The organism is Photobacterium sp. GB-56, from assembly GCF_003026105.1.
Lineage (GTDB): Bacteria > Pseudomonadota > Gammaproteobacteria > Enterobacterales > Vibrionaceae > Photobacterium.
The window spans coordinates 1-57,671 of the sequence record NZ_PYNW01000019.1 but is presented as its reverse complement, the minus strand read 5'-3'; the positions used below and the strand labels follow the sequence as shown (position 1 = coordinate 57,671).

The 57,671-nt window shown below is 43.6% G+C and carries 51 protein-coding genes (1 of these 51 running past the window's edge); 25 read left to right on the top strand and 26 right to left on the bottom strand.

Annotated elements, in window-relative coordinates:
• Nucleotides 1-254 carry the 5' portion of a chaperonin GroEL gene (gene groL / locus C9J42_RS18925; protein WP_105061388.1) on the bottom strand. It extends 1,390 nt beyond the left edge of the window, so only the first 254 of its 1,644 coding nucleotides appear in the window; the start codon lies at nucleotides 252-254; the stop codon falls past the left edge of the window.
• Between the two features lie 41 nt (nucleotides 255-295).
• Nucleotides 296-586 carry a co-chaperone GroES gene (locus C9J42_RS18920; RefSeq protein WP_005372610.1) on the bottom strand — a complete coding sequence of 97 codons (291 nt, stop codon included), beginning with the start codon at nucleotides 584-586 and terminating at the stop codon, nucleotides 296-298.
• A gap of 209 nt (nucleotides 587-795) precedes the next feature.
• Between C9J42_RS18920 and C9J42_RS18915 the strand changes: the two genes are divergently transcribed.
• Nucleotides 796-2,169 (top strand): MATE family efflux transporter, encoded by a 1,374-nt coding sequence (locus C9J42_RS18915; RefSeq protein ID WP_107247319.1) that lies wholly within the window; start codon nucleotides 796-798, stop codon nucleotides 2,167-2,169.
• A gap of 74 nt (nucleotides 2,170-2,243) precedes the next feature.
• On the opposite strand, the gene C9J42_RS18910 is transcribed toward C9J42_RS18915, so the two are convergent.
• Nucleotides 2,244-2,759, bottom strand: a complete 516-nt coding sequence (locus tag C9J42_RS18910; protein ID WP_107207977.1) for an FxsA family protein — start codon at nucleotides 2,757-2,759, stop codon at nucleotides 2,244-2,246.
• 446 nt (nucleotides 2,760-3,205) lie between these two features.
• Between C9J42_RS18910 and aspA the strand changes: the two genes are divergently transcribed.
• The 7 genes from aspA to C9J42_RS18875 all read left to right on the top strand — a co-directional run bounded on the left by aspA (nucleotide 3,206) and on the right by C9J42_RS18875 (nucleotide 10,573).
• Nucleotides 3,206-4,669, top strand: a complete 1,464-nt coding sequence (aspA, locus tag C9J42_RS18905; RefSeq protein WP_107207976.1) for an aspartate ammonia-lyase — start codon at nucleotides 3,206-3,208, stop codon at nucleotides 4,667-4,669.
• 132 nt (nucleotides 4,670-4,801) lie between these two features.
• Entirely contained in the window at nucleotides 4,802-6,109 is a 1,308-nt protein-coding gene (locus C9J42_RS18900; protein ID WP_107247318.1) for an anaerobic C4-dicarboxylate transporter, read from the top strand.
• Nucleotides 6,110-6,245: 136 nt separating this feature from the next.
• A complete protein-coding gene (locus C9J42_RS18895) occupies nucleotides 6,246-6,827 on the top strand; it encodes a thioredoxin fold domain-containing protein (protein ID WP_107207974.1) in 582 nt (193 codons plus the stop codon).
• A gap of 159 nt (nucleotides 6,828-6,986) precedes the next feature.
• A complete protein-coding gene (locus C9J42_RS18890; RefSeq protein WP_005372631.1) occupies nucleotides 6,987-7,616 on the top strand; it encodes a response regulator transcription factor in 630 nt (209 codons plus the stop codon).
• Nucleotides 7,617-7,761: 145 nt separating this feature from the next.
• Nucleotides 7,762-8,394, top strand: a complete 633-nt coding sequence (locus C9J42_RS18885) for a MarC family protein (RefSeq protein ID WP_107207973.1) — start codon at nucleotides 7,762-7,764, stop codon at nucleotides 8,392-8,394.
• A 197-nt stretch (nucleotides 8,395-8,591) separates the two neighbouring features.
• Nucleotides 8,592-8,858 (top strand): DUF4212 domain-containing protein, encoded by a 267-nt coding sequence (locus tag C9J42_RS18880; RefSeq protein ID WP_005372635.1) that lies wholly within the window; start codon nucleotides 8,592-8,594, stop codon nucleotides 8,856-8,858.
• An 11-nt stretch (nucleotides 8,859-8,869) separates the two neighbouring features.
• Nucleotides 8,870-10,573 (top strand): sodium:solute symporter family protein, encoded by a 1,704-nt coding sequence (locus C9J42_RS18875; protein WP_107207972.1) that lies wholly within the window; start codon nucleotides 8,870-8,872, stop codon nucleotides 10,571-10,573.
• An 85-nt stretch (nucleotides 10,574-10,658) separates the two neighbouring features.
• Here C9J42_RS18875 and C9J42_RS18870 read toward each other — a convergent pair whose 3' ends face one another.
• Together C9J42_RS18870 and C9J42_RS18865 are read right to left on the bottom strand one after the other, a co-directional pair.
• Nucleotides 10,659-14,111: a PAS domain-containing hybrid sensor histidine kinase/response regulator gene (locus tag C9J42_RS18870; protein WP_107302235.1), complete on the bottom strand. Its 3,453-nt coding sequence runs from the start codon at nucleotides 14,109-14,111 to the stop codon at nucleotides 10,659-10,661.
• Nucleotides 14,112-14,281: 170 nt separating this feature from the next.
• Nucleotides 14,282-15,457 carry a 3-phenylpropionate MFS transporter gene (locus C9J42_RS18865; protein WP_107302234.1) on the bottom strand — a complete coding sequence of 392 codons (1,176 nt, stop codon included), beginning with the start codon at nucleotides 15,455-15,457 and terminating at the stop codon, nucleotides 14,282-14,284.
• 385 nt (nucleotides 15,458-15,842) lie between these two features.
• Between C9J42_RS18865 and acs the strand changes: the two genes are divergently transcribed.
• From acs to fis, 9 genes are all read left to right on the top strand, one after another.
• Entirely contained in the window at nucleotides 15,843-17,792 is a 1,950-nt protein-coding gene (gene acs / locus C9J42_RS18860; RefSeq protein WP_107207969.1) for an acetate--CoA ligase, read from the top strand.
• 497 nt (nucleotides 17,793-18,289) lie between these two features.
• Complete coding sequence (gene aroQ / locus C9J42_RS18855) at nucleotides 18,290-18,742, top strand: type II 3-dehydroquinate dehydratase (protein WP_105061395.1); 453 nt, start codon at nucleotides 18,290-18,292, stop codon at nucleotides 18,740-18,742.
• A 27-nt stretch (nucleotides 18,743-18,769) separates the two neighbouring features.
• Complete coding sequence (gene accB, locus C9J42_RS18850; protein ID WP_107302233.1) at nucleotides 18,770-19,240, top strand: acetyl-CoA carboxylase biotin carboxyl carrier protein; 471 nt, start codon at nucleotides 18,770-18,772, stop codon at nucleotides 19,238-19,240.
• A 14-nt stretch (nucleotides 19,241-19,254) separates the two neighbouring features.
• On the top strand, nucleotides 19,255-20,598 hold the full coding sequence (gene accC, locus C9J42_RS18845) for an acetyl-CoA carboxylase biotin carboxylase subunit (protein ID WP_105061397.1): 1,344 nt from the start codon (nucleotides 19,255-19,257) through the stop codon (nucleotides 20,596-20,598).
• 197 nt (nucleotides 20,599-20,795) lie between these two features.
• A complete protein-coding gene (locus C9J42_RS18840; RefSeq protein ID WP_045084725.1) occupies nucleotides 20,796-21,077 on the top strand; it encodes a YhdT family protein in 282 nt (93 codons plus the stop codon).
• Complete coding sequence (panF, locus tag C9J42_RS18835; RefSeq protein WP_107207967.1) at nucleotides 21,070-22,527, top strand: sodium/pantothenate symporter; 1,458 nt, start codon at nucleotides 21,070-21,072, stop codon at nucleotides 22,525-22,527. Before C9J42_RS18840 ends, panF begins: the two co-directional genes overlap by 8 nt.
• Before the next feature lie 163 nt (nucleotides 22,528-22,690).
• The gene (gene prmA / locus C9J42_RS18830) at nucleotides 22,691-23,575 is read left to right on the top strand and encodes a 50S ribosomal protein L11 methyltransferase (RefSeq protein ID WP_107207966.1); all 885 of its coding nucleotides are present in this window, start codon (nucleotides 22,691-22,693) and stop codon (nucleotides 23,573-23,575) included.
• 176 nt (nucleotides 23,576-23,751) lie between these two features.
• Nucleotides 23,752-24,717, top strand: a complete 966-nt coding sequence (dusB, locus tag C9J42_RS18825; protein WP_199189336.1) for a tRNA dihydrouridine synthase DusB — start codon at nucleotides 23,752-23,754, stop codon at nucleotides 24,715-24,717.
• Between the two features lie 23 nt (nucleotides 24,718-24,740).
• Complete coding sequence (fis, locus tag C9J42_RS18820; RefSeq protein WP_005372656.1) at nucleotides 24,741-25,037, top strand: DNA-binding transcriptional regulator Fis; 297 nt, start codon at nucleotides 24,741-24,743, stop codon at nucleotides 25,035-25,037.
• A 111-nt stretch (nucleotides 25,038-25,148) separates the two neighbouring features.
• Here the strand turns inward: fis and C9J42_RS18815 are convergent, their stop codons facing one another.
• The 3 genes from C9J42_RS18815 to malX form a co-directional block, all read right to left on the bottom strand.
• Nucleotides 25,149-26,786 (bottom strand): methyl-accepting chemotaxis protein, encoded by a 1,638-nt coding sequence (locus C9J42_RS18815; protein ID WP_107207964.1) that lies wholly within the window; start codon nucleotides 26,784-26,786, stop codon nucleotides 25,149-25,151.
• 303 nt (nucleotides 26,787-27,089) lie between these two features.
• Nucleotides 27,090-28,268 (bottom strand): MalY/PatB family protein, encoded by a 1,179-nt coding sequence (locus C9J42_RS18810; RefSeq protein WP_107291273.1) that lies wholly within the window; start codon nucleotides 28,266-28,268, stop codon nucleotides 27,090-27,092.
• Between the two features lie 71 nt (nucleotides 28,269-28,339).
• On the bottom strand, nucleotides 28,340-29,920 hold the full coding sequence (gene malX, locus C9J42_RS18805; RefSeq protein WP_107207962.1) for a maltose/glucose-specific PTS transporter subunit IIBC: 1,581 nt from the start codon (nucleotides 29,918-29,920) through the stop codon (nucleotides 28,340-28,342).
• A gap of 286 nt (nucleotides 29,921-30,206) precedes the next feature.
• Here malX and malI point away from each other — a divergent pair, with 286 nt between their 5' ends.
• A complete protein-coding gene (gene malI, locus C9J42_RS18800; RefSeq protein WP_107260842.1) occupies nucleotides 30,207-31,232 on the top strand; it encodes a Mal regulon transcriptional regulator MalI in 1,026 nt (341 codons plus the stop codon).
• Nucleotides 31,233-31,303: 71 nt separating this feature from the next.
• Here malI and C9J42_RS18795 read toward each other — a convergent pair whose 3' ends face one another.
• The gene (locus tag C9J42_RS18795) at nucleotides 31,304-31,585 is read right to left on the bottom strand and encodes a pyrimidine/purine nucleoside phosphorylase (RefSeq protein ID WP_006647687.1); all 282 of its coding nucleotides are present in this window, start codon (nucleotides 31,583-31,585) and stop codon (nucleotides 31,304-31,306) included.
• A 181-nt stretch (nucleotides 31,586-31,766) separates the two neighbouring features.
• Here C9J42_RS18795 and C9J42_RS18790 point away from each other — a divergent pair, with 181 nt between their 5' ends.
• Nucleotides 31,767-31,970: a hypothetical protein gene (locus C9J42_RS18790; RefSeq protein ID WP_107302231.1), complete on the top strand. Its 204-nt coding sequence runs from the start codon at nucleotides 31,767-31,769 to the stop codon at nucleotides 31,968-31,970.
• A gap of 10 nt (nucleotides 31,971-31,980) precedes the next feature.
• Here C9J42_RS18790 and zntR read toward each other — a convergent pair whose 3' ends face one another.
• Nucleotides 31,981-32,448 (bottom strand): Zn(2+)-responsive transcriptional regulator, encoded by a 468-nt coding sequence (gene zntR / locus C9J42_RS18785; RefSeq protein ID WP_107207960.1) that lies wholly within the window; start codon nucleotides 32,446-32,448, stop codon nucleotides 31,981-31,983.
• A gap of 236 nt (nucleotides 32,449-32,684) precedes the next feature.
• On the opposite strand from zntR, the gene purH reads away from it, so the two are divergent.
• Nucleotides 32,685-34,277, top strand: coding sequence for a bifunctional phosphoribosylaminoimidazolecarboxamide formyltransferase/IMP cyclohydrolase (gene purH / locus C9J42_RS18780; RefSeq protein ID WP_045150142.1), 1,593 nt, complete (start codon nucleotides 32,685-32,687; stop codon nucleotides 34,275-34,277).
• A gap of 105 nt (nucleotides 34,278-34,382) precedes the next feature.
• The gene (gene purD, locus C9J42_RS18775) at nucleotides 34,383-35,672 is read left to right on the top strand and encodes a phosphoribosylamine--glycine ligase (RefSeq protein WP_107291274.1); all 1,290 of its coding nucleotides are present in this window, start codon (nucleotides 34,383-34,385) and stop codon (nucleotides 35,670-35,672) included.
• Nucleotides 35,673-35,742: 70 nt separating this feature from the next.
• Here the strand turns inward: purD and C9J42_RS18770 are convergent, their stop codons facing one another.
• Nucleotides 35,743-36,429 carry a DUF1481 domain-containing protein gene (locus C9J42_RS18770; RefSeq protein WP_233217799.1) on the bottom strand — a complete coding sequence of 229 codons (687 nt, stop codon included), beginning with the start codon at nucleotides 36,427-36,429 and terminating at the stop codon, nucleotides 35,743-35,745.
• A 43-nt stretch (nucleotides 36,430-36,472) separates the two neighbouring features.
• Nucleotides 36,473-36,745, bottom strand: a complete 273-nt coding sequence (hupA, locus tag C9J42_RS18765; protein ID WP_005372678.1) for a nucleoid-associated protein HU-alpha — start codon at nucleotides 36,743-36,745, stop codon at nucleotides 36,473-36,475.
• 226 nt (nucleotides 36,746-36,971) lie between these two features.
• Between hupA and C9J42_RS18760 the strand changes: the two genes are divergently transcribed.
• On the top strand, nucleotides 36,972-38,030 hold the full coding sequence (locus tag C9J42_RS18760; protein ID WP_005372680.1) for a CNNM domain-containing protein: 1,059 nt from the start codon (nucleotides 36,972-36,974) through the stop codon (nucleotides 38,028-38,030).
• Between the two features lie 66 nt (nucleotides 38,031-38,096).
• On the opposite strand, the gene brnQ is transcribed toward C9J42_RS18760, so the two are convergent.
• The 3 genes from brnQ to C9J42_RS18750 all read right to left on the bottom strand — a co-directional run bounded on the left by brnQ (nucleotide 38,097) and on the right by C9J42_RS18750 (nucleotide 40,582).
• The gene (gene brnQ, locus C9J42_RS18755; protein WP_107207956.1) at nucleotides 38,097-39,404 is read right to left on the bottom strand and encodes a branched-chain amino acid transport system II carrier protein; all 1,308 of its coding nucleotides are present in this window, start codon (nucleotides 39,402-39,404) and stop codon (nucleotides 38,097-38,099) included.
• Nucleotides 39,405-39,519: 115 nt separating this feature from the next.
• The gene (locus C9J42_RS21815) at nucleotides 39,520-39,642 is read right to left on the bottom strand and encodes a hypothetical protein (protein ID WP_255418321.1); all 123 of its coding nucleotides are present in this window, start codon (nucleotides 39,640-39,642) and stop codon (nucleotides 39,520-39,522) included.
• A gap of 352 nt (nucleotides 39,643-39,994) precedes the next feature.
• Complete coding sequence (locus C9J42_RS18750; RefSeq protein ID WP_005372684.1) at nucleotides 39,995-40,582, bottom strand: YjaG family protein; 588 nt, start codon at nucleotides 40,580-40,582, stop codon at nucleotides 39,995-39,997.
• Nucleotides 40,583-40,649: 67 nt separating this feature from the next.
• On the opposite strand from C9J42_RS18750, the gene C9J42_RS18745 reads away from it, so the two are divergent.
• Nucleotides 40,650-41,561 (top strand): D-2-hydroxyacid dehydrogenase, encoded by a 912-nt coding sequence (locus tag C9J42_RS18745; protein WP_107302230.1) that lies wholly within the window; start codon nucleotides 40,650-40,652, stop codon nucleotides 41,559-41,561.
• A gap of 31 nt (nucleotides 41,562-41,592) precedes the next feature.
• The gene (locus C9J42_RS18740) at nucleotides 41,593-42,180 is read left to right on the top strand and encodes a uracil-DNA glycosylase family protein (protein ID WP_107247343.1); all 588 of its coding nucleotides are present in this window, start codon (nucleotides 41,593-41,595) and stop codon (nucleotides 42,178-42,180) included.
• Nucleotides 42,181-42,239: 59 nt separating this feature from the next.
• Here C9J42_RS18740 and hemE read toward each other — a convergent pair whose 3' ends face one another.
• Together hemE and nudC are read right to left on the bottom strand one after the other, a co-directional pair.
• Nucleotides 42,240-43,307 carry a uroporphyrinogen decarboxylase gene (gene hemE / locus C9J42_RS18735; RefSeq protein ID WP_005372689.1) on the bottom strand — a complete coding sequence of 356 codons (1,068 nt, stop codon included), beginning with the start codon at nucleotides 43,305-43,307 and terminating at the stop codon, nucleotides 42,240-42,242.
• Nucleotides 43,308-43,425: 118 nt separating this feature from the next.
• On the bottom strand, nucleotides 43,426-44,202 hold the full coding sequence (gene nudC / locus C9J42_RS18730; protein WP_107247308.1) for an NAD(+) diphosphatase: 777 nt from the start codon (nucleotides 44,200-44,202) through the stop codon (nucleotides 43,426-43,428).
• A 149-nt stretch (nucleotides 44,203-44,351) separates the two neighbouring features.
• Here nudC and rsd point away from each other — a divergent pair, with 149 nt between their 5' ends.
• Nucleotides 44,352-44,834, top strand: coding sequence for a sigma D regulator (gene rsd, locus C9J42_RS18725; RefSeq protein WP_107207951.1), 483 nt, complete (start codon nucleotides 44,352-44,354; stop codon nucleotides 44,832-44,834).
• 166 nt (nucleotides 44,835-45,000) lie between these two features.
• Here rsd and rpoC read toward each other — a convergent pair whose 3' ends face one another.
• The 9 genes from rpoC to C9J42_RS18680 all read right to left on the bottom strand — a co-directional run.
• Entirely contained in the window at nucleotides 45,001-49,218 is a 4,218-nt protein-coding gene (gene rpoC, locus C9J42_RS18720) for a DNA-directed RNA polymerase subunit beta' (RefSeq protein ID WP_107207949.1), read from the bottom strand.
• Nucleotides 49,219-49,318: 100 nt separating this feature from the next.
• Nucleotides 49,319-53,344: a DNA-directed RNA polymerase subunit beta gene (gene rpoB, locus C9J42_RS18715; RefSeq protein ID WP_107291277.1), complete on the bottom strand. Its 4,026-nt coding sequence runs from the start codon at nucleotides 53,342-53,344 to the stop codon at nucleotides 49,319-49,321.
• Nucleotides 53,345-53,572: 228 nt separating this feature from the next.
• The gene (gene rplL / locus C9J42_RS18710) at nucleotides 53,573-53,938 is read right to left on the bottom strand and encodes a 50S ribosomal protein L7/L12 (protein WP_105061414.1); all 366 of its coding nucleotides are present in this window, start codon (nucleotides 53,936-53,938) and stop codon (nucleotides 53,573-53,575) included.
• Between the two features lie 59 nt (nucleotides 53,939-53,997).
• On the bottom strand, nucleotides 53,998-54,492 hold the full coding sequence (gene rplJ / locus C9J42_RS18705) for a 50S ribosomal protein L10 (protein WP_107207948.1): 495 nt from the start codon (nucleotides 54,490-54,492) through the stop codon (nucleotides 53,998-54,000).
• A 234-nt stretch (nucleotides 54,493-54,726) separates the two neighbouring features.
• Nucleotides 54,727-55,431, bottom strand: coding sequence for a 50S ribosomal protein L1 (gene rplA / locus C9J42_RS18700; protein ID WP_107207946.1), 705 nt, complete (start codon nucleotides 55,429-55,431; stop codon nucleotides 54,727-54,729).
• 4 nt (nucleotides 55,432-55,435) lie between these two features.
• Complete coding sequence (rplK, locus tag C9J42_RS18695; RefSeq protein ID WP_005372708.1) at nucleotides 55,436-55,864, bottom strand: 50S ribosomal protein L11; 429 nt, start codon at nucleotides 55,862-55,864, stop codon at nucleotides 55,436-55,438.
• Nucleotides 55,865-55,989: 125 nt separating this feature from the next.
• The gene (gene nusG, locus C9J42_RS18690) at nucleotides 55,990-56,535 is read right to left on the bottom strand and encodes a transcription termination/antitermination protein NusG (protein WP_045084741.1); all 546 of its coding nucleotides are present in this window, start codon (nucleotides 56,533-56,535) and stop codon (nucleotides 55,990-55,992) included.
• Nucleotides 56,536-56,546: 11 nt separating this feature from the next.
• The gene (gene secE, locus C9J42_RS18685; RefSeq protein WP_107207944.1) at nucleotides 56,547-56,924 is read right to left on the bottom strand and encodes a preprotein translocase subunit SecE; all 378 of its coding nucleotides are present in this window, start codon (nucleotides 56,922-56,924) and stop codon (nucleotides 56,547-56,549) included.
• Nucleotides 56,925-57,165: 241 nt separating this feature from the next.
• On the bottom strand, nucleotides 57,166-57,671 hold a 506-nt coding region (locus tag C9J42_RS18680; RefSeq protein WP_255418665.1), incomplete at its 5' end, for an EF-Tu/IF-2/RF-3 family GTPase.

Below are 57,671 nucleotides of genomic sequence, written 5' to 3'. Positions count from 1 at the left end.
GCCGCATCGTTAGCTTGTGATGCAACTTCTTTCACCATTTGTGCGCCCATGTTCTGGAATTTATCTTCCAGTTCAATTTCACGCGCAACAGAAACACCATCTTTAGTAATCGTTGGTGCACCAAATGATTTGTCTAGTACAACGTTACGGCCTTTAGGACCTAATGTTACTTTTACTGCGTCAGCTAGAATGTTGACACCTTCTAGCATTTTAATTCGTGCGTCGTTACCAAATTTAACGTCTTTAGCAGCCATCTTGCGTTTCCTTTCTTAATTTTTAATTCGATGTGATCGGATTATTCAACGATTGCCATGATGTCATTTTCAGACATGATTAGAACTTCTTTGCCATCGATCTTTTCAGTCTTAGTGCCGTAGCCTTCAGCAAAGATAACAGTGTCGCCAACTTTAACGTCAAGTGGCTGAACAGAACCGTTTTCTAAAATACGACCTTTGCCTACTGCAAGTACTTTGCCGCGTGTTGATTTTTCAGCCGCAGAACCTGTTAATACAATGCCGCCAGCAGACTTAGATTCAACTTCTTGGCGCTCAACGATAACACGGTCGTGTAAAGGACGAATATTCATCGGTCGTCTCTCCTGATAATTGGTAATTTCCATACATGAATGTACACACAAACTGATGTTTGGCGACTTTTCTATTATCTAAACATGTTGGGTCTAATATGAGAGAACCCAAGGTGTAGACCAATTTTTTTTCATTATTTATTTGAGAACTTTTGCCCGATCACATTCTTTGCATTAGGGTATGCAAGCATCCTTACAATGAGACCGCTATGGAAACCAACAACAAGCCTGATAAATACGGCTTATTATCCGATCCGATCCCAGATGCATTACGCCGTTTAGCTGTACCAATGGTATTCGGTATGATTGCTATTTTAATGTTTAATCTGGTTGATACATTTTTTATCTCACTACTTGGCACCAATGCATTAGCCGCGGTCAGTTTTACATTTCCCGTTACCTTTGGTCTGAACTGTATCACCATGGGCATGAGTGTTGGGATCTCCACCAGCATTGGACGTTTACTCGGAAGTGGTGATACCAAAAGTGCAGCAAGACTTACCACACATGGTTTATTGCTTGCCGTTATTTTAATGGTGTTAGGTTCAACCGTTGGGTGGCTAACGATAGATCCACTCTTTTCCTTAATGGGCGCCAGTGCGGATTTACTGCCAATCATCCACGAATATATGACTGTGTGGTACATCGCAATCCCCTTATTGGTGATCCCTATGACGGGTAACAGTGCAATACGCGCAACAGGCGATGCCAAAAGCCCAGCTAAAATTATGATCATAGCTGGTTTAATTAACGGTATCCTCGATCCTTTATTGATCTTTGGTTACGGGCCGTTTCCAGAATTAGGAGTGAAAGGCGCTGCTATCTCAAGCGGGATCAGTTGGGCTGTAGCATTAACCGCATCATTGTATTTGCTCCATCGCCGTGAAAAATTACTCACAATGCCAGTCCTCCTAAAATTAAAATCTGATTGGCAGCAGATTTTACATATTGGCGCGCCTGCTGGATTATCAAACGCACTCAATCCATTATCGAGCGCTCTATTAATGTCATTGCTTGCCGCGCAAGGTACCGCATCAGTTGCCGCATTCGGTGCCGCGATGCGTATTGAATCAATTTTAGTGATAGGGATGATGGCATTGGGCTCTGCATTAATGCCGTTTATGGCGCAAAACCTTGGCGCCAATAAACCGGAACGGGCTTTTAAGGCGCTTTTTACTGCCATGCATTTTGCGATTTTATTCCAACTGTTGATTTTTATCGCCATGGTGCCACTCAGTGTGCCATTAGCTTCACTGTTTTCTCGTGATGCCACAGTACAACATCAACTGTGGCATTATTTATTAGTCGTACCAGCTAGTTATGGTTTACAAGCAGTATGTATGCTACTCATTAGCGCGCTCAATGCATTACATAAAACCGTCAACGCACTGATTTGGAACCTGTTACGTTTATTTGGTTTTCTGCTACCAAGCGCTTGGGTAGGCAGCTTGTACTATGGTACGAAAGGGCTCTTTATCGGCATCTCCATTGCCAATGTTATTGGTGGTATTTGTGCTTATTTGTATGCGCGGCGATTACGAAAAACAACCTTATCTTCGCTCGTTATCCCCTCTAAAATATGAATAGTGTAAATATAAAAAAGGCAGCTAACGCTGCCTTTTTTATTAATAACTTTTTATATACTACGTTTAAAGACCTACTTTAAACGTGGGTTTTGATGGTTGTTATTTTGATCATCTTTACGTTCAAATTCACCATCGAAAACATCACCATTATCATTTTTATGACTAAACGGCCCAGTTGATTGCCCATCAAACCCCGAGCTAAAACCGCCACCAAACTGATTAAAGTTGCTCTGCACTTTTACGCGCTGCATCAATTGCTGTGCAATTTTGGCACGAATAGGCGGCAGTAAAATACACATGCCTAATGCATCTGTCATAAATCCAGGCGTAAGCAATAACACTCCAGCAACGGCTAACAGTACACCTTCAACAATTTCTTGTGCTGGCATTTGCCCTTGCTGCATCTTTGTTTGTACAGACATTAATGTCGCTAATCCTTGGCTACGTACCAAAGAAGCCCCAACCACGGCAGTAATAAACACTAGCATCATGGTCGGCCAAAAACCTAAAAAGCCACCGACCTGAATAAATAGACCAATTTCAATCATTGGAACGGCGATAAAAAGCAGCATTAATATTGCAAACACACCTAACCTCTTTTTTATAACGTATCGGTATTCAAAACGCTGAATGACTCAATATAGTATTACATGTTTAAACGCTAAATACCGTGTCGCCTAAGATAAAAAATCGTTAACAAATAATTCAACAGTTCTTTTTGCACTAAACCTTAAATACACATTTCCCCCTCAAACAACTTGTTCATATTTTGTTATTTCTTTTCATTTTTAGATAAATAAGCCACCCCTCCTGTTAACAACTTTTGTGAGTAGGATCGCGTTTCTGTGCAAATATTTTCAGGCTCACGTAAAAAGTGATCTGGATTATGTTTTTAGCCAATCAGGGGAGTATCATCAGCATCAATTAAGATGTCAGGTACGATCATCTTGCTTCAACTTAGCAAAACGGACCCTTTGCTTAGACAGTTGGCTTAATCATTGATTTTATTAAAAGATTCCCAAAGGGCTATATTATGTCTCAGATGATTGATCTTGAAAAAAATAACGAAGCAGCACTGAATGTTGCAACTCGAATCGAAGAAGATCTTCTTGGTGAGCGTCACGTTCCAGCAGACGCGTATTGGGGTATTCACACTCTACGTGCAATCGAAAACTTTAATATCTCTAATACCACCATCTCAGACGTACCTGAGTTTGTTCGCGGCATGGTTTTCACCAAAAAAGCTGCAGCGATGGCGAACAAAGAACTGGGTGCGATCCCTTCAGAAGTCGGTAACTACATCGAGCAAGCTTGTGATCTTATTTTAGAAACAGGCCGTTGTATGGATCAATTCCCTTCTGATGTATACCAAGGCGGCGCTGGCACATCTGTCAACATGAACACCAATGAAGTGATTGCAAACCTTGCTCTTGAGCTTATGGGCAAAAAGAAAGGTGAATATGACATCATTAACCCGAACGATCACGTAAACAAGTCACAATCGACTAACTGTGCTTACCCTACTGGTTTCCGCGTTGCGGTATATAACAGCATCATTAACATGCTAGAAGCATTAGAGTACCTAAAGACAGCCTTCGATGTGAAAGCAACGGAATTTGCTAGCATCTTAAAAATGGGCCGTACTCAGCTACAAGACGCTGTACCAATGACGGTAGGCCAAGAATTCCATGCTTATAGTGTGTTGTTAAAAGAAGAAATCAAAAACCTGCATTACACCGCGCAGCTACTGCTTGAAGTCAACCTAGGTGCGACGGCTATCGGTACTGGTTTGAATGCAGCGACAGGTTACCAACACCTAGCGGTTCAACGTCTAGCTGAAATTACAGGCCTACCTGTTACCCCAGCAGAAGACTTGATCGAAGCAACATCTGACTGTGGCGCTTATGTTATGGTTCACGGCGCGCTAAAACGTACTGCGGTGAAACTCTCTAAGATCTGTAACGATCTACGTCTACTGTCTTCTGGTCCTCGTGCAGGTTTGAACGAAATCAACCTTCCTGAAATGCAAGCAGGCTCATCTATCATGCCTGCAAAAGTAAACCCTGTTATCCCAGAAGTGGTTAACCAAGTTTGCTTTAAAGTAATTGGTAACGATACAACCATTACTTTTGCAGCAGAAGCAGGTCAGCTTCAACTTAACGTCATGGAGCCTGTGATTGGCCAAGCGTTGTTTGAATCAATCAGCTTGCTTAAAAATGCGTGTGTTAATTTACGTGAGAAATGTATCGAAGGCATCACAGTCAATCAAGATGTCTGTGAGAGCTACGTGTTTAACTCTATCGGTATCGTGACTTACTTAAACCCATTCATTGGTCACCATGAAGGCGATATCGTAGGTAAAATCTGTGCTGAAACCGGTAAGAGCGTCCGTGAAGTGGTGCTAGAGCGCGGCTTGCTGACGGAAGAGCAATTAGATGATATCTTCTCCATCGAAAACTTAATGCACCCTCAATACAAGGCACAGCGCTATAACTAAGCGTAGCGGTACCTGAGTAATACAGCGGATTTTCACTAGAGGATCCGCTTTTTTTTGCGAAATTTTTTGTTTTTACCTCAAACTTTTTATTTTTAACTTCTATTTTTTAAACTTTTAAACAGGAAAAATTCTATGATTGGAATAGAGCTCTTTGTTGTCCTTGCCTTTATCTTTTTAGGGGCAAGGATTGGTGGGATCGGGATTGGTTTCGCCGGTGGTGCAGGCGTTATTGTTTTATCGCTAGTGTTAGGTGTGCCTACCAGCCAATCATTTATCCCTGTCGATGTTATCTTAATCATTATGTCAGTGATCACTGCCATTGCCGCCATGCAAGTCGCGGGCGGTATGGACTGGCTGGTACAACTTGCAGAAGATTTTCTGCGTAAAAATCCAAAGCGCATTACTTTCTATGCGCCAATCGTGACCTACTTAATGACGGTAATGGCAGGTACTGGACATACCGCATTTTCAACCTTACCGGTTATTGCAGAAGTGGCTAAAGGCCAAGGTATTCGCCCATCTCGCCCTCTTTCTATTGCCGTTATTGCCTCACAAATTGCAATTACTGCATCCCCAATATCTGCGGCCGTTGTTGCTTTCTCCGGTATTTTAGAACCTATCGGCGTAAGCTACGTAACACTACTGGCAATCTGTATCCCTACAACATTCATTGCTTGTATGGTTGGCGCTTTTGTTGCCAATTTTATGGGGTGTGAGCTAAAAGATGATCCTATTTATCAAGAACGCCTAGCAAAAGGTCTAGTAACGGCTGATAATACAAGCCGTCGCGAAATTAAACCTCAAGCAAAACGGGCAACTTACATCTTTTTAGTCGCGATTATCTTTGTCGTTTGCTACGCCGCTGCTATTTCGCACTCTATTGGCTTAATTGACAACCCAACTCTAGGTCGTAACGAAGCAATCATGTCGGTAATGCTAACAGCAGCTGCAGCTACCGTTTGGTTATGTAAGATTGACGCATCAAAAATTGCTTCTGCGCCGACGTTCCGTTCAGGTATGACTGCCTGTATCTGTGTATTAGGTGTGGCATGGTTAGGTTCAACATTTGTTAACGCCCACGTTGATGGTATCAAGGAAGTTGCTGGTTCTCTATTAGGTGAATACCCATGGATGCTATCACTGGTATTATTCTTTGCATCAATGCTACTTTACTCTCAGGGCGCAACAACTGTTGCACTGATGCCAGCAGCATTGGCGATTGGCGTCGCACCGCTAACTATGATTGCTTCATTTGCAGCAGTGAGTGCATTGTTCGTTCTGCCTACTTACCCAACCCTATTGGCAGCCGTTGAAATGGATGACACAGGTTCCACCCGTATTGGTAACCTTGTATTTAACCACCCATTCTTTATCCCTGGTGTCGTTACGATAGCGACTTCCGTAGCACTTGGTTTTGCTGTTGGCGGCTTCTTGCTGTAATACCAAATACACATTCCAATTTTAAAAAAGATTGCTCTCGAGCAATCTTTTTTTGTCTTAACTTTGACATCCATTTACACAAATTGATGAAATTCTTGCTAAGCTAATAACATCCCCAAAGATAAGAGTTATCACTATGATGTTATTAACTAATTACCCGATTATCATGGCGATAACGATTATATGTATCCTGTTATCTTGCGGAACACTCTGGTTTATCTGCCGCCACCCTATCCCATATAAAGGGTTATATAGCATTGGACTTGGGATCATTATTGGTCTGTGCTCTATTTTCCTCTTTACCACGATTAAACATTTAGAACGCCAAGCTCAGCTCATTTCGACCACTACTTTTATCTCTATTCAATCTATTGATGATTTAGATCTAGCGTTAGCAGACGCAGCAAGCCAACATAAACCGGTATTGCTGGACGTAACCGCTGATTGGTGTGCGCCTTGTATTACCTACAAAAAAGAAGTCTTCCCTTCACCATCCGTGGCGATGCAATTACAGAAATACACCTTACTCGAAGCGAATGTGACCGCTAATACCCCACAAGATCTAGCGTTGATGCAACAGCTAAATGTCATAGGTTTCCCAACATTATTGTTCTGGGATAATAACGGTAACCAAGCAACGAAAGCCCGAGTAACAGGGTTTATGGATGCCAGTAAATTTAGTGAACACCTGCACCAACAAGCACTGCATCTCCAGTAACTATTTGCAGAAAAACAGTCACATTTAACAAAATAGAAGTGTTGAGTTACAACTAAAGTGAATGATTAAGGATCAACTTCAGATCTTTATGGTATGAAAATTGCGCAGTGATCAGTGAAGTGTTAGCGTTAGTTTATTAATAATAAGAAAAGTACTGCCATGGAAGCTCAGCACACTATCGTTATTGCCGATGATCATCCTCTGTTTCGTAATGCCCTGTTTCAATCGGTCCATATGGCGATTAGCGGTGCGAACCTGCTCGAGGCAGACTCCCTTGATTCTTTATTTGCGTTGTTAGAAAAAGAGCCTGATGTCGATTTGCTGTTACTCGATCTCAAAATGCCTGGTGCAAATGGCATGTCTGGATTAATCCAACTTCGTCAACAATACCCAGAACTACCGACTGTTGTGATCTCTGCCAGTGAAGAAGAAAAAGTCATTCGTCAGGTTCATAGTCATGGTGCATTTGGCTTTATTCCAAAATCTAGTGATATGCGTGCGTTGATCTCTGCACTGAATCAAGTCCTCGATGGTGAACCTTTTTTTCCTGAAGACATCGCAGATAACAATAACGCTTATCGAGATCTAGCAGATAAAATTGCCACCCTAACGCCACAGCAATATAAAGTATTAGGCATGTTGTCAGATGGCTTGCTCAACAAACAGATTGCTTACGAGCTAACTGTTTCTGAAGCAACAATCAAAGCACACATGACCGCGATATTTCGCAAGCTTGAAGTCAAAAATAGAACCCAAGCCGTTATATTGTTGCAACAGCTGGATCTATAACGCCCCTTTCACTATCGGTCTGATAATATTTTGTTACGTTATCATGCCTTAAATAAAATGTGACTAACCATCACAATTGAATATTTTGATACACTCGTAAGCGGCTACTCACACTATTTCATTGCCTTAGCTTATGGAGGGTCGTTTGCTTACTGCCTTAGTGACTCAATTTGTTCTTATTTGGGCTGTGATTGATCCTATCGGTTCAGTCCCGGTTTACCTTTCTCAAACCCAACAATTAACTGCACAGCAACAGCGTATTGTTGCTTTAAAAGCCGTTGCTATTGCAACAGGTGTATTATTATTTTTTGTTATTGTCGGTCAGGTACTATTAGAAGCGATGCAAATTCCATTGCCCGCTTTTCAAGCCGCTGGCGGGCTCGTTCTACTACTTTTTGCCTTAACCATGATTTTTGGTGAGGGTAAAGTCGATCAAGAATGTAAAATGAGCAAAGAAGAAGTCGCTCATTCAGAGTTGGGCAGCTTAGCTGTCTACCCACTTGCTATTCCCTCCATTGCATCTCCTGGCGCCATGATGGCTATCGTGATGCTGACAGATAACAATCGCTACGCCATCAGTGAACAAATCATTACGACACTGGTGATGATATCGGTATTACTGATTACCTTATTACTCTTACTTGGCGCCAATAAAATCCAACAATACATTGGTAATGTAGGCGCGGCGATCATCAGCCGTGTCATGGGATTAATATTGGCCGCTGTTGCCGTCAATAATCTTTTAATGGGTATAAAAGATTTCTACCTATTAACTTAGACTTTTGGCTAATCATAATTGCCGTCTTCATTATAAAAAGCGATTTACCGCTCACAAAAACGCCCTCATAAGGGCGTTTTTGCTTTTTTACCCTCGACTAAAGTTGCACAGATAGAACCTACTTTCATTGCTATTGTTTCTTTCGTAACAATTTATTAACAACAAATATCGTATTTGAAATTGTGAAGGAGATAACAATGGCGTTCGCATCCAAGGAGCAAGCACAAGCCTATTGGAAAGAAAATCTCAGTATCATGGGATCGCTACTCGCAATCTGGTTTGGTGTTTCGTATGGCGCAGGGATCTTATTTGTTGATGCCCTCAATACCATTCAAATTGGTGGTTTTAAGTTAGGTTTTTGGTTCTCGCAGCAAGGGGCGATTTATACCTTTGTCATTCTGATCTTTGTTTATGTTAATCGCATGAATGCACTCGATCGTAAATTCAACGTTCAGGAAGATTAAGGAAGCGTCACATGGATATTCAAACTTGGACCTTTATTCTCGTCGGCATTACATTCGCCATTTATATCGGTATTGCGATTTGGGCTCGTGCAGGATCAACCAGTGAGTTCTATGTTGCTGGCGGTGGTGTCCACCCTGTCGCTAACGGCATGGCAACAGCTGCAGACTGGATGTCAGCCGCCTCATTTATTTCAATGGCAGGGATCATCTCATTCATTGGTTACGATGGTGGCGTCTACTTAATGGGTTGGACTGGCGGCTACGTATTATTAGCGCTATGTCTGGCACCTTACTTACGTAAATTCGGTAAATTTACGGTACCTGATTTTATCGGCGATCGTTATTACTCTAAAACTGCCCGCATGGTGGCTGTGTTCTGTGCCATTTTTGTTTCATTCACTTATGTAGCAGGCCAAATGCGTGGAGTCGGGGTGGTATTCGCTCGTTTCTTAGAAGTGGATATCAACATGGGGATCATTATCGGTATGGGGATCGTCTTCTTCTACGCAGTAATGGGTGGTATGAAAGGGATCACCTATACCCAAGTCGCGCAATATTGTGTGTTAATTTTTGCCTTCATGGTTCCCGCTATTTTTACTTCTTTAATGATGACAGGATCCCCTATTCCACAATTTGGTTTGGGATCAACGGTCAATGGTTCTGAAACGTATCTACTTGAAAAGCTTGATGGTTTAACCACTGAACTTGGCTTCACCGCTTACACCGATGGTTCAAAAAGTATGGTCGATGTGTTCTTCATCTGTGCCGCTCTTATGGTGGGTACTGCAGGTCTACCTCACGTAATTATCCGTTTCTTCACTGTACCAAAAGTAAAAGATGCACGCGTATCAGCGGGCTGGGCATTAGTCTTTATTGCCATTTTATACACTACCGCACCAGCTGTTGCCGCATTTGCCCGTGTCAATATGATTGATACGATCAATGGCCCAGACATGAAAGGGGTTCCTGCCGAGCAAGCACCTAGTTGGGTGAAAAACTGGGAAAAAACGGGCCTTGTCGCGTGGGAAGATAAAAATAATGACGGCAAGATGTTCTACTCTGGCGATGATCGTAATGAAATGAAGATCAACCGTGACATCATTGTATTAGCCAGCCCTGAACTAGCTAAGTTACCTAACTGGGTTGTCGCACTGCTTGCCGCCGGTGGTTTAGCTGCCGCACTATCAACCGCTGCAGGGTTACTACTGGTGATATCCACCTCTATTTCACATGATTTACTGAAAAAAGGCTTGAAACCGAACATGACCGACAAACAAGAGTTACTCGCCGCCCGTATTGGTGCCGCCGTAGCGATTGTGGGTGCGGGCTACTTAGGAATTAATCCACCTGGCTTTGTTGCTCAAGTAGTTGCTTTCTCATTCGGCTTAGCCGCCGCGTCTTTCTTCCCAGCCATTATTCTTGGGATCTTCTATAAGAAGATGAATAAATCAGGGGCGATAGCAGGCATGATTTCGGGTATTACTTTCACTGCAGCTTACATTATTTACTTCAAATTTATTAACCCTGCAGCAAGTACACCTGACAACTGGTTCTTTGGTATTAGCCCAGAAGGGATCGGTACGCTTGGTATGTGTCTAAACTTTGTTGTCGCGATTGTGGTGAATAAGTTTACTGCCGAAGTACCTGATGATGTCCAAGAGATGGTGGAATCTATCCGCTTCCCTCAAGGCTCTGGCGCTGCCCAAGATCACTAAGCAATACCTCACTTCTCCTTAGCTATACTTCCCTAGCTTTTGCGGAGTCCATTGGACTCCGCCTTTTTCTTTGTACTAATTCACATTATGCTTCTACAGGCAAACATTGATTCAGTACCGCGCGAAGCTTTAATGGCTTAACTGGTTTACTGATAAATCCAAAACCATGGCCTCGGATCGCGGCCTGATTTTCGGTCATTCTATCTGCGCTAATCACCACCCCTTTAAAACTATCACCTAACCTTGAACGGCATTGCAGCAATACTTCTAATCCTGTTTGTTGATGGGATAAATGGTAATCACTAAAGATAACATCGGGTTGCCACTGTTGTTCGAGAGCACACATAGCTTCATCAAGATTTTCAGCTAATTTAACCTCACAACCCCAGCGAGTGAGTAAGGTTTCCATTCCTAATAAAATGTCATTTTCATTATCGACACACAGCACTTTCAGCCCAGCTAATGGCGCTTTGATCTCAGTTGTGGATACCTGCGTACAAGCAGCTAGCATAGACGCATTACCTAATGGTACTGATAACGAAAAGACTGTGCCTTTTCCCTGCCATGAGCGTAAATCTAATGGGTGATCCAATACCCGTGAGATCCCACGCGCAATCGCCAGCCCTAATCCCAAGCCATGCTCGCTCCCTGTTTGTTCTATACGGGTAAATTCATCAAAGATATTGGTCTGCTTTTCTATCGGGATCCCCGGTCCATTGTCCCAAACCTCAATCTGCAAACGCAGGCCTCGACGCCTCACACCTAACAACACTTTACCGCTAGGGTTATAACGAAAAGCATTGGTTAAGAAATTTTGCAAAGCACGGCGTAAGAGCTTGGCATCTGAGATGATCACCGCATCACTGCATACCACATCAAAGGTGATCGCTTGTTGTTGCGCTAAAGCACCAAATTCAGCCGATAATGTATTAAGCACATCACTGACTTTAAACGGCACAATATGTGTTTGTAATTTACCTGCTTCTAAACGAGAAACATCCAACAGATCTCCAATCAGATCTTCTGCTGCGCCTAATGCACTTTCGATATGAGTGGCTAAACGCGCACTTTCTTTGCCCTCAGCAACTTCAGTTAACGAAGATGAAAAAAGGCGCGCAGCATTGAGCGGTTGCATCAAATCATGACTCACCGCCGCTAAAAAGCGACTTTTGGATTGCGCTTGTTGCTCCGCTTGCTGAGTGGCTATCATTAATTGATGATTCAATTGTTCAAGCTGTTGGGTCCGCTCTTTAACTCGCGCTTCAAGGTTTTCATTGGCTTCTTTTAATGCCATTTCAACCTGACGAAACGCGGTAATATCACTAAAACTCATCACAAAACCACCACCAGGCATTGGATTACCTTGTACTTCTATCACTTGTCCATCAGGCCGAATTCGCGATGACGTATGTGCCGTTCCCCGCTGTAAATGCTCAACTCGTTTAGCTACATGTGCTTCAGGATCGCCGGGGCCACATAATCCTTGCTCAGCGTTATACCGAATCACATCAGTAATAGGGCGACCAACTTGGATCAAACCGGGAGGAAAAGAAAACAGCTCTAAATACCGTTGGTTCCACGCCACCAGCCGAAGCTGTTTATCAACCACAGCGATACCTTGGCTAATATGCTCAATCGCTCCTTGTAATAACCCTCGGCTAAAGTCAAACAACTCAGAAGCTTCATCAACAATCGTTGCGACTTCTTCTAATTGCATGTTTCTTCCTTGCAAGGCAGAAGTAAGCACTAACCTTGCTGAAGAGGCACCAAAAACGCCAGCCAATACTCTTTCGGTATGGCGGATCATACTGGCAGAAGCTTGTTGCTGAGGCTCTAAGCGATTACCTTGCTGCTCGGCAAACTGAGCAAATGCATGGCGAACGCGTTTACGGCCAACAAAACGAGAAGCCAACATTTCTAATTCAGCGACCGTCACACGGGTTTGATATAAGCTTCCATCTTCCGTTTCTGCAGGAGAAGCACCAACAAAAGAAGCCGCTTGTAAACGCTCAGTGAGTGACGACCGTGTTATTAATGAAACCCCGACAAACAAACTGACATTGACGCATAAACTCAACAACATGCCCCAATCAACAGAAGTCAAGCTTCGTAAAATAGGCAGTTGTGGTGGACTTAATAACCACAGTAAAACATTACTGCCCGCATCCCCTGCCAACATACTGGTTTGACTCATCATGGTAATAAGCCAAATCGTCATCCCACCAACTAAACCGGTATACACCCCTTTTTTATTACCAAAGCGCCAGTAAATACCGCCAAGCAACGCTGGAGCAAATTGTGCAATCGCAGCAAATGACAATAAACCTATCGCCGACAGTGAATGAACGTTATCTAGCACATGATAAAAGCCCCATGCTGCAAGTAATAACACCGCAATTAACACCCGACGGACATTTAATAATAAGCCAGAAAAAGCTGAAAAATTACGCGGCCCAATGCGTACTCGACGTAACATTAAGGGCATCACTAAATCATTCGATACCATGATTGCCAAAGCGATGGTTGAAACAATCACCATCCCTGTCGCCGCGGAGGCCCCCCCAATAAAAGCGAGCAGCGCAATACCGTTCGCACCTTGCTGTAACGGTAAATTAATTACGTAAGTATCTGCTGAAACATTCGGTAGTAATTGCTGGCCAATCAAAGCAAGGGGAATAACAAAAATCCCCATTAAGAACAGGTAACAAGGAAAGATCCAACGCGCTTTATGTAAATCAGCTTGGCTATGGTTTTCCACCACAATGGTATGAAATTGACGTGGCAAACAGATAATTGCCGCCATGGTAAGTAGCATATGAATAAATAAACTACCAATATTAGGTGACGTGTAAGTAAGTGATTGCAAACTTAGCGCATTAAGCTGAGGAGCGGTTTGAAATAAACTCAGCGCGAAAATGCCAACCGCGAGAAACGCTGCAAGCTTGATCAATGACTCAAACGCTATCGCCATCATCATACCGCGGTGGTGCTCGGTGGAATCAATATGCCGAGTACCAAACAAAATAGAAAATAATGCTAATACACCGGACACTATCCACGCAGTATCTAACCCTTCTTGATTAAATATCTCGCCTAAATTCGGCGTGATCTGTTCAAGCCCCAGCGTAATGCCACGCAACTGCAACGCGATATAAGGCAAAATACCTATCACCGCGATCACGGTGACGAGCATGGCTAAACCTTGCGATTTTCCGTAACGGGCTGCGATGAAATCCGCTATTGAAGTAATGTGTTCTCGCTTAGCAATAAAGATCAGCCGAGCTAAGACTTTCCAGCCTAAAGTAAATACGATAATTGGCGCGAGATAAATGGGGAGGAAAGACCACAGCTCACGGCTAGCTTGTCCCACCGTGCCAAAAAAACTCCACGAGGTACAATACACCGCAATGGATAAACTATATATCCACGGTCGCCACCCTGCTAACCATTGGCTTTTTTTATCGCCATACCATGCAATCGCGAACAGTACGCCGAGATATACCAGTGATACGGTTATAACAATCCATCCCTGTACCATCACACATCATCCTTTTAAAACTGATTCACCACTGTAACTAAGTTGTCACAGCTTACTCAATCCTGTCTGATCACAGTTCTCTCAGTAAGATAGTGAGCCTTCTCTTTTCTTTATCGCAATAAAAAAGCGCAGCCATCAAGACTGCGCTTTAGAATAGAAGTTAGTAATCACTATGCTTTACTGGTTTGATAGTCGGTCGCCGCGATCTGTTGAGAAGGCGTTAAACGAATAAAGAACACCGGAAAAGCCATCGCGGCCATGATCCAAAACACATTAGCCCCCCAATTACCATACATCCAACCACTCATCGATGTTAATACTGCCATTACTGCTCCCAACGGAATCGCGTTGTATAACGATTGCAGCGCGACAGAATGGTTACTCGGCTGTTGTTGAATATAGCGAATCGCCGCTAAGTGAGCTGCAGCAAAAGTTACGCCATGTAAAGCTTGAACGGGGAACATCAGCCACTGCTCTGTCAAAGTGGCGGTTAATCCCCAACGCACCAAGACACCGAATGCTGCTAAGCGAAACATATTATTTACCGACCAGCCAGAAAATAAGTGCTTACTAACCAGAAATACCATCACTTCTGCAGCAACACTGAAGCTCCATAGGTAACCAATCATTGATTCACTAAAACCAATTTTCTGCCAATAGATAGAGCTAAAACCATAATAAGCAGCATGACTACCTTGCAATAAAGAAGCAATCACAATCAACTTAATCACCGCACCATTACGTAGAATCCCCCACAATGCAGGGCGAACTTGCTCAGAGCTCCCTTCATCGAATGGCATAATCGCAGGGTTTCTTGCCGCCATTAATTGTGAGAAAGCTAAACCTGATAATGCCACCCACGGAATGATATCGGCACCATAGTGATTAGCCAGCATCCCTACTACCGTTGAACCCGCAATAAAGGCAATCGATCCCCATAAACGGGTGCGACCATAATCAAGATGCCCATCTTTTGCATAATGGTTCACGATAGCATCAGAAATTGGCACGATAGGCCCTGCTGATAAATTAAATAAGATAGTGACAGCAGCAAGTACCCATAATCCCCCACCACCGACAATATAAAGAATACAAGCAAGCAGACCGAGCAGAGTAAAACCTCGTAAAGCAGGGATAAGATGCTCTACTTTATGGATACGCGGGGTTAAGACTAAATTAGCTAAACAACGAACGGCAAAACCTAAGCCCAACAGCAACCCAATATCAGAATCATCCACTCCAATATGCTTAAACCAAATAGCCCAAAATGGCAGGTAAACACCGTAAGAGAAGAAGAAGCCCCACAAGTATTGTGAGCTCCAGCTGTAGGGCGAACGTGTAAACATAGTGATCTCGCATAATGTGGTGAATAAAAAAGCAACATATTATGACGTAGTTTTCTTCTCAAACTAATGTCAGTCCGCAATTTAACCCCACTAATAACACATAATTACCCTAATAGTGCGACGGAGATCTCCTTTTAATTTTTATTCGCCTCACGCTATCACTCAAGTTCCTATATTCATCTACAAATTGTCATGAAAAATCCATGTAACTTGCATTTACGCCCTTTGATCCAGCTCTCTCATCCTAAAGTCTAATTGTAGACACACAAAAAATGGCACAACGTATACGCAGCACAAAACAACTATAAAAAGTCAGTTTGCTCACCCTTATTACATCGGCTAAGGATGCAGGGCGCATAAAGTATAAGAACTCAAGGAGAATAGGATGAGTGAGGTTCACGTTTATCCGGTCAATGAGACCATCGCAAAAACAGCTCATATCAATGAAGAGCAATACCGTGAGATGTATCAGCAATCAGTGATTAACCCTGAAGGTTTTTGGCGTGAACATGGCCAAATCGTTGATTGGATGACACCATTTACTAAAGTTAAAAACACCTCATTTGATACCGGCCACGTCAGCATTAAATGGTTTGAAGACGGTGAGCTTAATGTCTCTGCTAACTGTATTGACCGCCACCTCGCGACCAAAGGCGATCAAGCAGCAATTATTTGGGAAGGTGATGATCCTAATGATGACGCCACCCTAACCTACAATGAATTACATCAAGAAGTCTGTCAGTTTGCTAACGCCCTGAAGAGCCAAGGTGTACGTAAAGGTGACGTAGTGTGTCTTTACATGCCAATGGTTGCCGAAGCGGCAATTGCAATGCTCGCTTGTACCCGTATTGGTGCGGTGCACACTATCGTCTTTGGCGGTTTCTCTCCGGAAGCCTTGGCTGGACGTATTATCGATTCAAATGCAAAAGTAGTTGTGACTGCTGATGAAGGCGTACGTGGTGGTCGTGCCGTTCCCCTTAAGAAAAATGTCGATGACGCGCTAGTCAACCCTGAAGTAACGACGGTTGAAAAAGTGGTTGTCTTTAAACGTACAGGCGGTGAAGTTGCTTGGAATGATGATCGCGATGTATGGTGGCATGAAGCAACAGCAGTGGCTTCGGCTCACTGTGCTCCTGAGCCAATGAACGCTGAAGATCCTCTGTTTATTCTTTATACGTCAGGCTCAACAGGTAAGCCTAAAGGTGTACTTCACACTACAGGTGGCTATCTGGTTTACGCCACGATGACGTTTAAATATGTATTTGATTACCAAGAAGGTGATGTGTACTGGTGTACTGCTGATGTGGGTTGGATCACAGGTCACAGTTACTTGGTATACGGACCTCTAGCTAATGGCGCAACCACGGTATTATTTGAAGGCGTGCCAACCTACCCATCAACCAGTCGCATGAGCGAAGTGGTGGATAAGCACCAAGTCAGCATTTTATACACAGCACCGACCGCGATTCGTGCTCTGATGGCAAAAGGCGATGAAGCAATTCAAGGTACTAACCGTTCATCATTGCGTATCATGGGCTCTGTCGGCGAACCCATTAACCCTGAAGCATGGGAATGGTATCACCGTACAATTGGCGACAAACGTTGCCCAATCGTGGATACATGGTGGCAAACAGAAACAGGCGGGATCTTAATTACCCCACTACCGGGTGCTACCGCACTAAAACCAGGCTCTGCAACCCGTCCATTCTTTGGTGTACAACCAGCACTGGTTGATAACGTCGGTAATATCCTTGAAGGCGCGACTGACGGTAACTTAGTCATGACCGATTCATGGCCAGGTCAAATGCGTACGCTTTGGGGCGATCACGAACGTTTTGAACAAACCTATTTCTCTACCTTTAAAGGCATGTACTTCACCGGTGACGGCGCACGTCGTGATGAAGACGGTTATTACTGGATCACAGGTCGTGTCGATGACGTATTAAATATTTCAGGTCACCGTATGGGGACGGCTGAAATTGAATCTGCACTCGTTGCTTTCGATAAGATTGCAGAAGCGGCGATTGTGGGTGTACCACATGAGATAAAGGGCCAAGCAATTTACGCCTATATCACCCTAAACGATGGTGAAATCCCAAGTGCAGAACTGCATAAAGAAGTGAAAAACTGGGTACGTAAGGAAATCGGTCCTATCGCTACACCAGACTTCTTACACTGGACAGATGCATTACCGAAGACCCGTTCAGGTAAGATCATGCGCCGAATTCTTCGTAAGATAGCAACTGGAGATACCTCAACCTTAGGTGATACTTCAACCCTTGCTGATCCAACCGTCGTTGATCGACTCATTGAAGAAAAACAAAAAGTGATGTAATTCAACTTTTTTATCAATATACAAAGGCCGCTCAATTGCGGTCTTTTTTATTTTCTCGCCATCCTTATCTTCATTCAATTCAGCTAACTACCAGCATTCTCAGCCTAAAATACGCCACTTTGATCGCAATGCTGAATAAATCAACAGCTTGATTGTTGATTTATTCGTCAAATATTATCGACTAAACTTTACCGTTTTTCATCTTGTGGGTATGGTTCGAATTTAGTCATAATTATTACTAAATTCTTACACTTAGTAGAGTGAACTTGTCGTAAGATAAAACCTCTAATAGTAACGACACTCCTCACTAAGGCTTACACGTGTTCGCACAAAAAAGTGGTGATTAGACCAGTATTTTGCTGCGATTTGCGGTGAATTCACTATAATTGCTCAACAATGAACGTTTAGCAGTAAAAAAACGGACACACGGAAACAAAATTGCATAAGTCTGCAAGTTGTTAGAGTTTAACCTCATAAACAAGTGAAAATACGTCAAGATGTCGACCGTTAAACGAATTTTATTAATAAATGGACCTAATCTTAACTTACTAGGTCTACGAGAGCCGGGCCATTATGGCCATCAAACATTAACTCAAGTGGTTGATGGACTCACTGCTAAAGCTACCCAATTAGGTGTGGCATTAGAGCATATTCAATCCAACGCGGAACATGTGTTAATTGATGCAATCCATCAAGCTTATGGCAAGGTCGATTTCATCATTATCAATCCTGCTGCTTTTACTCATACGAGTGTAGCCCTTCGTGATGCCTTACTCGGCGTCGCCATTCCGTTTATTGAAGTGCATTTATCTAATGTCCACGCTCGTGAACCTTTCCGTCATCATTCTTACTTATCCGATAAAGCAGTAGGCGTGATTTGTGGCTTAGGCCCTGACGGCTATGAATTCGCCCTGAATGCAGCGGTACGTCGTCTGCATGCAGATAGCTAACTGAACAATATAAAAAGAGAAATATAAATGGATATTCGTAAAATCAAGAAGCTAATTGAGCTTGTAGAAGAATCAGGCATCGCTGAGCTAGAAATCTCTGAAGGTGAAGAATCAGTACGCATCAGCCGTAGCGTTCCAGCAACAGCAATGCCACAACAATACATGGCAGCGCCAATGGCACAACAGCCTATGCCAACTGCACCTGTAGAAGCGCCAGCAGCAGCACCTGTAGCTGCAACTGAAGCACCAGCACCTGTTGCATCAGGTCACTCTGTGCTTTCACCTATGGTTGGTACTTTCTACCGCTCTCCAAGCCCTGAAGCAAAATCATTTGTTGAAGTTGGTCAATCGGTGAATATCGGCGACACACTATGTATCGTTGAAGCGATGAAAATGATGAACCAAATCCAAGCTGACAAAGCCGGTAAAGTTGTCGCTATTCTTGCAGAAGACGGCGATGCGATTGAATTCGATCAGCCTCTTATCATCATCGAGTAATCGAGGCTCTGGCTATGTTAGATAAATTAGTAATTGCAAACCGAGGTGAAATTGCACTTCGTATCTTGCGCGCTTGTAAAGAGCTAGGGATTAAAACGGTTGCGGTTCACTCAACCGCTGACCGCGATCTTAAGCACGTTCTACTTGCTGACGAGTCAGTATGTATTGGTCCTGCACGCGGTATCGATAGTTACTTAAATATTCCTCGTATTATCAGTGCCGCTGAAATTACAGGGGCAGTCGCTATCCACCCAGGCTACGGTTTCCTTTCTGAAAATGCTGACTTCGCAGAACAAGTTGAGCGTTCAGGCTTTATTTTCGTAGGTCCAAAAGCTGACACTATTCGTCTAATGGGCGATAAAGTTTCTGCTATTACGGCAATGAAAAAAGCTGGCGTACCTTGTGTACCTGGCTCTGACGGCCCACTTGATGACGATGAAGCAAAGAACAAATCTTTTGCTAAACGTATCGGTTATCCTGTGATCATCAAAGCCTCTGGTGGCGGCGGTGGTCGTGGTATGCGTGTGGTTCGTTCAGAAAATGAATTGACTGAAGCGATCGCAATGACCCGTGCTGAAGCAAAATCTTGTTTCAATAACGACATGGTTTACATGGAGAAATACCTTGAAAACCCACGTCACATTGAAGTTCAAGTCTTAGCTGATGGCCAAGGTGGCGCGATTCACTTAGGTGAGCGTGACTGTTCGATGCAGCGTCGTCACCAGAAAGTGGTTGAAGAAGCACCAGCACCGGGCATTACCGAAGAAATGCGTAAGTACATCGGTGAGCGTTGTACTCGTGCATGTTTAGAAATCAATTACCGTGGCGCTGGTACATTCGAATTCCTTTACGAAAACGGTGAGTTCTACTTCATTGAAATGAACACCCGTATTCAGGTTGAGCACCCAGTAACCGAAATGGTAACAGGCGTTGACTTGATCAAAGAGCAGCTACGTATTGCCGCAGGTCAACCGCTGTCATTTAGCCAAAGCGATATTCAAATTCGTGGCCATGCTATCGAGTGTCGTATTAATGCTGAAGATCCAGAGCGTTTCCTACCTTGCCCTGGTACTATCGAGCGTTTCCATGCGCCAGGTGGTATGGGTATCCGTTGGGAATCACACATCTATTCAGGTTACACAGTACCGCCTTACTACGATTCAATGATCGGTAAGTTAATTGCGTACGGTGAAAATCGTGATGTCGCTATTTCTCGTATGCGTAATGCATTGAGCGAAATGATCATCGACGGCATTAAAACCAACGTTCCGCTTCAGCAAGATATTATGGCTGACGAGAACTTCCAAAAAGGTGGCGCAAACATCCACTACCTTGAGAAGAAACTCGGTCTGCAATAAGCGCACTTGCTTGACGATAAAAGGCTACCTTCGGGTAGTCTTTTTTGTTTATACCCAATCTCAATTCACCTCGATTGATCGGTTCACATGGCATAACACAGTATCTTTTGCCACAATAGCCCACCTTTTTGACCAACCCTACTAGTTACTACACTGTATTGAGTAGGAAAACACTTGATAACAACTGGAGATACAGCATGAAAACGCTCTCAGCACGCTATCGCCAAGCCCATAAAGAGGCACTCTGGGCGATAGGACTAGCGTTAGCTTATTTTCTTTGGTGGTACCTATCCGCCTACGGCTTAGCGCCCGCCATCGGTGATCTAAGCATGCCAACCCTATATTTTGGCTTTCCACTCTGGTTCTTGATGTCATGCATTGTCGGCCCGATCATTTTTACCGTCATGTGCGGTGTCATGGTCAAAGTCGTCTACCGAGATCTTCCTTTAGATATTAACCACGAAGACCCCCATGAATAGCCAACTCATTATTCCTATCGTACTGTACCTTGCCGCAGTCTTTGCGATGGCACTTTACACCCGACGCTTTCAAAGCAAAGGAAACTTTCTTACCGAGTACCTAGTCGGTGGGCGTAGCATGGGCGGCTTTGTCCTTGCGATGACCCTTGCAGCCACTTACGCCAGCGCCAGCACCTTTATTGGTGGTCCAGGGGCTGCCTATAAAATGGGCTTAGGCTGGGTATTACTTGCGATGATCCAGTTACCCGCAGCATGGCTGACCCTTGGTGTACTCGGTAAGAAATTTGCCATCGAAGCGAGACGTCATAACGCATTAACCCTTAATGACATCCTTTATGCTCGCTATAAAAACCGTGGGGTCGTCATTTTTGCTTCACTGTCATTACTGATCGCCTTCTTTGGCACCATGGTTGTACAGTTTGTCGGTGGTGCACGTCTGCTCCAAACCGTAACAGGCCTATCGTATATGCATGGCTTAATGATCTTTGCGATCACCGTAGGCCTATACACGACAATTGGTGGCTTTCGTGCTGTTGTGATGACTGATACTTTACAGGGCTTGATGATGATCATCGGTACCATTGCGTTACTGGTTGGGATCGTGCATGCGGGCGGAAGTATCGGCGCATTAGTCACCAAGCTTCACGATATTGATCCGGCGTTAATTACCCCTTACGGTCCAAATCATTTCCTGAGTCAGCCCTTTATGTTGAGTTTTTGGATTTTGGTCTGTTTTGGTGTCATCGGTTTGCCGCATGCTGCGGTACGTTGTATGTCTTATAAAGACAGTAATTCACTGCATAAAGGCATGGTACTCAGTACCATCATGGTAGCGCTACTGATGTTTGGGATGCACTTAGCAGGCGCATTAGGCCGTGCTATCGTGCCTGATATCGCTAGCCCCGATCAGATCATGCCAACCCTTATGGTAACCGTATTACCACCTGTTGTAGCCGGTGTGTTCTTGGCAGGCCCAATGGCGGCGATTATGTCGACTATCGACTCACAACTCATTCAAGCTTCAGCAACACTGCTCAAAGATTTATATATCAACTATATCAATCCAAACATTGCCAATAATGAACACGCTGAAAAGCGCCTACCTAAATTATCACTATGGGTAACAGGGATTTTCTCAGGCTTAGTGTTTATCGCTGCGATGAATCCACCGGATATGATCATTTGGCTTAACCTATTAGCCTTTGGTAGCTTACAAGCCGTATTTTTGTGGCCTCTGGTACTCGGCTTATATTGGAAAAAAGCCTCCGCAACCGGCGCTTTTGCTTCCATGATCGTCGGCTTGAGTAGCTACATTATTTTGTCATTTAGTAAACCCGATATGAATGGCGTTCATGCGATTGTACCAACGCTGTTATTAGGTTTGATCGCTTTTGTCGTTGGTAGCTATGCCAAACCAACAAAAGTAGAAACACCGCAATTAAGCGACTAAAATCGGCTATATCACGCTAAATAATCAACTACATTAAAGATAGTGCCAGTCGGTACTATCTTTTTTTTATCCCTAGAATGGCATCTGATAATGGGGATTGGTGAAATTTCATGCTAGACTTCGCCCCCTATGTTCAAGTAGTCACAAAATAAGCGAATAAACCATGCCTTGGATTCAAATTAAACTGAACGCAACTGCAGAGAGCGCAGAAGCAATTGGCGACATGCTAATGGAAGAGACTGGTGCTCTGTCTGTCACCTTCCTAGACGCACAAGACACGCCAGTTTTCGAGCCTATGCCAGGTGAAACCCGCCTTTGGGGTGATACCGATGTAATTGGTTTGTATGATGCTGAAGCCGACATGGATTTCGTGCTGAACATGCTTAAAAACAGCCCATTAATTGCTGATGATTTTGCTTATAAAATCGAGCAGTTAGAGGATAAAGACTGGGAACGTGAGTGGATGGATAACTTCCACCCTATGCGTTTCGGTCGTCGTCTATGGATCTGCCCAAGCTGGCGTGAAGCGCCAGAGCCAGACGCGGTGAACGTACTATTAGACCCAGGTCTAGCATTTGGTACAGGCACTCACCCAACAACATCACTTTGTCTTGAGTGGTTAGACAGCCAAGACCTAACCGGTAAAACGGTTATCGATTTTGGTTGTGGTTCAGGCATTTTAGCGATTGCTGCACTAAAACTTGGCGCAGCAAAAGTTATTGGTATTGATATCGACCCACAAGCTATCTTAGCGTCACGTGATAACGCAGAACGTAACGGTGTGTCTGACAATCTAGAACTATACCTACCACAAGATCAGCCTCAAGGTATTCAAGCTGACGTTGTAGTTGCTAACATCCTTGCAGGCCCACTGCGTGAACTATCACCAGTGATCAAGAGCCTTGTTAAAGACGGTGGCGACTTAGCGATCTCAGGTGTGCTAGAAAGCCAAGCGGCTGATGTGTCAACCTACTACAGCGATGAACTGGCTTTAGACCCAGTAATTGCACGTGAAGAGTGGTGTCGCATCTCAGGCCGTAAGGCATAATCACACGCAGTTTTGGGTACTACTGCTGATTTTTATTTATAAATTTAATCGGTCAATTGATTGAAAATCATACGATTTTGGCAAACAAAATCATCATGCTCAATTATTGGCCTTTTCAGCAGAGCAAAAAATGCGTAAAATGCGCGCCCTTACTGGCACAGTCAGGTAGAGACATTTTGCAAATCGGTCCTTATCAACTTAAAAACCAGCTGATAGTCGCGCCTATGGCGGGTGTGACCGATCGGCCATTTCGTGAGTTATGCCTTCGCTACGGTGCAGGTATGGCAGTTAGCGAGATGATGTCGTCGAACCCAGATCTCTGGAAGACGTCTAAATCGCTCAATCGTATGGTTCACGAAGGTGAATCAGGTATTCGTTCGGTTCAGATAGCAGGGGCTGATCCAAAGTTGATGGCTGAAGCTGCGCAGTTCAGTGTTGAAAACGGTGCGCAAATCATCGATATCAACATGGGATGCCCAGCAAAGAAAGTAAACAAACGATTAGCCGGTTCTGCACTACTGCAATATCCCAACCTTATCGAAGACATTCTTCTTACAGTGGTGGATGCGGTAGATGTTCCAGTTACGCTTAAAACCCGTACTGGTTGGGATCTGGAAAATAGAAACTGTGTCGACATAGCCAAACTCGCCGAGCAATGCGGCATACAAGCCCTCGCCCTTCACGGACGTACCAAGGCATGTATGTACAAAGGTGAAGCGGAATATGACTACATTAGAGCGGTGAAACAAGCCATCTCGATCCCAGTTATCGCTAACGGTGATATCGATAGCCCGGAAAAAGCACGCTTTGTACTCGATTATACGGGTGCCGATGCTCTAATGATTGGCCGACCTGCACAAGGGAAGCCGTGGATTTTTAGAGAAATCCACCATTACTTAACAACTGGTGAACACCTCGCTGCCCCATCAATTGATGAGATCAGTGAAATCATGTTGGGACATGTTCAAGAACTCCACCAGTTCTACGGTGAATACCTAGGACTGCGCATTGCACGTAAACACGTGTCTTGGTACTTGAAAGAACATGCACCAGCCGGTGATTTCCGCCAGACCTTCAACGCACTCGAGGATGCTCAACAGCAACTTGATGCGCTGCAAGGCTACTTCGAAAACGTTGCATAAATACTAGAAGAGCTTACAGAATTATGTTCGAACAAAATCTGACTTCCGAAGCGTTAACAGTAACAACTGTAACTTCACAAGACCAAATCACACAGAAACCATTACGTGATTCAGTGAAGGCATCCCTTAAAAACTACCTTGCTCAATTAAATGGTCAGGAAGTCGACGATCTGTACGAGCTTGTGCTTGCAGAAGTTGAACAACCACTATTAGACACTATCATGCAGTACACTCGCGGTAACCAAACTCGCGCTGCAACCATGATGGGTATCAACCGTGGTACGCTACGTAAGAAGCTTAAAAAATATGGCATGAACTAATACATTTAGTTTAAGTTATTGATAAAAAAGCCATCCCTGTATTTCAGGCATGGCTTTTTTATTGGCTGCTATTCGGTACTGTCATGCTAAATAAAACATAATAGTCCTACTTTAATGCAGTTTAAAACGCTGAATCGTCACCATTAGATCTTCCGAAATTTGATTGAGCTCTTCACTCGATGACGACATCTGATTAGATTCAGTCGACAATGATATCGAGCTATCATTCAAACTTGCCACATTTTGATTAATACTATTAACGGTTAATGATTGCTGCTCTGTTGCGGCTGAGATCTGCTGATTCATCCCTTGTATCGCATGAACTTCTTCAACAATTAAATTCAACGCTTCCCCTGCCGATGCAGAAATCTTTGACGCATTCTGGGCTTTTTCAGCCCCCTGATTCATGACACCAACCGCTTGCTCCGCACCTTGTTGTAATTTTTCAATAATGGTTTGAATTTCAATCGTCGACTCTTGTGTGCGCTGTGATAGGGTGCGAACTTCATCAGCAACAACAGCAAAGCCTCGCCCTGCATCACCGGCTCTTGCAGCCTCTATCGCAGCATTTAACGCTAATAAGTTGGTCTGCTCTGCAATGCCACGTATCACTTCCAACACGGTATCGACATTACGGCTATCTGTTGCTAGTTGGGTGATCACTTTACTGGCTTCACCAATATCTAATGCGAGCAATTGTGACTCTTCAATATTACGCTGAATAATCACTTTACTGGCTTCTGTTTGTTTCGCTGCTTTAATACTAAAATCAGTGGCATCAACGGTTCTGCCTGCAATTTCTTCAACCGCAGTGAGCATTTCCCCCATTGACCCCACGAGTTGATCGGTGTCTTCTTTCTGTTGATTTAAATTACTATCCATCGATAACACTGATTGTGATAAACAACGCGAAGAGTGAGTCAGTTGTGAACCTGCATCACTAATATTATGGATAATGGCCTGAATAGAAATAACAAAGCGATTAAAATGTTTCGCAAGTGCCGTTAATTCAGGACCGCCCTCTTCTTTAAGACGCTGAGTTAAATCACCTTCACCGGTTGATAGATCGCGCATCGCAGCAACGGTTTTTTTAATTGGCAAAGTAATACTACGAATAAAATACGCCATCAATAATGACAGTATTGCCAAAATAACAGCAACATTCACAAACGATAGCCATTGGCTGGCTTGAATATCTTGGTTTAAGGCTTTGATATTCATTCCTGCGCCAATCATCCAGCCCCAAGGATGAAAATAATCAGCATAGCTCGTTTTTAAAATCAGTTGATTAGGATCTGACGATGACTTCCACATATAATCAACAAAACCACCACCTTGCTTACCGACACTGTAAAGCTCTTCGACGAATCGTCGTCCATTACCGTCTGTTAGTGACAGAATGTCAGTCCCCATCATTTCATCAAAACGGGTTGCGATTTGATAGCCTTCCTTATTTCCCGCAAAAATATAATTTCCGCCATCAAAACGCATTGCGTTAATTGCCGCTAAAGCCTGTTTTTGCGCTTCTTCTTCGCTCAATGTGCCATTGGAGCTAAGTGCATGATAGTAATTAACCACTCCTACCGCTCCTTCTACTATTTGCTTAATACCTCCCTCATAATTAGCTCGCATATGTTGATTAGTTGAGGAAATATTTAATGCAGAAATAGAAATAAGACCGATGGCAAATAACAGCCATATGATCCAAGCTTTGGTACTAATTGATGCATGTGTTAACGATAGATTCATAGAACTCCCTATCCTACTTATTACGTTTAGTCATGAAATAGTTTCGCTATAACGACAAGATCAATTAGGCTCTAAGTATCTAAAGCAACATGTTAGGCGTGATTAACCAGAACTCAACCTTGCTAAATACTGTTACTATAATGCTTTCTCTCCAGATAATTTTTATAAATCCAACATATGCGTTACATGTCATATAAAGGCGCAATTGATAAAACGCTTGATCTCTAAAAATGAGTGGCAATAACAGATACAAAAAAGCTCCGCCGACGCGAAGCTTTTCTTAGTTATAAAACAAGCAATATTCTATTGATGTTTTAGATCATGCAATGCACTCATCAATGCCTTGAGACCTATTTCTACTTTGCTACGAGGACAACCGACATTCAAACGAACATAGCCTTGCCCTTCTTGACCATAGGTATCACCGCGCATAATGGCGACTTTGTAATGACTAATTAGACGTTGTTGTAGGGCATCCATATCCACGCTCAATGGCGTTAAATCAATCCACGCTAAATATGTCCCCTCAGGCACTTGGTAATTCAACTCAGGAAAGGCCTGATTTAACTGCTCTGCGACATAACAAAGGTTAGCTTGAAGGTAGTCTTTTAAACTATCGAGCCATACTTCACCTTGGTTATAAGCGGCAATATGTCCTATAACGCCTAAAATCGACGGTGACGATAAACCATGTGCCGCTTTTAACTGAGTAAGGTACCGTTCACGCACCGTTTGATCGGCAATAAACGCATATGCGCCCGTTAATGCAGGAATATTAAATGACTTTGATCCTGAAGAAACCAACGCCCAATTATCATCTAATGCCACTTCAGGCCAAGGAATATAATCATTAAATGCCATATCCATATGGATATCATCGGAGATCACTTTCACCTGATGTTGCAAACAGATCTGTGCCATACGGCTGAGTTCATCACGTGTCCATACTCGTCCAGTTGGATTTTGTGGGCTACACAGTAACAACACTTTACAGTTTGGTTTTGCCGCTTGTGCTTCAAATTGTGCCCAATCAATCTCATAACTACCACCAGCCGTTTTTAACAACGGGCTTGTTAGCATGAGACGATCATTAGCCGCTAACATATTACCAAACGCATCATAGGCTGGAGTATGAATGAGGACTCCTTCCCCCTGCTTTGTCCACTGCATCACTAATTGCGAAATGATGTAAATCACCGATGGACCATACACAATATGCTCGGGATTGATTGGACTATGATAGCGGCGTGAAAACCATCCTGTGATCGCAGATTTAAAATCATCATGATTCCATCGGCTATAGCCAAATACACCATGTGCTAATCGCTCAGATAACGCTTTCTCAATACATGGCGCAACGGCGAAATCCATATCAGAAATAGTAAACGGCAATAAATCCGCTTCACCAAACCGATCTTCAACATAATCCCACTGGGTACAATAGGTACCATAACGGTTAACTGGGGTAGAGAAATCAAACATATCAACCTCTTGCAACAAGCAAAAACAGTTATCCAAAACAAAAAAGCGGAGCACTAGGCTCCGCAATCATATTATGCCGTCGCTGGCATTAAGCCCTGCATTTCATTTTTGACCATATGCACCTGAGGCCCAATCACGACTTGTAAGTTATGATCGTCAAGCTTAACGACCCCCAACGCACCGTTAGCTTTGAGTACGGCGTCATTCACTAAACTCATATCATTAACCGATAAACGTAAACGAGTAATACAGTTATCCAGTGACGTAATGTTTGCAGCACCACCCAGTGCTTCTAAAATAATATTACCTTTGTAACCCGTCGTTTTCTCACCCGTTTCCGCAAAGGCTAACTCATCTTTTACATCAGCCACTTCACGGCCTGGAGTTTTTAAATTAAAGCGAGTGATCACAAAGCGGAATACGCTGTAATACATCACAAACCATACTGCAGCAACAAGAGGTACTAAGTACCATTTCGTTGCCGTACCTTGAAGTACACCGAAAATCAAAAAGTCGATAATGTTGCCATCAGTATTACCAATCGTTACGCCTAATAGGTGCATCGCCATAAAGCCAACACCCGTTAAAATAGCATGAACAAAGTACAGTGCTGGTGCAACGAACAGGAATAAGAATTCTAATGGCTCTGTGATACCACCAATCACACACGCAACCACACCTGATAACAATAACGCTTTTACTTTGCTGCGATTTTCAACGCGAGCACAGTGGTACATCGCAAGAGCAGCACCGGGTAATCCACCAAGGAAAGCTGGCATTTTACCTTGCGACAAGAATGATGTTGCCGAGTTAGAGAAGCCATTAGTTGTTGAGCAAGAAAGCTCTGCATAGAAAATATTTAATGCGCCACTTACCGTGTTACCACACACATCCATCGTGCCACCCGCTTCCGTAAAACGCACCAATGCAACAAGAATGTGGTGTAAGCCAAATGGCAATAACAAGCGCTCACCGGTACCGAAAAGGAATGGACCAAATGGGCCTGAGTGAGAGATTAAGCTACCAATACCATTAATACCCATAGCAAAGTAAGGCCATACTAGCGGTACTAATAGACCAACCACACCTAGCGTTAAGGTTGAGATAATCGGAACAAAACGCGCGCCACCAAAGAAAGCTAATGCATCAGGCATTTTGTAGGTATAGAAACGTGCATGCAGTTTCGCCACAATAATACCGACGATCACCGCGCCTAAAATGCCAGTATCAATCGACTCTATGCCTAAAACAGACTTCACACCGTAGGCTTTTTCTTCGGTCGCATTGCCTAATACGCCAGCCACTGTTAGGTAAAAATTAATCGATAAGTTAAGTGCTGCGTAACCAACAAAACCTGCAAACGCGGCAACACCTTTTTCTTCACGAGCAAGGCCAAGAGGAATGGCTACGGCAAACATGATAGGTAAATAGATAAATGCAACCAAACCAACTTTGGTCATCCACATGAACAGCAATTGCAGTACGGTATTATCAAGAAAAGGCATACTTTCTTTTACTGCAGCACTTGATAACGAGCTACCAATACCCAGTAAAATACCGGAAAACGCCAAAAGTGCCACTGGCAACATAAACGTTTTACCTAAGCTTTGGAAAAATTCCCATAGCGTTGTTTTATTTGCAGATTTAGACATCATTGTCACCTGATCACTGTTTTATCTTCGTCAAAAACAAAGTGGTAAAACGTTTTATCACTTTGTTGAAAAAAAACGTCGACGAAGATGAGCTCAAAACTTCTGCCAACGCTTTTGCTGAATTACGAAATAAATGATAAAACGTTTTATCAACTTTTATCGGCATCGAGATCACGGAACATATCTCGCGCCATAACACATATTAAAAACTGTGATCCTGTTAATATTCGGATTATAGATATAACGTTTTATATTGATAGATAAATACAGGGTAATTAACTATCTAATGGCTAAATCAAGCAAAGTAAAGATCACCGATGTTGCCGACTATGCCGGCGTCTCCGTTTCTACTGTTTCTTTGGTGCTGGGCAATAAAGGCCGTATATCAAAAGCGACAATCGATAAGGTCAATCAAGCAGTTGAAGCCTTAGGCTATGTTCGCAATAACGCCGCAGCGAATTTACGATCCAATCACTCAAATTTGATCGGCTGGATCTTAGCGGATATTACAGATCCCTTTTATACCGAAGTCACGGCAGGGTTAAGCGATGAGCTTGAACAACATGACCATATGTTATTTCTTGCTCAGTCCAACCATCAAGCAGACAAATTAATCCAATGTGTCCAATCGATGATCCAACAAGGTGTCGCAGGTATTGCATTTAGCCCGGTAAGAGAAGCAACCAACCAAGTACTCGAAATGGCAAAACAAGCCAATATTCCTGCGGTTTGCTTGGCCCGCTCCGCCGTGAATAATGAGGTCGATTATATTGGGCCTGATAATCATCAAGCCGCAATCCTTGCAACTCAGCACTTGATCCAACAAGGTCATCGTCATATTGCGTATATTGGTGGCAGCAGTGACTCACTCACCCGTGCTGAGCGAATTGGCGGCTATGGCACGACATTAATGCAATATGGCTTACCGTTTAAAAATGAATGGATAATTGAAGCTCAGAATAACCAGTGCCAAGCCGCGGATCATGTTCAACAACTGCTAACTCAGCATCCTAAAATTACCGCGCTATTATGCCACCGACCAGCCATTGCATTAGGGGCGATGTATGGTATTCAACGGGTAGGGAAAAGTGTCGGAAAAGATAACTATATTGGTCAACAAATCGGCTTAATTGGGTTTGATGATACCCCTGAAGCGGCTTTAACTCAGCCAAGCCTAACCATGATCAGCTCTCCTACGCGACAAATGGGTCAACTTGCAGGACAACGGTTACTCGCAAAAATGACGGTTCATAATGAAACGGCACAACAGTTTATTTTACCGCCACAATTAATTGAACGAGGATCGGCATAGAGATATCAAACAGCGGCGAACAAAAAAGCTCCACCGAAGTGAAGCTTTTAGATAATCACTATAATTTAAAATTATAAGTAATCACAAAGATAAGCAGTAGTAACCAATACTTTCACATTAAATGAACTGTCACCTGGAACTTCAAAGTTATCGCCTGCGTTGTAAGTTTCCCAGTCAACATGGCCTGGTAGTTTTACAGTTAATGCACCTTTAACCACCGTCATACGCTCAGGTGCTACAGTACCAAAAGTATATTCGCCAGGTGCCATTACGCCAACACTGACATGATCACCCGAAGATTCAAAGCCAATTGATTTTACTTGGCTATCAAAATATTCATTTACTTTTAACATCGATTTTCCTTATCTTTAATTCGTATTAGCGATACGCTTTTGACTGGAAATTATCACAAAATTTCACAATGCCCTAATGAAATATAATGACGCTAATCACGATATTCATGACATGAATTTAACTTGGTTCATGATAAAAAAACGCTACACTAGTCTTTGAAATTTTATCAAGGGATCTCAGATGTTAAATAAACATGTTTTAGCGGTACTACTGCTCGCTTCGTTACCATTAGTTGGTTGTAGCAGTAGCGATAAACAAAATATTAAAGATGGCTTCACTGAGATTGGTCACGCGACCCGTGATGCAACCAAAGCAACGGGACACTTTTTCCGTGATACCACAAAAGATGCGATCCAAAATGCAAAAGAAGCCACCAGCGATTAATTTATACGTTCTATTTCTTGTGCCTTGAACAACATGACTTGGTGTCACCGATAGGATCTGGCGTATCACAGCTATCGTTCAAGGCCTCAAGGATTGAGCAATGGCTCGCATCATCATCCACATGGCCACAACACGCATCATTGATCTTTTTTAACGCGCGTCGAATACGCGAGAGTTCCTTTATTTTCATATCCACTTCGTCAAGCTTAGCTTGGGTGATCGCTTTTACTTCCGCACAACTATGTTGACTAGCTTCCAGTCGGATATCTAATAGCTCACGAATTTCTTCCAAACTTAAGCCAATAGCTTTGGCCCGTAAGATAAATTTAACTCGCGATAAATTATCATCACTATATAAACGATAACCACTGTCGCTTCGGCCTGCAGGCTGGAGCAAATCATTTTTTTCGTAAAACCGTAATGTATCGCTACTGACCTGACATAACTTTGCTAATTGACCAATCAAATACATCGCCATCTTGCTCATTTCTCCTAAAGACGCCCAAAAAAGCAAACGTTTGCGTAATCTTCCTATTCATGTAAAATAATGGTCACATTACACACAAATGACCATTATTGATAAATCACTATTGTCATCACCCAAACATTGTTGATGTGATGAGAATCAGGATATTTCCCAAAACCAATTCACACCAAATGGGCTTGGTCTTGGGAAATATTCTATTCACCGTGTAATTAAAAGAGATAGTAGCCATGGAAAACGCTCGTCCTATTCGCCGTGCACTGATCAGCGTATCAGACAAAACAGGTATTGTGGAATTCGCACAGGCTCTTGCCAATCGCGGCGTAGAAATCTTATCGACAGGCGGTACCGCTCGTTTACTTGCCGAGAAAAACATTCAAGTCACTGAAGTTTCTGATTACACCGGTTTCCCAGAAATGATGGATGGCCGTGTAAAAACCCTTCACCCAAAAGTTCACGGTGGCGTACTAGGCCGTCGTGGTACTGACGACGAAGTAATGGAAAAGCACGGTATTAACCCTATCGATATGGTTGTTGTTAACCTTTATCCTTTTGCTGAGACTGTTGCCAAAGCCGGTTGTACGCTCGCCGACGCAGTTGAGAACATCGACATCGGTGGTCCAACAATGGTTCGCTCTGCAGCAAAAAACCATAAAGATGTAGCGATTGTCGTTAATGCGCACGATTACGACCGCGTACTAACAGAAATTAGCACCAACAATGGCTCACTAACTCAGGCAACACGTTTCGATTTAGCTATCTCAGCTTTTGAACATACTGCAGCTTACGACGGTATGATCGCCAACTACTTTGGTACTATGGTGCCATCTTACGGCGACAACAAAGAAGGTGACGAGGAATCGAAGTTTCCACGCACTTTCAATCAGCAATTCGAGAAAAAACAAGACATGCGCTATGGTGAAAACAGCCACCAAGCAGCAGCATTCTATGTTGAAGCCAACCCACAAGAAGCTTCTGTCGCAACGGCAACGCAACTTCAAGGTAAGGCGCTATCATACAACAACATCGCCGATACAGATGCAGCACTTGAGTGTGTGAAAGAATTCGATTTACCCGCTTGTGTGATTGTAAAACATGCTAACCCATGTGGTGTCGCACTCGGGGACAATTTACTTGAAGCTTACGATCGCGCTTACAAAACTGACCCTACCTCAGCATTTGGCGGCATTATTGCGTTCAACGGTGAATTAGATGCAGCAACTGCACAAGCGATTGTTGATCGTCAATTTGTAGAAGTTATTATCGCGCCGAAAGTATCAGCAGAGGCGGCAGCCGTTGTTGCAACCAAGAAAAACTTACGTCTTCTTGAGTGTGGCGAATGGACAACCAAAACCACGGGTTTTGACGTTAAGCGTGTAAATGGTGGTTTATTGGTTCAAGACCGTGACCAAGGTATGGTATCGGTTGATGATTTAACCGTTGTCACTAAACGTCAACCAACCACAGACGAACTGCGTGATGCACTATTTTGCTGGAAAGTAGCGAAATACGTGAAATCAAACGCGATTGTGTATGCAAAAGGCAATATGACCATAGGTGTTGGTGCAGGCCAAATGAGCCGCGTTTATTCTGCCAAAATTGCAGGTATCAAAGCCGCTGACGAAAACCTAGAAGTCGCGGGTAGCGTAATGGCATCAGATGCATTCTTCCCGTTCCGTGATGGTATTGATGCCGCAGCAGAAGCAGGCATTACTTGTGTTATCCAACCGGGTGGTTCAATGCGTGATGATGAAGTCATTGCTGCTGCTGACGAGCATGGTATGGCGATGGTATTTACCGGTATGCGCCACTTCCGCCACTAAGTTGTCATCACAAACTTAAGTGAATAAAACTATCGATTTAGTCTCTGCTCTTTTTTAAAGAGCAGAGATTTTTAAGTATTTAGCGCGAAGCAATAAGGATTAACGATGAAAGTACTGATCATTGGTAACGGCGGCCGTGAACACGCATTAGGCTGGAAAGTTGCACAAAACCCACAAGTAGAAACGGTATTTATTGCTCCTGGTAATGCAGGAACAGTACTTGAACCTAAACTGGAAAATGTTGAGATTGGTGTTGAAGACATCGCAGCATTAGTTGAATTTGCGCAAAATAATCAAATTGGTTTAACCATTGTCGGCCCAGAAGCGCCACTAGTTATTGGTGTGGTTGATGCGTTCCGCGCAGCTAAACTGCCCATCTTTGGTCCAACAGAAGCCGCAGCACAACTTGAAGGCTCTAAAGCTTTCACTAAAGACTTCCTTGCTCGCCACAATATTCCAACGGCGGAATATCAAAACTTTACTGAAATCGACCCCGCTCTTGCTTACTTAAAGCAAAAAGGCGCACCGATTGTAGTAAAAGCGGATGGCTTAGCAGCAGGTAAAGGCGTGATTGTCGCAATGACAGAGCAAGAAGCCGAAGATGCCGTACGCGATATGCTCGCTGGCAATGCATTTGGTGAAGCCGGACACCGCGTAGTTATCGAAGAGTTCTTAGATGGTGAAGAAGCCAGTTTCATCGTAATGGTAGACGGTAAAAACGTTCTACCTATGGCCACCAGCCAAGATCATAAACGTGTTGGAAATGGCGATACTGGCCCTAACACGGGTGGCATGGGCGCTTATTCACCAGCCCCTGTTGTAACACAAGATATCCATGACCGCGTGATGAAAGAAGTGATCTACCCAACGGTTGAAGGGATGGCCGCAGAAGGCGCACCTTATACAGGTTTCCTTTATGCTGGCTTGATGATCATGAGCGATGGCACCCCAAAAGTGATCGAATACAACTGTCGCTTTGGTGATCCGGAAACTCAACCTATCATGTTACGTATGCAGTCTGATTTGGTTGAGCTATGTTTAGCAGCGATTGATGGCAAGCTAGATACCGTAGAATCGAAATGGGATCCACGCGCTTCTATCGGTGTTGTTTTAGCCGCTGGCGGCTATCCAGCAAGCTACAACAAGGGTGATGTGATTTCAGGCTTGCCGCAACAAGAAGTGGCTGGCGAGAAAGTCTTCCACGCCGGCACAACGAATAATCAAGGCGATATCGTCACTAACGGTGGTCGTGTGCTGTGTGCAACCGCGATGGGCGATACTGTCTTAGAAGCACAACAGCGTGCTTATACGTTGGCAAAACAAATTTCGTGGGATGGCATGTTCCATCGTGACGATATTGGTTATCGCGCTATAGCTCGTGAGCAACAGCAATAAAACGCATTCTCCCTAAGTTAAAAAACGCGCTTAATCAGCGCGTTTTTTATTGTCTTTTTTTTGCAAGCATTTATTGCTTCGTATCAATCAGTGTCGGTGCTTGTAAACAAGTCTCACTCACCACACCCGATAACAACTTATGAATTCTTAACCTACCGTTTTTCTGCTCGCCAATAGCCGTCCAATATCCCGATGGGGAAAATGCGGATAATACATTAGGATCATCAATCGTGATCGGCTGTTGAGTTTGACAAGAGATCTGCTGTTGTTGCTGTCTATAGCCTTGCTCAAAATACTGTTTTGATCTTTTTAGTCGTTCAATCCGATGGACTAAATATTCGCTGTGCTGTTTGAGCTCCGTTATTTCATTTGTCGTTAACGGTAAGATATGCCCATCTTCTTTATAGCGTTGATAAACTGCGACGCCTTGGCTATCGAAGCGAAGTTGTAATTCAAAGGGGACTTGCTGTCCATCGATTAACCGCTCACCCTGTTGTAACAGCGTTTTAAGCTTACCTGACTGCCATTGGTAATCACTTTGATAATCACCTTGCTTAGTACTGTACACACGCTCTCCTAGCCGCTCTGGAGCATTCTGACGGGATAAATACCAATAGATATATGTACCATCTACTTTTTGCTCAGCAACATTCACTCTAGTGATCGGCAATGCGGTGTTATCAGCAAGGTTTCCTGCAACACATCCAGTGAGAATGAGAGGAAGAAGAAAAGAAAAGAGAAATGAAATTTTAGACATAAAAAAACCGCCAGATGAATAATTCATTCTGGCGGTATCACAATTACTTCAATGCATCTTTTAGTGCTTTACCAGCAACAAACGCAGGAACGTTAGCTGCAGCAATTTGAATTTCAGCACCAGTTTGTGGGTTACGGCCAGTGCGAGCTGCACGATGGTTTACTTTAAATGTACCAAAGCCAATTAGTTGAACCTGGTCACCGTCTTTTAGCGCATCAGTAATGCCGTCAAGAGTAGATTCCAAAGCTGCTTTTGCTTGTGCTTTAGATAGATCCGCTTTTTCTGCGATCAGGTCAATCAGTTGGGTCTTGTTCATTAGGTTTCCCTTCTAAGGTTTTTCGTAAGACGAGACAACTCTAATTCAAAAGAAGCCCGTGTGGCAAAGGTTTGTCTGCTTTATTCGACTCAGGTGCGGACTCTTTAACCACAATCTGAGCGCAAGTTCACAAAATGTTACCAAATACCGCATAAAAATAGTTGTATTTATTCTGCCCAGCCCCGATTAATATAGCTGATATTCGCTAATTTACTGATAGGTTGACATGGTACTCCTTACGATTTACATCTCCGTTGCGATTGGTGTTTCGTTTATTTGTTCCGTATTAGAAGCGGTGTTACTTAGTATTTCACCAAGTTATATCGCCACATTACGCCAACAAAACCACCCTGCGGCGGCAAAACTCACCGCGCTCAAAGATAATATTGATCGGCCTCTTGCCTCGATCTTGACCCTAAACACCATCGCTCACACCATCGGTGCTGCAACCGCAGGTGCACAAGCGACTATCGTATTTGGTAGTGAATGGTTAGGCGTGTTCTCGGGCGTATTAACCATAGGTATTTTATTACTGTCTGAAATTGTGCCAAAAACCATTGGTGCAACTTACTGGCGTCAACTTGCACCATTCTCAGCGACTATGTTGCGTTGGATGGTATTGCTTTTGATCCCTCTAGTGTGGGTATCAGAACAAATTACTCGTCGTTTATCACGCGGTCATGAGCAACCAAAATTACGTGATGAAATTTCAGCAATGGCGTTACTAGCACACGAAACAGGTGAGTTAGGTGAAGGCGAGTCAAAAATCCTAACCAACTTACTGCAATTCCGTGATGTAAGCGTAACGAAAATTATGACGCCACGTCCGGTGCTATTCCGTGTTGATGCAGAGCAAACCATTAATGAATTCTTGTCTCAGCATAAAAACAGCCCGTTCTCTCGTCCATTGGTATATAGCGAGCAGAGTGACAACATTGTCGGTTTCGTTCACCGCCTAGAGCTATTTGCTGAAAGCCAAGCGGGTAAAGGGGGCCAAGAACTCGGTGTATTAATGCGCCCACTACCCGTTATTATGAATAACGTTAGCGTACCTAAGGCTTTTGAGCGCTTAATGCAGGAACGTTCACAGCTTATCTTAATCGTTGACGAATACGGCACAGTACAAGGTCTCGTGACCTTAGAAGATATTTTCGAAAGCCTGGTAGGTGAAGAAATTGTCGATGAAGCCGATAAAAATACTGACATGCAGCAACTGGCTTTCCAGCGTTGGGAAAAGTGGAAGAAAAAGCATGGTGTAATTCAAAATAATGATGAAGAAAAATAATCCTCCATCATGAAAAAAGGGACCTTTCGGTCCCTTTTTTATTATCTCTTTAAACCACTCAGTACATTAGTATTCTTTAGTCAGTACTTGGCGTTTTACTGTCAAACGCTGCGCAATTAATCCGATAACCAAGGTGATTACCGTCGGCAAAATCCAACCTGCGTAATAGTGATATAACGGTAGATTAGCCTCTAGTATCTTATCCATCTGTGCTGGCATCGCTTCAAGAATATGCGTTGCATCAATACAGCCAAAAATCATCGCAACGGCTAAGGTTGCCAATACCATCTTTTGTGATAATTGATGACGCAGTGGTGCAATAATCAGTAATGAAATCGCAATAGGGTGTAACGCAACAACCACAGGTAATGTCACTTTCAACAATTGCGATAAGCCAACGTTAGCAATAATGCCTGATAGCACCATAATCACAATAACACTTTTACGATAGGTCACCGGTGTGAAAGTACGGCTATAAAACTCACTACCCGCAGTTGTCACCCCAATCGCTGTTGTTAAGCACGCCAATACCAATACCGCACCTAATAACAAAGTACCAAACACACCAAAATGATAATTGGTGAAAGCGGTTAAGATCTCACCACCATTAGTGAAGTTTAATCCCAGCCCTTCGCTTGTTACGCCAATATAAGCAAGAGACAAGTACACTAATGCCATTGCACTTGAATACATAAGCGCCGCAATTAAGGTGTATTTTGCAATGGCTTTAGGCTCTTTAACGCCCATACCTTCAATAGCACGGAAGATAACCCAGCCAAAACCAATCGATCCTAACGCATCCATTGTCATATAACCTTGGGTTAAACCTTCAGCCATCGCCCCATTAACATAAGCTCCCGTCGCTTCAGTGACATAACCTGAAGGATATAAAATAGCGACAACAGCCATCACACCTAAAATCGTTAGCAGTATTGGCGTTAACCATTTGCCTAAAGTGTCCACCAGCTTACCGGGATATAACGAGAACAAAATAGCGGCGATACAAAATGCTATAGAAAAAGGGATAAGACCAACATCACCCATGAAGGGAGCAAGACTAAATTGGTAAGCCACGGTGATCGTACGAGGAATAATAAAAGCAGGACCAATCACAATAAACAACATCACCCAAAAGCTAGTTGCTAAAGGTTTCGGTAATGCAGCAGTTAAGTTATCAGAGCCTCGAACCCAAGCGACAATCACCAGCGCAATCGCAGGTAAACCCACTCCAGTTAAAAGAAATCCTGTCATGCCACTTAGAAAGTTATCACCAGCTTGATAACCTAAGAATGGAGGGAAAATTAAGTTTCCCGCGCCTAAATACATGGCGAATGTCATAAAGCCTAATGCGGCAATATTGCGTGCACTTAACATAGTATTCCTTTGATTGTGACTTTCAGCTTGGAGGAAGCGAGATGGGAATATGTTTCAAAGGACCTATCAGCTTCTTCGCAAGCTGACAGTAATGTTTAAATATAAGCAGCCAGCTCTAAATACGTTTTAGAGAGAGCATGAGGAGTTGGCGGATATTACCGTCACACATCGCATATTGCGCAGTAATATTACGACCACAAAAACAGGTAGCGAATGTCATTGCTATAAATGTATGCATTGTACCTCCTCGTGAATAAACCATTATTGCCATAAACAATGTGCTACGGCGCTGTAACGTTATAAACGGTGAAGGGATCGAATTACAATAGCCAAAATAAAATAAGTGTAATGGTGCAAATTCAAATCACCAAGCAGTGATATTCACTGGATTTTAAATTAAAAACCAGAACTAAAAACTTCACAAATCCCAAACATACTGAAACACAAACAATACAAATGATGAAATAACCGTCTTTTCTACGATATTTTGCTTATATAACGAAATATTTTTATGCTGAACAACGCACTTTCACCCGATACAAAAAAAGAGCCCTTAGGCTCTTTTTTTACTGTCATGGCGATATTAGCTGTTAGAGCTCAATACCGATATTACTGACAGGCTCATCACGCAACTCTGCACGAAGATCTTTAATCAATTCAATATCACGTGTTTCTGCTTCTTTTAATGCACGGAAAATCGCCCACTGGGTATCCCATTCCGCACATACTGCTTCATTTTCTTTTTGATTATCGTTAGTGATCTCGATACCTGTTTGTGCGTACTCAAGATTAGCAACAGTTTCTGCCGATAAAGCACTTAGTTTGATCACTGTTTCCATCATAAGATCACGATCTAACATCGCATGCAGAAGATCAGCAAGTGCAACACACGCATCAATCGCAGGGCTTACCGCGTAGATATCAAACTCATCTTCGCTTGGCACCATATCTTCTAATTTTTCTAGCTGATTCTCGAAGTTAATTTTGGCGTTTTTAACGGTCAAAATCTCCCAGACGCTATCTAAGATCACTCGATATTTATAAGAATCAGCAAATCCTGTTTCTGCACAGAAAAATACATAATTTGGGTACATACGCTCACACAAAGACACCATAAATGTCAGGTGTTGCCACGGTTCTAATTTTTCTAAGCGTAACTGGATCGGATTTTTAAGCATGAGATAATCTACAGTAGTGATTTGAAGTGAAGTTTACTTGATAAACGAATAAGGCTAAAGGAAAAGCATGATCAAAGTTTCAGTAATATCAAAGCAACAACAACGCTATACCCAATTATTGGCACAGGCGCAGTTACCGGACCTTTGCTTAACCGATGATCCTTCGCAAGCAAGCATAATTCTAGCGGATCCTCCTTTGATCGCCAACCAACTCGAACAATTACCCAAACTAAAATGGTTACAATCAACATTTGCAGGCATTGATGCCCTCATTAAACCTCACCTACGACAAGATTATTTACTCACTAACGTTAAAGGATATTTTGGCCCTTTGATCAGTGAATATGTTATTGGTCAGTGCCTTAATTACTATCGTCACTTCCACCAATACGCACAGCAACAAACACAATCTTTATGGCAGCCAATCCCTTATCAATCTGTCAGTGGCAAAACCATGGTAATCATAGGAACAGGAAGCATCGGCTGTATACTCGCAAAAACGGCAAAAGCATTGAACTTCTCGGTCATTGGTGTCAACAGGCAAGGCTTATCAGCCTCTACTGATTTTGCTCAAACGTATCCAATTACAGAATTGCAGCACGCACTCAGCAAGGCTGATGTGATTGTTTCTATTCTGCCATCAACAGAACACACGAATGATATCTATAACCAACAATGCTGGTCGCACTGTCGTAATGCACTTTTTTTCAATGTTGGTAGAGGTAATACTGTTGTTGAATCAGACTTAATTAATGCGCTTGATAATAAACAGCTCAACCATGCTTACCTTGATGTGTTCAAGCAAGAGCCACTTAACCAAGATCATCCTTTTTGGCATCATCCAAAAATAAGTATCACTCCACATATAGCGGCGGAAAGTTTTCCAGAACAAGTCATAGAGATATTCAAAACTAATTACCTCCGCTTTAAACAACAGCAAGATCTAAATTATCTTATTGATTTTAAAAGTGGATATTAAAAGTGCAACTATATTTGAACGTACAACTAAGATGAAACAAGTTGATAACTTACGCGATCTTATTCACCACTGCGAGATCTGCAAAGATCACCTAGTACCACGGCCTGTGATTCAATTTAGCTCTAAAGCTAGGTTATTGCTTATTGGACAAGCGCCCGGATTAAAAGTCCATCAAACAGGGATCCCATTCAATGATCCTAGCGGTGATCGTCTACGCCAATGGCTTGGGTTGGACAAAGATACCTTCTATAACCCAGAACACATTGCCATTATGCCGATGGGTTTATGTTATCCCGGAAAAGGGAAAACTGGTGATTTACCGCCTCGCCCAGAGTGTGCACCAAAATGGCATCAGCCAGTGCTTGATCTGATGCCTAATATCGGTATGACATTACTGATCGGACAATACGCACAAAACTATTATTTACAAGATAAGCCGAAAACACTCACAGAAACCGTAAGGCAATGGCAACAATGGGCACCACGCTACATTCCATTGCCTCACCCATCGCCTCGTAATGCCATTTGGCTTAAAAAGAATCCATGGTTTGAATTAGACGTCGTCCCTTATATTCGCCAATACGTCCACCAGCATTTAGCAATCAAAGACCAAGTTTAGAGATAAAAAAAACCCACGCAATTACGTGGGTTTCAGTTTTATCATATCAATTTGGCAAATTACTTATGGTAAGGCTTTGATAATTCATGCACGGCTTCAACAAACACACCAGCATTTTCAGGCGGAACATCCAAGTGAATACCATGACCTAAGTTAAAGACATGGCCTGTACCACCATCGCCAAAACCTTCAAGAATCGTTGCTACTTCTTGACGAATACGTTCAGGTTGCGCATAAAGCATGGATGGATCCATATTACCTTGTAGTGCAACCTTATCACCGATGCGACGTTTCGCTTCTGCGATATCAATGGTCCAATCTAAGCCTACGCCATCACAGCCCGTTGCTGCGATTTGCTCAAGCCACATGCCACCATTTTTAGTGAACAGCGTAACTGGTACACGACGACCTTCATTTTCACGAATTAAGCCATCTACAATCTTATGCATGTAACGCAGCGAGAATTCGTTGTAATCACGTGGGGTTAACACACCACCCCAAGTATCAAATACCATCACAGCCTGTGCACCGGCTTTGATCTGTGCATTTAGGTATTCAGTAACACTATCCGCTAACTTATCTAGCAATAGGTGTAGTGTTTGTGGCTCTGCATACATCATCTTCTTGATCTTAGTGAAAGCTTTAGAGCTACCACCTTCAACCATGTAAGTCGCCAATGTCCATGGGCTACCAGAGAAGCCAATCAATGGTACTTCACCTTGCAGATCATGACGAATTTGACGAACGGCATTCATTACGTATTGCAGCTCACCTTCAGGATCGGGTAAACCAATTTTATCTACGTCAGCTTTACAAGTAATAGGACGTTGGAATTTAGGTCCTTCGCCTGCTTCGAAGTATAAGCCAAGACCCATTGCATCAGGAATCGTCAAGATATCTGAGAACAAGATAGCAGCATCAAGCGGGAAACGCTTCAGTGGCTGCAATGTGACTTCACTTGCTAGCTCAGCGTTCTTACATAGCGACATAAAGTCACCTGCAACGCTACGTGTTTCACGGTATTCTGGGAGATAACGACCCGCTTGGCGCATCATCCACACCGGCGTGTAATCAACAGGCTGTTTTAACAACGCACGTAGGTAGCGGTCATTCTTTAATTCGCTCATTTGAGACTCCATGGGTAAATTCTGCATTTATTGTATCATTCATTACTCAGAACAAAATAGAACATATCTTATTCTATCAATAGGAAATAACGATACGATAACGCGTTAAACCTGATTGTTAATCATTACAGGGCGAGCTTGAAAAAGACAGCGTATGATCTATTAACCGACGTGCGATTGTCCCTTGTGGCGGTAACTGAGGTAAATGCTCCGCATCAGCCCAGATTGCGTCGGTTAACTCTTCATAATCAGGCTTAATATCACCACTGGCGTAATCAGCAGTAAATCCCATCATCAGATTAGAGGGAAATGCCCACGGCTGACTAGCAAAGTATTGAATATTCGCAACAGTAATGCCTGTTTCTTCCAATACTTCACGTGCAACACATTGCTCTAGTGTTTCACCGGTTTCAACAAAACCCGCAATCACGGTATACATACCTGTTTTATGTCGGGGATGCTGCGCGAGCAAAATTTTCTCATCTTTACGTACCGCGACAATAATACAAGGCGAAACACGTGGATAATCTATTGCCTTACAAATTTGACACTGCATTGCCAATTGGTCTTCACACAACATTGCTTCATGACCACAGCGTCCGCAAAAGTGTTGTTGATAGAGCATATGAGATAATTGGATTGCTCGTCCGACAAGATTAAAAAGCCCTGAATCTTCATTTAATAATTCGCGCAAACTATAGAAAACGTCTGAATCGTCTAAAAACTTAGCTTCTCCCCAATAAACAGGTATCCCATTAAACGTACCTATTTGTCGAATATCACTCATCTTAGTCGCTAAATCAGACATTGCTCGCAATGGAAGCTTACTATTTTCAAGTAGTATTTTACCATTCAGGGTTTCGCAGCAATATGCCAAATTCTCATTTTTTAACATTTTTATTACTTTCATCCTTGCGGCTGCGTAAATTTACTGGCAATCTAAAGTTTAAACCAAGTAGTTATCCGAACAACTAGCTCTCTTTAAAAGAGAAAGATCATCGACTATCGATTTAACGATATCGACATGACCATGAGGACGTGCTCATGCTTAGTAAATTCGAACAAGTCAAAAAAGAATGGGGCGGTCATAATGACGTCATTGACCAATGGCTGATGATGCGTCAACAACTGCTTATCGATTTTTGTAAACTAGCAGGCTTAGCCCCGAAAGAAGAGGCTAACCGCCAACTTCCTACCGCCTCTCAATTATCGTTATTCAGTGAAGCTCTGGTTGATTATATTTCAGCGGGTCACTTCAAAATTTACGATAACGTAATGGAGCGCTGGCATCAAACAGGTTATTCACCTACCGAAGAAATTTCCACTCTTTACGCAAAAATCACTTTAACGACAGATCCATTATTGAACTTCAATGATAAATACAGTGAAGTCAAAAAAGACGATTTACTTGAAAAATTTGATGAAGATTTATCTCAAGTGGGTGAGCTAATGGAACTTCGCTTTGCCCTTGAAGACAAACTGATTGAGCTGATCAGCGACAGTCTATCTTGCCCTCCTGGCGCATAGCCTAGCCATTATAATATGTGGCAGTAACATAGGCTGCCACTTCATTACACACTATCCAACACCTTCTTTTTCCCTCTTACATAACCCGTCCACTAGCCTGATATTTATTACAAACAATAAAAAAGGCACCCCGAAGGATGCCTTTTAGAATCAGTTACGTTGAGAATTAATTCTCGTCGTTAAGACCTGCATTCAATAGTGCCGCTAAGTCTTGAGAGGCTTGCTCTGCATCAACTTGTGGTGCTACTGGCTCAAGCTCAACATCACGCTGCAATTGACGACGTTGGTGGTAAGAGAAACCTGTACCCGCTGGGATCAGACGACCCACGATTACGTTCTCTTTCAGACCACGTAGGTCATCACGCTTACCAGAAACAGCAGCTTCTGTTAGTACGCGCGTTGTTTCCTGGAACGATGCTGCTGAGATGAATGACTCAGTCGCAAGCGATGCTTTAGTGATACCTAGTAAGTCACGAGAGTAACTTGCAGGAGTCTTACCTTCAGCTTCAAGCTGACGGTTAGCAATCGTTACGCGAGAGAATTCAACTTGCTCGCCTTCTAGGAACTCAGAATCACCAGCAACAGTGATAGTTACCTTACGTAGCATCTGACGAATGATAGTCTCAATGTGCTTATCATTAATCTTAACGCCCTGTAGACGGTAAACTTCCTGAACTTCGTTAACGATGTATTCTGCAACTGCGTGTACACCACGTAGACGTAGAATATCGTGCGGAGTTTCTGGACCATCAGCGATTACGTCACCCTTCTCAACTTTTTCGCCTTCGAAAACGTTAAGTTGGCGATGCTTCAGGATCATCTCTTCGTACGGCTGACCTTCACTTGGTGTGATGATCAAACGACGCTTACCTTTAGTTTCTTTACCGAACGATACTGTACCGGTAATTTCTGCCAAGATAGCTGGTTCTTTTGGCTTACGTGCTTCGAACAAGTCAGCAACGCGTGGTAGACCACCCGTGATATCCTTGTTACCGCCAGATTTTTGCGGAATACGTGCAAGCGTATCACCGATACCAACCATAGCGCCGTCGTCAAGCTGAACAATCGCCTTACCAGGTAGGAAGTATTGAGCTGGCATATCAGTACCAGGGATCATTACATCATTACCATCAGCATCAACAAGTTTGATAGCTGGACGCATATCTTTACCTGCTGCTGGACGAGCTGCTGCATCAGTTACTTCGCTTGAAGATAGACCTGTTAGGTCATCTGTTTGACGAGAAACTGTTACGCCGTCGATCATGTCAACGAACTGGATACGACCAGCCACTTCAGTGATGATTGGCATGGTGTGCGCTTCCCAGTTTGCTACTGTTTCACCAGCAACAACGTCTGCACCGTCACCTTTGCTTAAAATAGTACCGTAAGACAGTTTGTAGTTCTCTTTCGTACGGCCGAACTCATCAATGATGCTTAGTTCAGATGCACGAGAAGTAATTACAAGCTTGCCAGCATTGTTCGTTACGAACTTAGCATTGTGCAGCTTCATAGAACCTGTAGTTTTCACTACAACGCTATTGTCTGCTGCTGCTGCTGATGCCGCACCACCGATGTGGAACGTACGCATCGTAAGCTGTGTACCCGGTTCACCGATTGACTGAGCAGCAACAACACCCACTGCCTCACCAGAGTTAACCAAGTGACCACGAGCAAGGTCACGACCGTAACAGAACTTACAACAACCGAAGTCATTTTCACACGTTACAACTGAACGTACTTTAACTTGGTCTACAGAGTTTGCTTCTAGGATCTCACACCACTTCTCATCAAGAAGCGTATTACGTGGTGCTAGAACTTCTTCTGTACCCGGTTTTAGAACGTCTTCAGCAACAACACGACCAAGAACACGATCACCAAGTTGTTCTTTAACATCACCACCCTCGATTAGAGGCATCATGGTGATACCAGCGTAAGTACCACAGTCATCTGCTGTGATCACTACGTCTTGCGCTACGTCTACTAGACGACGCGTTAGGTAACCTGAGTTTGCTGTCTTAAGTGCGGTATCCGCAAGACCCTTACGAGCACCGTGAGTAGAGATAAAGTACTGGAGTACGTTTAGACCTTCACGGAAGTTCGCAGTGATCGGCGTTTCGATGATTGAGCCATCTGGCTTAGCCATCAGACCACGCATACCCGCCAACTGACGAATCTGTGCAGCAGAACCACGAGCACCAGAGTCGGCCATCATGTATACGCTGTTGAACGATTTTTGCTGCTCTTCTTCACCGTCACGGTTAATAACAGTATCGAAAGACAGGTTATCCATCATCGCTTTAGCAACTTGTTCGTTCGCTGTAGCCCAGATATCGATAACTTTGTTGTAACGTTCACCAGCAGTTACAAGACCTGATTGGAACTGCTCTTGGATTTCAGCAACTTCAGCTTCAGCTTCAGCGATCTTAGTGTATTTAGCCGCAGGTACAACCATATCGTCGATACCAACAGATACACCAGAAAGTGCAGCGTAAGCAAAACCTGTGTACATAATCTGGTCAGCAAAGATAACAGTATCTTTCATGCCCAGCTTACGATAACAGGTGTTAAGAAGCTTAGAAATTTGCTTCTTACCTAGTGCTTCAGTGTTTACAAGGCTAAATGACAGACCTTTCGGTACGATAGGCCATAGCATTGCACGACCAACAGTAGTATCAACAAGTTGAGAATTCTCAACAAAGTTACCCTGCTCGTCTTTCACATATTCTGTAATACGTACTTTAACGCGAGCGTGAAGCTCAGCCATCTTAGTACGGTATGCTTTCTCAGCTTCAGCTGGTCCAGCAAGGTACATGCCTTCACCTTTCGCGTTGATTTTCTCACGCGTCATGTAGTAAAGACCCAATACAACGTCCTGAGAAGGTACGATGATCGGATCACCAGATGCTGGTGAAAGAATGTTGTTTGTTGACATCATTAGAGCACGTGCTTCTAGCTGTGCTTCTAGCGTCAACGGCAAGTGAACCGCCATCTGGTCACCATCGAAGTCGGCGTTGTATGCCGCACACACAAGTGGGTGAAGCTGAATCGCTTTACCTTCGATTAGGATTGGTTCAAACGCCTGAATACCTAGACGGTGCAGTGTTGGTGCACGGTTAAGCATTACTGGGTGTTCACGAATAACTTCGTCTAGGATATCCCAAACGACTGCTTCTTCGCGCTCAACCATCTTCTTAGCAGCTTTGATTGTCGTAGCAAGACCACGAGTCTCTAACTTACCGTAGATGAATGGCTTAAATAGCTCTAGTGCCATCTTCTTAGGAAGACCACACTGATGCAGACGTAGGTATGGACCTACTGTGATAACAGAACGACCTGAGTAGTCTACACGCTTACCAAGAAGGTTCTGACGGAAACGACCTTGTTTACCCTTGATCATATCAGCAAGAGATTTCAGAGGACGCTTGTTAGAGCCAGTGATAGCGCGGCCACGACGACCGTTATCTAGCAATGCATCAACAGATTCCTGAAGCATACGCTTTTCGTTACGTACGATGATATCAGGAGCAGCCAGGTCTAAAAGACGCTTCAGACGGTTGTTACGGTTAATAACACGACGGTATAGATCATTCAGATCTGAAGTCGCGAAACGACCGCCGTCTAGTGGTACCAACGGACGTAGGTCCGGCGGTAGAACTGGCAGTACAGACAGGATCATCCACTCTGGGTTGTTACCTGACTGTAGGAAAGCTTCAACTAGCTTAAGACGCTTAGTTAGCTTCTTACGCTTAGTTTCAGAGTTAGTTTCTTCTAACTCTTCACGCATATTTTCGATTTCAGCATTTAGGTCCATGTTGCCTAAAAGTGCTTTAACCGCTTCTGCGCCCATCTTAGCGTCGAACTCGTCGCCCCACTCTTCAAGTGCATCCAAGTACTGCTCTTCAGAAAGCAGCTGGCTACGCTCAAGGTTGGTCATACCAGGTTCAATAACTACGTATGATTCAAAGTAAAGTACACGCTCGATATCACGTAGAGGCATGTCCATTAACAAACCGATACGAGATGGCAGTGACTTTAAGAACCAGATGTGGGCAACAGGTGAAGCAAGCTCAATGTGACCCATACGCTCACGGCGTACTTTAGTCTGAGTAACTTCAACACCACATTTTTCACAGATCACACCACGGTGCTTCAGGCGCTTGTACTTGCCACAAAGACACTCGTAGTCTTTTACTGGGCCAAAGATACGTGCACAGAAAAGACCGTCACGCTCAGGCTTGAAGGTACGATAGTTGATTGTTTCTGGCTTTTTAACTTCACCAAAAGACCATGAACGGATCATGTCAGGTGAAGCTAGACCGATTTTGATTGCATCAAATTCTTCGGTCTTATGTTGTGCTTTCAGAAACTTAAGTAAGTCTTTCACATTCGGCTCCTGTGAGGAGTTGACCCATAAAGGCGCCAGTCTACTGGCGCCTTCATATTTATACCGGAGTAACTAATAAGTATAGGTGACTAACCCAGTCTTATTCGTCTTCCAGCTCGATGTTAATACCCAACGAGCGGATTTCTTTCAACAATACGTTGAATGATTCCGGCATACCTGGTTCCATACGATGATCACCGTCAACGATGTTTTTATACATCTTCGTACGGCCGTTAACGTCATCTGACTTAACGGTTAGCATTTCTTGAAGGGTATATGCTGCGCCGTATGCTTCAAGCGCCCATACTTCCATCTCACCAAAACGCTGACCACCGAACTGAGCTTTACCACCCAGCGGCTGCTGAGTAACAAGGCTGTAAGAACCGGTAGAACGGGCGTGCATCTTGTCATCAACCAAGTGGTTCAGTTTAAGCATGTACATGTAACCAACAGTTACAGGACGCTCAAATGCATCACCAGTACGGCCATCAAACAACGTTAGCTGACCTGATTCAGGTAGATCACCCAATTTTAGCAACTCTTTAATTGATGACTCAGGTGCGCCATCAAATACAGGTGTTGCAATCGGTAGACCTTTACGAAGGTTTTGTACAAGAGTACGCACTTCCTGATCAGTAAGAGCTTCGATATCAACTTTCTGGCGAGTATCACCTAGGTTGTATACGCGTTGTAGGAAGTTACGGAACTTGTGTAACTCCTGCTGCTCTTTAAGCATATCGTTAAGTTTGTCACCGATACCTTTCGCCGCAAGACCTAAGTGAGTCTCAAGGATCTGACCGATGTTCATACGAGACGGTACACCCAGTGGGTTCAGAACGATATCAACCGTTTGACCTTTCTCATCGTAAGGCATGTCTTCAACAGGGTTAATCTTAGAGATAACACCCTTGTTACCGTGACGACCCGCCATCTTATCACCCGGTTGGATGCGACGACGAACAGCTAGGTATACTTTAACAATCTTAAGTACGCCAGGTGCTAGGTCATCACCTTGAGTGATCTTACGACGCTTAGTTTCAAACTTCTTATCGAACTCAGCTTTCAGTTCATCATACTGCTCTGCAAGCTGTTCCAACTGGTTTTGTAAAGCTTCGTCATCAAGCGTAACAGCGAATAGTGCATCGCGGTTCATTGAAGCAATCTTGTCTTCGCCGTAACCCGCAGATAGTAGAAGCGTACGAACACGAGCAAGAAGACCACCCTCAAGGATCTGGAATTCTTCTGTGATATCTTTCTTCGCTTCTTTCAGCTGCATCTCTTCAATTTCAAGAGCACGCTTGTCTTTCTCAACGCCGTCACGAGTGAAGACTTGTACGTCAATAATCGTACCAGTAACACTTCCAGGAACACGTAGAGATGAATCTTTAACATCAGATGCTTTCTCACCGAAGATAGCTCGTAGAAGCTTCTCTTCTGGTGTTAGTTGTGTTTCACCCTTAGGTGTCACTTTACCAACTAGGATGTCACCACCCTTCACTTCAGCACCGATGTAAACGATACCTGACTCGTCCAACTTAGAAAGCGCAGCTTCACCCACATTAGGGATATCAGCAGTGATTTCTTCAGAACCCAGCTTCGTATCACGCGCCACACAAGAAAGCTCTTGAATGTGGATTGTTGTGAAACGATCCTCCTGAACTACACGCTCAGAAACTAAGATGGAATCCTCGAAGTTGTAACCGTTCCAAGGCATGAACGCGATACGCATGTTTTGACCAAGCGCTAGCTCACCAAGGTCTGTTGAAGGACCATCAGCAAGAACATCACCGCGTGATACTGGCTCGCCAGGTAGCACGGTTGGACGCTGGTTAATACATGTGTTCTGGTTAGAACGCGTGTACTTAGTTAGGTTGTAGATATCGATACCTGCTTCACCAGGGATCAACTCGTCGTCGTTAACTTTGATAACGATACGAGATGCATCTACAGACTGAACTGTACCACCACGTTTAGCTACAGCTGTAACACCAGAATCAACACCGATTTGACGCTCAATACCAGTACCTACTAGCGGCTTATCAGCACGGATAGTTGGAACTGCCTGACGTTGCATGTTCGCACCCATTAGGGCACGGTTAGCATCATCGTGTTCTAGGAACGGGATCAGAGATGCCGCCACAGATACAACCTGGTTGGTTGCAACGTCCATGTATTGAACATGGTCACGTGGGTGCAGACCTGAATCACCTTTCTGACGAGCAGTGATCAATTCGTCAGCAAATGAACCGTCTTCGTTAAGCGCGGCGTTAGCCTGTGCAATAACGTATAGACCTTCTTCGATTGCTGATAGGTATTCGATATCGTCTGTAACTTTTCCGTCTATCACTTTACGGTAAGGTGTTTCCAAGAAACCGTAAGGGTTACAACGCGCAAAAACAGATAGCGAGTTGATTAGACCGATGTTTGGACCTTCAGGCGTTTCGATAGGACATAGACGACCGTAGTGCGTCGCGTGTACGTCTCGAACCTCAAAGCCAGCACGCTCACGAGTCAGACCACCTGGACCAAGCGCCGAGATACGACGTTTGTGAGTAACTTCTGACAGTGGGTTGTTTTGGTCCATAAACTGTGACAACTGAGAAGAGCCGAAGAACTCTTTCACTGCCGCAGAAATAGGTTTAGCGTTAATTAGGTCTTGAGGCATGATTGCATCAAGATCGCCTAAGCTTAGACGCTCTTTAACAGCACGCTCAACACGTACTAGACCAACGCGGAATTGGTTTTCAGCCATTTCGCCAACAGAACGAATACGACGGTTACCAAGGTGGTCGATATCATCAACTTCACCTTTACCGTTACGGATATCGATCAGTTTACGCATAACATCAATGATGTCTGCGTGGTCTAAGATACCAGGACCTGTAGTCTCTTCACGAAGTAGAGAACTGTTGAACTTCATACGGCCAACAGCAGATAGATCGTAACGATCTTCTGAGAAGAACAAGCTTTCAAAAAGTTGCTCAGCTGCTTCACGTGTTGGTGGCTCGCCAGGGCGCATCATACGGTAGATTTCTACCAATGCACTTAAACGGTCAGTTGTGTTGTCGATACGTAGGGTATCTGACATGTAAGGACCGTGGTCTAAATCGTTCGTAAACAGAACTTCAATAGACTTGTGACCCGCCTGAGATAGAAGTGCTAATGCTTCCAGGCTTAATTCCTGGTTAGCCGCTACAATCAGTTCACCGGTTTCTTCGTTGATGTAATCGCGTGATGCGATCTTACCAACGATGTACTCAACTGGTACTTCGATGTGATCAATGCCATCTTTGCCTAATTGGCGAATATGACGAGCAGTGATACGACGACCTTGCTCTACGTAAACTGTACCGTTCGCTTCAATATCAAAGCTTGCAGTTTCGCCACGTAGACGATCCGGTACCAACTCCATAACAAGAGATTTACCTTGAACTTCGAAATGAATTTTTTCGAAGAACATGTCAAGGATCTGTTCTGTTGTGTAGTTAAGTGCACGAAGGATGATAGACGCAGGTAATTTACGACGACGGTCGATACGTACGAATACACTGTCCTTAGGATCGAACTCGAAATCCAACCATGAACCACGGTAAGGGATTACGCGAGCGTTATATAACACTTTACCTGAGGAGTGGGTCTTACCCTTATCGCTGTCGAAGAAGACACCCGGGCTACGGTGTAGCTGGGATACGATAACCCTCTCGGTACCGTTAATAACGAATGTACCGTTATCTGTCATGAGCGGAATTTCGCCCATGTAAACTTCTTGTTCTTTAATGTCTTTTACAGTGCCAGCCGGCGCGTCTTTATCGTACATGACAAGACGTAGCTTCACACGCAGTGGAGCAGAATAAGTTACGCCACGAATCTGACATTCTTTAACATCGAAGACCGGCTCACCGAGACGATAGCTAACGTATTGCAGCTCGGAATTGCCATTGTAGCTCTGGATTGGAAAAACAGAGCGAAAGGCAGCTTCTAGACCGTAATGCCCTTCTGGATCCTGCTCGATAAATTTTTGGAAAGAATCAAGCTGGATCGACAGCAAGTATGGAGCATCCAACACTTGCGGACGCTTACCAAAATCCTTACGGATACGCTTTTTCTCGGTATAAGAGTAAACCATAGGTTCCTCAGATCGCTGATAAGTGATCCAAACTACCCCAATACACACGGGGGGTAGTGACTAAACGTTGTTTATGTGTAGGAACAACCCAATGAAATCAGGGTCGTTTTTTTGCTAGACAGTGGATACAAAACAAGGTGAAAATTACCACTGCCCTACAGCGCAAAAAGGCCGGTGGCAATTTGCCACCAGCCAATAGCCATAAAAGGCTATGAAATCAAATAATTATTACTTGATTTCAACAGAAGCACCAGCTTCTTCTAATTGAGCTTTAAGAGCTTCAGCTTCAGCTTTCTCAACGCCTTCTTTTAGAGGTGCTGGAGCGCCGTCAACTACTGCTTTAGCTTCTTTAAGACCAAGACCAGTTGCGCCACGTACTGCTTTGATTACAGCAACTTTGTTAGCGCCACAAGCTGTTAGGATTACGTCGAATTCAGTTTGCTCTTCAGCTGCATCTGCAGCTGCGCCGCCTGCTACAACTGCAGCTGCAGCAGTAACACCGAATTTTTCTTCCATAGCTTCAATTAGCTCAACAACTTGCATTACAGACATTTCTGCAACTGCGTCTAGGATTTGCTCGTTAGTGATAGACATAACAATTCTCTTTTAAAGTCAACAATAAGTTTAAATAGTAATCAGATAAAACTCTGCTATTAAGCAGCAGCTTCTTCTTTCTGATCACGTACTGCAGCGATAGTACGTACAAGTTTACCAGCAGACGCTTCTTTCATGCACATCATTAAGCGTGCGATAGCTTCGTCGTAAGTTGGTAGAGTTGCTAGTACTTCAACGTTTGCAACAGCGCCTTCAAATGCAGCTGCTTTGATCTCGAATGCTTTGTTCTCTTTAGCGAAGTCTTTAAAAAGACGCGCTGCAGCACCTGGGTGCTCATTAGAGAAACCGATTAGAGAAGGACCAACAAAAACGTCTTGTAGACATTCGAAGTCAGTTCCTTCCACTGCACGGCGTGCTAGTGTGTTACGAACAACTTTAACGTATACGCCAGCTTCACGAGCTTGCTTACGTAAAGTAGTCATCGCACCCACAGTAACACCGCGAGAGTCAGCAACAACAGCAGAAAGTGCACCGTTGGCAGCTTCGTTGACTTCAGCAACAATTGCTTTTTTGTCTTGAAGATTTAATGCCATTGGATTTGCTCCTGGATTGTTTGACACCACTCACTGCTCAAATAGCAGGAGAGTCTTACGGCGCAGATCCAAGAAAGACATACATCAATCATGCTCTGGCACCGTCTACGTAGGTAAATATTAAGTTCCGAAAAACACCTACGGTCTTTGACGGAGGCTAACTGCAAGCAATTAGCCCCAGCCACGAATTCGGAAGCGACAAATTATACACTAACTTATCGCTTCTGCAAATTATTACGCTACGTTAGTTTTCAGAGAGTTCTGATCTAATGCTACGCCTGCACCCATAGTAGTAGAGATGCTTACTTTCTTAATGAAAGTACCTTTCGCTGAAGAAGGCTTAGCTTTCTTCAGTGCAACTAGAAGAGCTTCTAAGTTCTCTTGTAGTTGAGCGGCATCGAAGTTCACTTTACCGATAGTAGTGTGAATGATACCGTTTTTGTCGTTACGGTAACGAACCTGACCTGCTTTAGCATTTTTAACTGCTTCAGCAACGTTAGGAGTTACAGTACCAACTTTAGGGTTTGGCATAAGACCACGAGGACCTAAGATAGTACCAAGTTGACCTACAACGCGCATTGCATCAGGAGATGCGATAACTACGTCGAAGTTCATCTCGCCTTTCTTAACTAGATCAGCTAGATCTTCCATACCTACAAGCTCAGCGCCAGCTTCTTTAGCAGCTTCAGCGTTTGCGCCTTGAGTAAATACAGCAACACGGATATCACGACCAGTACCGTTTGGTAGTACAGTTGCACCACGTACGTTTTGGTCAGATTTACGTGCATCAATGCCTAGGTTAACTGCAACGTCAACACTTTCATTGAATTTAGCAGTAGCTAGTTCTTTTAGAAGAGCAACAGCTTCGTTGATTTCGTACTCACGAGTAGAGTCAACTTTGTCACGGATAACGCGCATGCGCTTAGTCAGTTTAGCCATCTTATTAACCCTCTACCACTAGGCCCATTGAGCGAGCAGTACCAGCAATTGAACGCTTCATAGCTTCAATATCAGCACCAGTCATGTCTGCAGCTTTAGTCTCAGCGATCTCTTGGATCTGAGCGTCAGTTACAGTACCTACTTTCTCAGTGTTCGGACGACCAGAACCAGACTTAAGGCCAGCTGCTTTAAGCAGAAGAACTGCTGCAGGTGGAGTCTTAGTTACGAACGTGAATGAACGGTCACTGTAAACAGTGATAACAACTGGAGTTGGAAGACCTTTCTCTACTGAGTCAGTCTTAGCGTTAAACGCTTTACAGAATTCCATGATGTTAACACCATGTTGACCAAGAGCTGGACCAACTGGTGGACTAGGGTTCGCCATACCAGCTGCAACTTGCAGCTTGATGTAAGCTTCTACTTTTTTAGCCATTGCTATATACCTAAATTTGGGTTCAAACGTCTATTTTTAAACAAACAGACTCCCCGTCTAACGAAAGGGCGCGAAATTATAGCCTAATCTCACGCCCCTGACAATACAACTTGAACAGAATTTGATCAGTTCTTTTCGATTTGACCGAACTCTAATTCTACTGGCGTTGCACGACCGAAAATCGATACAGAAACCTTCACGCGGCTCTTATCGTAATCTACTGATTCAATTGTACCATTGAAATCAGCAAATGGACCATCAGTCACACGAACAACTTCACCAGGTTCAAATACTGTTTTATGAACAGGAGACTCACTAGCTTGCTGTAGACGGTTTAGGATCGCATCCGCTTCTTTATCAGAAATCGGAGCTGGGCGATCAGAAGTTCCGCCAATGAAGCCCATAACACGTGGAATACTGCGTACTAAGTGCCATGTTTCGTCGTTCATCACCATTTGTACCAGTACGTAACCTGGGAAGAACTTACGCTCACTCTTACGGCGCTGACCTGCACGAACTTCAACTACCTCTTCTGTAGGAACAAGAACTTCATCAAAGTGCTCTTCCATACCGTGCATTTTGATATGTTCGCGTAGTGACTGTGCAACTCGGCCTTCAAAACCTGAAAAAGCCTGTACTACATACCATCGTTTTTTTGGAGCTTCGCTCATGAATTCTTACCTCACACGCCGGTAAATAGGCGTACTAAACGGACCATAATGCCGTCGATACCCCAAAGGGCTAACGCCATCACTACAGTGACTGCTAGAACGATAAAGGTTGTCTGCGTAGCTTCCTGACGAGTAGGCCATACCACCTTGCGGACTTCCATGCGCGACTCACTTGCAAAACGAATCGCGGCTTTACCTTTTGCTGTAAATGCAGCAGTGATCCCAGCAACTGCCACTAAAGCAATTACTGCAGATGTACGCAGCACAACAGAAACATCACTGTACAGGTAATTACCAACCACAGCAGCAGCTAGCAAAGCAAAAACTACGACCCATTTCAGGCCATCCATTTTGCTTTCGCTTTCTTGGTTTTCGGCATTCGCATTCATACAACCAACCTGTAACTAGTCTTTATTTAGACGAAAATAACCCCGCTATAGCGAGGCCATGGATGAAGAAAAAGGGGTAAGCCTTTAATAACATTAATAAAAAACTTCATCTTACGAAAATTTATCTCTATCACTTGAACAAAAAACATGCATTTTTGTATTAAAGTGTAGAAAAAGGGCATCAAATGATGCCCTTTTTTGTGCGCTGTCGTCAAATTAAATTCAACGAAGTCGTCGTAACTTATGCAATGATAGTTGCAACAACACCAGCACCAACTGTACGGCCACCTTCACGGATAGCAAAACGTAGACCTTCGTCCATCGCGATAGGTGCGATTAGAGTAACAGTCATAGCGATGTTATCACCAGGCATTACCATTTCAACGCCTTCTGGTAACTCGATAGTACCAGTTACGTCAGTTGTACGGAAGTAGAACTGTGGACGGTAACCTTTGAAGAAAGGAGTGTGACGACCACCTTCATCTTTAGAAAGCACATAGATTTCTGAAGTGAAAGTTGTGTGTGGAGTGATTGAACCTGGCTTAGCAAGTACTTGACCACGTTGAACTTCATCACGCTTAGTACCACGTAGAAGAACACCAACGTTCTCACCAGCACGGCCTTCGTCAAGAAGCTTACGGAACATCTCAACACCAGTACAAGTAGTTGTAATAGTGTCTACGATACCAACGATAGCAACTTCGTCACCAACTTTGATGATACCTTGCTCAACACGACCAGTTACAA

Excerpts from the sequence above, each read along its gene's own strand:
- C9J42_RS18920 (WP_005372610.1), bottom strand. The coding sequence starts at position 586 with ATGAATATTCGTCCTTTACACGACCGTGTTATCGTTGAGCGCCAAGAA.
- C9J42_RS18915 (WP_107247319.1), top strand. The coding sequence starts at position 796 with ATGGAAACCAACAACAAGCCTGATAAATACGGCTTATTATCCGATCCG.
- aspA (WP_107207976.1), top strand. The coding sequence starts at position 3,206 with ATGTCTCAGATGATTGATCTTGAAAAAAATAACGAAGCAGCACTGAAT.
- C9J42_RS18900 (WP_107247318.1), top strand. The coding sequence starts at position 4,802 with ATGATTGGAATAGAGCTCTTTGTTGTCCTTGCCTTTATCTTTTTAGGG.
- C9J42_RS18895 (WP_107207974.1), top strand. The coding sequence starts at position 6,246 with ATGATGTTATTAACTAATTACCCGATTATCATGGCGATAACGATTATA.
- C9J42_RS18890 (WP_005372631.1), top strand. The coding sequence starts at position 6,987 with ATGGAAGCTCAGCACACTATCGTTATTGCCGATGATCATCCTCTGTTT.
- C9J42_RS18880 (WP_005372635.1), top strand. The coding sequence starts at position 8,592 with ATGGCGTTCGCATCCAAGGAGCAAGCACAAGCCTATTGGAAAGAAAAT.
- C9J42_RS18875 (WP_107207972.1), top strand. The coding sequence starts at position 8,870 with ATGGATATTCAAACTTGGACCTTTATTCTCGTCGGCATTACATTCGCC.
- C9J42_RS18870 (WP_107302235.1), bottom strand. The coding sequence starts at position 14,111 with ATGGTACAGGGATGGATTGTTATAACCGTATCACTGGTATATCTCGGC.
- C9J42_RS18865 (WP_107302234.1), bottom strand. The coding sequence starts at position 15,457 with ATGTTTACACGTTCGCCCTACAGCTGGAGCTCACAATACTTGTGGGGC.
- acs (WP_107207969.1), top strand. The coding sequence starts at position 15,843 with ATGAGTGAGGTTCACGTTTATCCGGTCAATGAGACCATCGCAAAAACA.
- aroQ (WP_105061395.1), top strand. The coding sequence starts at position 18,290 with ATGTCGACCGTTAAACGAATTTTATTAATAAATGGACCTAATCTTAAC.
- accB (WP_107302233.1), top strand. The coding sequence starts at position 18,770 with ATGGATATTCGTAAAATCAAGAAGCTAATTGAGCTTGTAGAAGAATCA.
- accC (WP_105061397.1), top strand. The coding sequence starts at position 19,255 with ATGTTAGATAAATTAGTAATTGCAAACCGAGGTGAAATTGCACTTCGT.
- C9J42_RS18840 (WP_045084725.1), top strand. The coding sequence starts at position 20,796 with ATGAAAACGCTCTCAGCACGCTATCGCCAAGCCCATAAAGAGGCACTC.
- panF (WP_107207967.1), top strand. The coding sequence starts at position 21,070 with ATGAATAGCCAACTCATTATTCCTATCGTACTGTACCTTGCCGCAGTC.
- prmA (WP_107207966.1), top strand. The coding sequence starts at position 22,691 with ATGCCTTGGATTCAAATTAAACTGAACGCAACTGCAGAGAGCGCAGAA.
- fis (WP_005372656.1), top strand. The coding sequence starts at position 24,741 with ATGTTCGAACAAAATCTGACTTCCGAAGCGTTAACAGTAACAACTGTA.
- C9J42_RS18815 (WP_107207964.1), bottom strand. The coding sequence starts at position 26,786 with ATGAATCTATCGTTAACACATGCATCAATTAGTACCAAAGCTTGGATC.
- C9J42_RS18810 (WP_107291273.1), bottom strand. The coding sequence starts at position 28,268 with ATGTTTGATTTCTCTACCCCAGTTAACCGTTATGGTACCTATTGTACC.
- malX (WP_107207962.1), bottom strand. The coding sequence starts at position 29,920 with ATGTCTAAATCTGCAAATAAAACAACGCTATGGGAATTTTTCCAAAGC.
- malI (WP_107260842.1), top strand. The coding sequence starts at position 30,207 with ATGGCTAAATCAAGCAAAGTAAAGATCACCGATGTTGCCGACTATGCC.
- C9J42_RS18795 (WP_006647687.1), bottom strand. The coding sequence starts at position 31,585 with ATGTTAAAAGTAAATGAATATTTTGATAGCCAAGTAAAATCAATTGGC.
- C9J42_RS18790 (WP_107302231.1), top strand. The coding sequence starts at position 31,767 with ATGTTAAATAAACATGTTTTAGCGGTACTACTGCTCGCTTCGTTACCA.
- zntR (WP_107207960.1), bottom strand. The coding sequence starts at position 32,448 with ATGGCGATGTATTTGATTGGTCAATTAGCAAAGTTATGTCAGGTCAGT.
- purH (WP_045150142.1), top strand. The coding sequence starts at position 32,685 with ATGGAAAACGCTCGTCCTATTCGCCGTGCACTGATCAGCGTATCAGAC.
- purD (WP_107291274.1), top strand. The coding sequence starts at position 34,383 with ATGAAAGTACTGATCATTGGTAACGGCGGCCGTGAACACGCATTAGGC.
- C9J42_RS18770 (WP_233217799.1), bottom strand. The coding sequence starts at position 36,429 with ATGTCTAAAATTTCATTTCTCTTTTCTTTTCTTCTTCCTCTCATTCTC.
- hupA (WP_005372678.1), bottom strand. The coding sequence starts at position 36,745 with ATGAACAAGACCCAACTGATTGACCTGATCGCAGAAAAAGCGGATCTA.
- C9J42_RS18760 (WP_005372680.1), top strand. The coding sequence starts at position 36,972 with ATGGTACTCCTTACGATTTACATCTCCGTTGCGATTGGTGTTTCGTTT.
- brnQ (WP_107207956.1), bottom strand. The coding sequence starts at position 39,404 with ATGTTAAGTGCACGCAATATTGCCGCATTAGGCTTTATGACATTCGCC.
- C9J42_RS21815 (WP_255418321.1), bottom strand. The coding sequence starts at position 39,642 with ATGCATACATTTATAGCAATGACATTCGCTACCTGTTTTTGTGGTCGT.
- C9J42_RS18750 (WP_005372684.1), bottom strand. The coding sequence starts at position 40,582 with ATGCTTAAAAATCCGATCCAGTTACGCTTAGAAAAATTAGAACCGTGG.
- C9J42_RS18745 (WP_107302230.1), top strand. The coding sequence starts at position 40,650 with ATGATCAAAGTTTCAGTAATATCAAAGCAACAACAACGCTATACCCAA.
- C9J42_RS18740 (WP_107247343.1), top strand. The coding sequence starts at position 41,593 with ATGAAACAAGTTGATAACTTACGCGATCTTATTCACCACTGCGAGATC.
- hemE (WP_005372689.1), bottom strand. The coding sequence starts at position 43,307 with ATGAGCGAATTAAAGAATGACCGCTACCTACGTGCGTTGTTAAAACAG.
- nudC (WP_107247308.1), bottom strand. The coding sequence starts at position 44,202 with ATGTTAAAAAATGAGAATTTGGCATATTGCTGCGAAACCCTGAATGGT.
- rsd (WP_107207951.1), top strand. The coding sequence starts at position 44,352 with ATGCTTAGTAAATTCGAACAAGTCAAAAAAGAATGGGGCGGTCATAAT.
- rpoB (WP_107291277.1), bottom strand. The coding sequence starts at position 53,344 with ATGGTTTACTCTTATACCGAGAAAAAGCGTATCCGTAAGGATTTTGGT.
- rplL (WP_105061414.1), bottom strand. The coding sequence starts at position 53,938 with ATGTCTATCACTAACGAGCAAATCCTAGACGCAGTTGCAGAAATGTCT.
- rplJ (WP_107207948.1), bottom strand. The coding sequence starts at position 54,492 with ATGGCATTAAATCTTCAAGACAAAAAAGCAATTGTTGCTGAAGTCAAC.
- rplA (WP_107207946.1), bottom strand. The coding sequence starts at position 55,431 with ATGGCTAAACTGACTAAGCGCATGCGCGTTATCCGTGACAAAGTTGAC.
- rplK (WP_005372708.1), bottom strand. The coding sequence starts at position 55,864 with ATGGCTAAAAAAGTAGAAGCTTACATCAAGCTGCAAGTTGCAGCTGGT.
- nusG (WP_045084741.1), bottom strand. The coding sequence starts at position 56,535 with ATGAGCGAAGCTCCAAAAAAACGATGGTATGTAGTACAGGCTTTTTCA.
- secE (WP_107207944.1), bottom strand. The coding sequence starts at position 56,924 with ATGAATGCGAATGCCGAAAACCAAGAAAGCGAAAGCAAAATGGATGGC.